The sequence below is a fragment of the Bradyrhizobium sp. KZN70725 genome, from assembly GCF_055264925.1.
In genome coordinates this window covers 1-56,795 of record NZ_JBUYWT010000042.1, presented here as the reverse complement: position 1 = coordinate 56,795, position 56,795 = coordinate 1, and the positions used below count along the sequence as shown (strand labels likewise).

At 64.9% G+C, this 56,795-nt stretch carries 52 protein-coding genes and 1 pseudogene (1 of these 53 running past the window's edge); 31 read left to right on the top strand and 22 right to left on the bottom strand.

Translation table 11 applies throughout. From position 1 onward, the window contains the following. The 3 genes in view from ACZBJS_RS30595 to plsY are tightly spaced (at most 58 nt apart) and all read left to right on the top strand, a layout consistent with a single transcriptional unit that may run on beyond the window. On the top strand, positions 1-163 hold the 3' end of the coding sequence (locus tag ACZBJS_RS30595; RefSeq protein ID WP_316399129.1) for a patatin-like phospholipase family protein. Its footprint begins 1,733 nt before the window's first position; the window shows 163 of its 1,896 coding nt (coding positions 1,734-1,896); its start codon lies off the left edge, out of view; it ends in the stop codon at positions 161-163. Between the two features lie 58 nt (positions 164-221). Next, on the top strand, positions 222-1,361 hold the full coding sequence (locus ACZBJS_RS30590; RefSeq protein ID WP_316399130.1) for an amidohydrolase/deacetylase family metallohydrolase: 1,140 nt from the start codon (positions 222-224) through the stop codon (positions 1,359-1,361). Between the two features lie 35 nt (positions 1,362-1,396). Beyond that, a complete protein-coding gene (gene plsY / locus ACZBJS_RS30585) occupies positions 1,397-2,050 on the top strand; it encodes a glycerol-3-phosphate 1-O-acyltransferase PlsY (RefSeq protein WP_316399131.1) in 654 nt (217 codons plus the stop codon). A gap of 297 nt (positions 2,051-2,347) precedes the next feature. Here the strand turns inward: plsY and ACZBJS_RS30580 are convergent, their stop codons facing one another. The 4 genes and pseudogenes from ACZBJS_RS30580 to ACZBJS_RS30565 all read right to left on the bottom strand — a co-directional run bounded on the left by ACZBJS_RS30580 (position 2,348) and on the right by ACZBJS_RS30565 (position 6,500). Beyond that, on the bottom strand, positions 2,348-3,541 hold the full coding sequence (locus ACZBJS_RS30580; RefSeq protein ID WP_316399132.1) for an aspartate kinase: 1,194 nt from the start codon (positions 3,539-3,541) through the stop codon (positions 2,348-2,350). Between the two features lie 39 nt (positions 3,542-3,580). Continuing rightward, positions 3,581-4,879 (bottom strand): peptidase M15, encoded by a 1,299-nt coding sequence (locus tag ACZBJS_RS30575; RefSeq protein WP_463439657.1) that lies wholly within the window; start codon positions 4,877-4,879, stop codon positions 3,581-3,583. Between the two features lie 356 nt (positions 4,880-5,235). Continuing rightward, positions 5,236-5,805 (bottom strand): annotated as a pseudogene (locus tag ACZBJS_RS30570) (transposase); the annotation flags it as partial. Beyond that, positions 5,757-6,500: an alpha/beta fold hydrolase gene (locus tag ACZBJS_RS30565; protein ID WP_316399134.1), complete on the bottom strand. Its 744-nt coding sequence runs from the start codon at positions 6,498-6,500 to the stop codon at positions 5,757-5,759. The pseudogene ACZBJS_RS30570 and the gene ACZBJS_RS30565, both read right to left, overlap by 49 nt. Positions 6,501-6,591: 91 nt before the next feature. Between ACZBJS_RS30565 and ACZBJS_RS30560 the strand changes: the two genes are divergently transcribed. Next, positions 6,592-8,154: a winged helix-turn-helix domain-containing protein gene (locus ACZBJS_RS30560; RefSeq protein WP_316399135.1), complete on the top strand. Its 1,563-nt coding sequence runs from the start codon at positions 6,592-6,594 to the stop codon at positions 8,152-8,154. A 664-nt stretch (positions 8,155-8,818) separates the two neighbouring features. Here ACZBJS_RS30560 and ACZBJS_RS30555 read toward each other — a convergent pair. Further along, entirely contained in the window at positions 8,819-10,429 is a 1,611-nt protein-coding gene (locus ACZBJS_RS30555) for an ABC transporter substrate-binding protein (RefSeq protein WP_410469793.1), read from the bottom strand. 315 nt (positions 10,430-10,744) lie between these two features. Here ACZBJS_RS30555 and ACZBJS_RS30550 point away from each other — a divergent pair, with 315 nt between their 5' ends. From ACZBJS_RS30550 to coaA, 5 genes are all read left to right on the top strand, one after another. Continuing rightward, entirely contained in the window at positions 10,745-11,203 is a 459-nt protein-coding gene (locus ACZBJS_RS30550) for a hypothetical protein (RefSeq protein ID WP_168856752.1), read from the top strand. Positions 11,204-11,453: 250 nt separating this feature from the next. Beyond that, on the top strand, positions 11,454-12,314 hold the full coding sequence (locus ACZBJS_RS30545; protein WP_316398068.1) for an FAD binding domain-containing protein: 861 nt from the start codon (positions 11,454-11,456) through the stop codon (positions 12,312-12,314). Positions 12,315-12,318: 4 nt separating this feature from the next. Further along, the gene (locus ACZBJS_RS30540; RefSeq protein WP_057017586.1) at positions 12,319-12,801 is read left to right on the top strand and encodes a (2Fe-2S)-binding protein; all 483 of its coding nucleotides are present in this window, start codon (positions 12,319-12,321) and stop codon (positions 12,799-12,801) included. Next, positions 12,798-15,056, top strand: a complete 2,259-nt coding sequence (locus tag ACZBJS_RS30535; RefSeq protein ID WP_316398065.1) for a xanthine dehydrogenase family protein molybdopterin-binding subunit — start codon at positions 12,798-12,800, stop codon at positions 15,054-15,056. Before ACZBJS_RS30540 ends, ACZBJS_RS30535 begins: the two co-directional genes overlap by 4 nt. Before the next feature lie 226 nt (positions 15,057-15,282). Then, the gene (gene coaA, locus ACZBJS_RS30530) at positions 15,283-16,215 is read left to right on the top strand and encodes a type I pantothenate kinase (protein WP_141341553.1); all 933 of its coding nucleotides are present in this window, start codon (positions 15,283-15,285) and stop codon (positions 16,213-16,215) included. A 120-nt stretch (positions 16,216-16,335) separates the two neighbouring features. Here coaA and ACZBJS_RS30525 read toward each other — a convergent pair whose 3' ends face one another. Further along, entirely contained in the window at positions 16,336-17,280 is a 945-nt protein-coding gene (locus ACZBJS_RS30525; protein WP_316398064.1) for an ornithine cyclodeaminase family protein, read from the bottom strand. Between the two features lie 158 nt (positions 17,281-17,438). Here ACZBJS_RS30525 and ACZBJS_RS30520 point away from each other — a divergent pair, with 158 nt between their 5' ends. Then, positions 17,439-18,179, top strand: a complete 741-nt coding sequence (locus ACZBJS_RS30520; protein WP_310881611.1) for a bestrophin-like domain — start codon at positions 17,439-17,441, stop codon at positions 18,177-18,179. 259 nt (positions 18,180-18,438) lie between these two features. Next, entirely contained in the window at positions 18,439-18,825 is a 387-nt protein-coding gene (locus ACZBJS_RS30515) for a COG4315 family predicted lipoprotein (RefSeq protein WP_210262721.1), read from the top strand. A gap of 167 nt (positions 18,826-18,992) precedes the next feature. On the opposite strand, the gene ACZBJS_RS30510 is transcribed toward ACZBJS_RS30515, so the two are convergent. Then, a complete protein-coding gene (locus tag ACZBJS_RS30510) occupies positions 18,993-19,574 on the bottom strand; it encodes an HdeD family acid-resistance protein (protein ID WP_057017581.1) in 582 nt (193 codons plus the stop codon). A 245-nt stretch (positions 19,575-19,819) separates the two neighbouring features. On the opposite strand from ACZBJS_RS30510, the gene ACZBJS_RS30505 reads away from it, so the two are divergent. After that, positions 19,820-20,041: a dodecin gene (locus ACZBJS_RS30505; protein WP_026192947.1), complete on the top strand. Its 222-nt coding sequence runs from the start codon at positions 19,820-19,822 to the stop codon at positions 20,039-20,041. A gap of 343 nt (positions 20,042-20,384) precedes the next feature. Here ACZBJS_RS30505 and ACZBJS_RS30500 read toward each other — a convergent pair whose 3' ends face one another. The 4 genes from ACZBJS_RS30500 to ACZBJS_RS30485 form a co-directional block, all read right to left on the bottom strand. After that, on the bottom strand, positions 20,385-20,945 hold the full coding sequence (locus ACZBJS_RS30500) for a GNAT family N-acetyltransferase (RefSeq protein ID WP_253639518.1): 561 nt from the start codon (positions 20,943-20,945) through the stop codon (positions 20,385-20,387). Positions 20,946-20,963: 18 nt separating this feature from the next. Then, positions 20,964-23,321 carry an Orn/Lys/Arg family decarboxylase gene (locus ACZBJS_RS30495; protein ID WP_316398063.1) on the bottom strand — a complete coding sequence of 786 codons (2,358 nt, stop codon included), beginning with the start codon at positions 23,319-23,321 and terminating at the stop codon, positions 20,964-20,966. 106 nt (positions 23,322-23,427) lie between these two features. Beyond that, positions 23,428-24,579, bottom strand: coding sequence for a DJ-1/PfpI family protein (locus ACZBJS_RS30490; protein WP_316398062.1), 1,152 nt, complete (start codon positions 24,577-24,579; stop codon positions 23,428-23,430). A gap of 201 nt (positions 24,580-24,780) precedes the next feature. Then, positions 24,781-25,380: a tetratricopeptide repeat protein gene (locus ACZBJS_RS30485; protein WP_316398061.1), complete on the bottom strand. Its 600-nt coding sequence runs from the start codon at positions 25,378-25,380 to the stop codon at positions 24,781-24,783. Positions 25,381-25,638: 258 nt separating this feature from the next. Between ACZBJS_RS30485 and ACZBJS_RS30480 the strand changes: the two genes are divergently transcribed. Next, positions 25,639-26,025 (top strand): ester cyclase, encoded by a 387-nt coding sequence (locus tag ACZBJS_RS30480; RefSeq protein ID WP_316398060.1) that lies wholly within the window; start codon positions 25,639-25,641, stop codon positions 26,023-26,025. 28 nt (positions 26,026-26,053) lie between these two features. Here the strand turns inward: ACZBJS_RS30480 and ACZBJS_RS30475 are convergent, their stop codons facing one another. Continuing rightward, complete coding sequence (locus ACZBJS_RS30475; RefSeq protein WP_316398059.1) at positions 26,054-27,787, bottom strand: adenylate/guanylate cyclase domain-containing protein; 1,734 nt, start codon at positions 27,785-27,787, stop codon at positions 26,054-26,056. Between the two features lie 129 nt (positions 27,788-27,916). Continuing rightward, entirely contained in the window at positions 27,917-28,471 is a 555-nt protein-coding gene (locus ACZBJS_RS30470; protein WP_057019672.1) for a PAS domain-containing protein, read from the bottom strand. 484 nt (positions 28,472-28,955) lie between these two features. On the opposite strand from ACZBJS_RS30470, the gene ACZBJS_RS30465 reads away from it, so the two are divergent. Together ACZBJS_RS30465 and ACZBJS_RS30460 are read left to right on the top strand one after the other, a co-directional pair. Further along, positions 28,956-29,753, top strand: a complete 798-nt coding sequence (locus ACZBJS_RS30465; RefSeq protein ID WP_316398058.1) for a rhomboid family intramembrane serine protease — start codon at positions 28,956-28,958, stop codon at positions 29,751-29,753. A 192-nt stretch (positions 29,754-29,945) separates the two neighbouring features. Beyond that, positions 29,946-30,374 carry a CBS domain-containing protein gene (locus ACZBJS_RS30460; protein WP_057019670.1) on the top strand — a complete coding sequence of 143 codons (429 nt, stop codon included), beginning with the start codon at positions 29,946-29,948 and terminating at the stop codon, positions 30,372-30,374. A 3-nt stretch (positions 30,375-30,377) separates the two neighbouring features. Here the strand turns inward: ACZBJS_RS30460 and ACZBJS_RS30455 are convergent, their stop codons facing one another. Beyond that, positions 30,378-31,424 carry a patatin-like phospholipase family protein gene (locus ACZBJS_RS30455; protein WP_057019669.1) on the bottom strand — a complete coding sequence of 349 codons (1,047 nt, stop codon included), beginning with the start codon at positions 31,422-31,424 and terminating at the stop codon, positions 30,378-30,380. Positions 31,425-31,701: 277 nt separating this feature from the next. Between ACZBJS_RS30455 and ACZBJS_RS30450 the strand changes: the two genes are divergently transcribed. Together ACZBJS_RS30450 and ACZBJS_RS30445 are read left to right on the top strand one after the other, a co-directional pair. Beyond that, positions 31,702-32,778 (top strand): hypothetical protein, encoded by a 1,077-nt coding sequence (locus ACZBJS_RS30450; protein WP_028342693.1) that lies wholly within the window; start codon positions 31,702-31,704, stop codon positions 32,776-32,778. A gap of 178 nt (positions 32,779-32,956) precedes the next feature. Further along, on the top strand, positions 32,957-35,440 hold the full coding sequence (locus ACZBJS_RS30445) for a putative bifunctional diguanylate cyclase/phosphodiesterase (protein WP_316398057.1): 2,484 nt from the start codon (positions 32,957-32,959) through the stop codon (positions 35,438-35,440). Between the two features lie 109 nt (positions 35,441-35,549). Here ACZBJS_RS30445 and ACZBJS_RS30440 read toward each other — a convergent pair whose 3' ends face one another. Then, the gene (locus ACZBJS_RS30440; RefSeq protein ID WP_057019692.1) at positions 35,550-36,113 is read right to left on the bottom strand and encodes a nitroreductase family protein; all 564 of its coding nucleotides are present in this window, start codon (positions 36,111-36,113) and stop codon (positions 35,550-35,552) included. 84 nt (positions 36,114-36,197) lie between these two features. Further along, positions 36,198-38,246 (bottom strand): threonine--tRNA ligase, encoded by a 2,049-nt coding sequence (thrS, locus tag ACZBJS_RS30435; protein WP_316398056.1) that lies wholly within the window; start codon positions 38,244-38,246, stop codon positions 36,198-36,200. Between the two features lie 227 nt (positions 38,247-38,473). Here thrS and ACZBJS_RS30430 point away from each other — a divergent pair, with 227 nt between their 5' ends. Both ACZBJS_RS30430 and ACZBJS_RS30425 read left to right on the top strand, forming a co-directional pair. Next, a complete protein-coding gene (locus ACZBJS_RS30430) occupies positions 38,474-39,772 on the top strand; it encodes a COG3904 family protein (RefSeq protein ID WP_316398055.1) in 1,299 nt (432 codons plus the stop codon). A 107-nt stretch (positions 39,773-39,879) separates the two neighbouring features. After that, positions 39,880-41,016, top strand: coding sequence for an MFS transporter (locus ACZBJS_RS30425; protein ID WP_316398067.1), 1,137 nt, complete (start codon positions 39,880-39,882; stop codon positions 41,014-41,016). 81 nt (positions 41,017-41,097) lie between these two features. Here ACZBJS_RS30425 and ACZBJS_RS30420 read toward each other — a convergent pair whose 3' ends face one another. Then, a complete protein-coding gene (locus ACZBJS_RS30420) occupies positions 41,098-41,265 on the bottom strand; it encodes a hypothetical protein (protein ID WP_016843922.1) in 168 nt (55 codons plus the stop codon). A 149-nt stretch (positions 41,266-41,414) separates the two neighbouring features. Continuing rightward, positions 41,415-41,726, bottom strand: coding sequence for a membrane protein insertion efficiency factor YidD (gene yidD, locus ACZBJS_RS30415; protein ID WP_057019665.1), 312 nt, complete (start codon positions 41,724-41,726; stop codon positions 41,415-41,417). A 369-nt stretch (positions 41,727-42,095) separates the two neighbouring features. Here yidD and ACZBJS_RS30410 point away from each other — a divergent pair, with 369 nt between their 5' ends. Next, positions 42,096-42,932, top strand: coding sequence for a COG3904 family protein (locus ACZBJS_RS30410; RefSeq protein ID WP_156436479.1), 837 nt, complete (start codon positions 42,096-42,098; stop codon positions 42,930-42,932). A 126-nt stretch (positions 42,933-43,058) separates the two neighbouring features. Here ACZBJS_RS30410 and ACZBJS_RS30405 read toward each other — a convergent pair whose 3' ends face one another. Continuing rightward, on the bottom strand, positions 43,059-43,505 hold the full coding sequence (locus ACZBJS_RS30405) for an iron-sulfur cluster assembly scaffold protein (RefSeq protein ID WP_028342685.1): 447 nt from the start codon (positions 43,503-43,505) through the stop codon (positions 43,059-43,061). Between the two features lie 240 nt (positions 43,506-43,745). Here ACZBJS_RS30405 and folE point away from each other — a divergent pair, with 240 nt between their 5' ends. From folE to ACZBJS_RS30355, 10 genes are all read left to right on the top strand, one after another. Further along, entirely contained in the window at positions 43,746-44,426 is a 681-nt protein-coding gene (gene folE, locus ACZBJS_RS30400) for a GTP cyclohydrolase I FolE (RefSeq protein WP_016843918.1), read from the top strand. 28 nt (positions 44,427-44,454) lie between these two features. After that, the gene (gene hisI, locus ACZBJS_RS30395; protein WP_316398054.1) at positions 44,455-44,883 is read left to right on the top strand and encodes a phosphoribosyl-AMP cyclohydrolase; all 429 of its coding nucleotides are present in this window, start codon (positions 44,455-44,457) and stop codon (positions 44,881-44,883) included. Between the two features lie 148 nt (positions 44,884-45,031). Next, complete coding sequence (locus ACZBJS_RS30390; protein WP_410469794.1) at positions 45,032-45,697, top strand: c-type cytochrome; 666 nt, start codon at positions 45,032-45,034, stop codon at positions 45,695-45,697. A 13-nt stretch (positions 45,698-45,710) separates the two neighbouring features. Then, positions 45,711-46,961, top strand: a complete 1,251-nt coding sequence (locus tag ACZBJS_RS30385) for a c-type cytochrome (protein WP_410469792.1) — start codon at positions 45,711-45,713, stop codon at positions 46,959-46,961. 115 nt (positions 46,962-47,076) lie between these two features. Further along, positions 47,077-47,256, top strand: a complete 180-nt coding sequence (locus ACZBJS_RS30380) for a hypothetical protein (protein WP_016843914.1) — start codon at positions 47,077-47,079, stop codon at positions 47,254-47,256. Further along, entirely contained in the window at positions 47,256-47,819 is a 564-nt protein-coding gene (locus tag ACZBJS_RS30375) for a cupredoxin domain-containing protein (RefSeq protein WP_092082230.1), read from the top strand. The genes ACZBJS_RS30380 and ACZBJS_RS30375 overlap by 1 nt, the downstream gene beginning before the upstream one ends. Continuing rightward, positions 47,809-49,434, top strand: a complete 1,626-nt coding sequence (locus ACZBJS_RS30370; RefSeq protein ID WP_316398053.1) for a cbb3-type cytochrome c oxidase subunit I — start codon at positions 47,809-47,811, stop codon at positions 49,432-49,434. Before ACZBJS_RS30375 ends, ACZBJS_RS30370 begins: the two co-directional genes overlap by 11 nt. Continuing rightward, positions 49,431-50,222 carry a c-type cytochrome gene (locus ACZBJS_RS30365; RefSeq protein ID WP_316398052.1) on the top strand — a complete coding sequence of 264 codons (792 nt, stop codon included), beginning with the start codon at positions 49,431-49,433 and terminating at the stop codon, positions 50,220-50,222. Before ACZBJS_RS30370 ends, ACZBJS_RS30365 begins: the two co-directional genes overlap by 4 nt. A 92-nt stretch (positions 50,223-50,314) precedes the next feature. Continuing rightward, positions 50,315-51,319: a transglycosylase SLT domain-containing protein gene (locus tag ACZBJS_RS30360; protein WP_316398051.1), complete on the top strand. Its 1,005-nt coding sequence runs from the start codon at positions 50,315-50,317 to the stop codon at positions 51,317-51,319. 163 nt (positions 51,320-51,482) lie between these two features. Further along, positions 51,483-52,664, top strand: coding sequence for a DUF2336 domain-containing protein (locus tag ACZBJS_RS30355; protein ID WP_316398050.1), 1,182 nt, complete (start codon positions 51,483-51,485; stop codon positions 52,662-52,664). 68 nt (positions 52,665-52,732) lie between these two features. On the opposite strand, the gene ACZBJS_RS30350 is transcribed toward ACZBJS_RS30355, so the two are convergent. The 3 genes from ACZBJS_RS30350 to ACZBJS_RS30340 all read right to left on the bottom strand — a co-directional run bounded on the left by ACZBJS_RS30350 (position 52,733) and on the right by ACZBJS_RS30340 (position 54,751). Then, a complete protein-coding gene (locus tag ACZBJS_RS30350) occupies positions 52,733-53,311 on the bottom strand; it encodes an Hpt domain-containing protein (RefSeq protein WP_016843908.1) in 579 nt (192 codons plus the stop codon). A gap of 9 nt (positions 53,312-53,320) precedes the next feature. Then, positions 53,321-53,866, bottom strand: coding sequence for a response regulator (locus ACZBJS_RS30345; RefSeq protein ID WP_028336173.1), 546 nt, complete (start codon positions 53,864-53,866; stop codon positions 53,321-53,323). A 105-nt stretch (positions 53,867-53,971) separates the two neighbouring features. Continuing rightward, positions 53,972-54,751, bottom strand: coding sequence for an NAD kinase (locus ACZBJS_RS30340; RefSeq protein ID WP_316398049.1), 780 nt, complete (start codon positions 54,749-54,751; stop codon positions 53,972-53,974). Positions 54,752-54,914: 163 nt separating this feature from the next. Here ACZBJS_RS30340 and ACZBJS_RS30335 point away from each other — a divergent pair, with 163 nt between their 5' ends. Further along, on the top strand, positions 54,915-56,531 hold the full coding sequence (locus tag ACZBJS_RS30335) for a S10 family peptidase (RefSeq protein ID WP_316398048.1): 1,617 nt from the start codon (positions 54,915-54,917) through the stop codon (positions 56,529-56,531). Positions 56,532-56,795: the final 264 nt, after the last annotated feature.

Here is a 56,795-nt window from a genome sequence, read left to right as displayed (position 1 = left end):
CCGCGAGACCATTGCTGCCTCGGAGGCGGCGCATAATCCCGCCATTGCGGCCATCGTCGCGTCGGCCAACGAAGCGGACAAGGGATCGGACATGGTCGCCGACGAGGGCGCGGATCGCGCGACAGCGACCGCGCCGGTTTCTGAGCAGGCCCGGGTCGGTTGAGCGGCTTGCGGGCGCCGGCGAAGTCGACCATCGTGCCGGACCGAATCCGGAGAACACGATGCCTTTCGATTTGATCCTGCGCGGCGGACGGGTGATCGACCCGTCGCAGAAACTCGATGCCGTGACCGATGTCGGCTTTGCCGCGGGCAAGGTCGCTGCGCTCGGCCGTGAGTTGCAAGCCGATCCCGCCACCGAGGTCCGCGACGTCTCGGGGCTGATCGTCTCACCGGGCATCATCGACCTGCACACTCATGTCTATTGGGGCGGCACCTCGCTCGGCATCGATGCGGAGGAGTTTTGCCGCAACTCCGGCGTCACCACCTCGGTCGATACCGGCAGCGCCGGCCCCGGCAACTTTGCCGGCTTCCGCAAGCATGTGATCGAGCCGAGCCAGGTCCGTATCCTCGCCTATCTGCACATCTCGCACGCCGGCATCTTCGGCTTCTCGGATCGCGTGATGGTCGGCGAGAGCGAGGAGCTGCGGCTGATGAATCCAATCGACGCGGCGCGCGTCGCCGACAAGAACCGCGACCTGATCGTCGGCATCAAGGTGCGGGTCGGCCTGTTCGCCTCGGGCACCTCGGGGCTGGTGCCGCTCGAGATCGCGCTCGAGGTTGCCGAGCAGGTCGGCATGCCCCTGATGGCGCATATCGACCATCCGCCGCCGAGCTATGAGGAGGTGCTCGCGCGCCTGCGTCCGGGCGACGTGCTGACCCATGCGTTCCGTCCGTTCCCCAACACGCCCGCGACCGCGCAGGGCACGGTGAAGAAGGTCGTCCTGGAGGCGCGCGAGCGCGGCGTGCTGTTCGACATCGGCCATGGCAAGGGCTCGTTCGCCTTCAGGACGGCGCGCGCGATGCTCGCCAACGGCTTCTATCCCGACACCATCTCCTCCGACATCCATCAGCTCTGCATCGACGGCCCGGCATTCGACCAGGTGACGACGATGTCGAAATTCCTCTGCATGGGGATGCCGCTGCCGGACGTGATCGCGGCGTCCACCGTCAATGCCGCGATGGCGTTGCGGCGGCCCGAGCTCGGCAGCCTCAAGCCGGGCAGCGTCGGCGACGCCACGCTGCTCTTGGTCCGGCAGGGGACGTTCGACTATGTCGATGTGGTCGGCGAGCACCTGACCGGCGATCGCAAGATCGCATCCGAAGGCGTCGTGATCGGCGGACGCTGGTGGCATCCGCGTTAGGATTGATCGCCGCCGCGGGCATCGAGGTGACTGGCATGATCTTCTGGATCGCGGCTGTGGCTGGACTGGCGATCGCCTATCTGCTCGGTTCGACGCCGACGGGGTATCTGGCGGGGAAGCTGCTGAGGGGCATCGATATCCGCCAGCATGGCTCCAAATCCACCGGGGCAACGAACGTATTGCGAACCCTCGGGAGGTGGCCCGCATTGGCGGTGCTCCTTGTCGACGTGCTGAAAGGCGTAGCAGCAATCCTGTTCGCCCGCTGGTTTTATCCCTGGTTGTACACCTTGCCATCCGTCAGGCCGCCGGCAGCGCTTGATCCGCAAACGTGCGTGTCCTGGGCTGTCTGCCTGGCCGGGCTTGCCGTGTTGCTGGGGCACGGCCGTTCGATCTGGCTGAATTTCACCGGCGGCAAATCCGCTGCGACCGGGCTCGGCGTGTTGCTGGCGATGTCCTGGCCGGTCGGCCTCGGCGCTGCGGCGGCCTTTGGCGCTGTGGTGGCTGTCTTTCGGATTGTCTCCCTCGGCTCGATGCTGGCGGCATTGACGGCGATCGTCCTCGTCTGCGGCCTGGAGCAACCGTTGCCCTATCGCTTGCTGGTGATCGCAGGCGGCATCTACGTGATCGTGCGCCATCGTGCCAACATTCAGCGGCTGCTGGCCGGCACGGAGGCGCGGCTCGGGCATTGATAAGTGGTTCGGATTTCCTCAGAGAAGGCCGATCGATCAATCCGATGATCCGGCCTCGAGCGCTCCGGAGCGAAGCCGGTACCGGTTCGCGTTAAGAAAACGCGTTTGAACCATGGATATGGAATCCCGTTCCGATTCAATCGGAACGGGGAAGGCTCTAGTCGGCGACGACCGGCCCGAAAGGCTGCCATCGCTCGCCGGTGAAGCGCATCATCCGGAACTCCTTCACCACGCGATAGTCGGCGCGGCTGGTATTGATGGCGAGGCCGGGCAACGTCGTCCCTTGCCAAATTTCAACTAGATCAGCGAATGCAAGGCCATGACCGCGGCCTCACGGCTCTCCACCGGAACAAAGAAGCTTACTGAATGCGATGACAAAACATACTTGTCGGCGATGATTCCGTGACGTTGCAGAATCTGAACCGCCTTGTATGGCAGGTCCGAGGAAATGCCGCCGAAGCAAGTGAGGCTGACCGAACTCAGCGTCTCGCGCGGTTTGCGCAGGTCTTTGCTCCGTTCCAGTGTGCGCAGCAACGCGTCGAGTGTCTCAGAATCGCAAGTCATCATGATGCGGGTCTTTTCGGCGGTGAAAGCCGAGGCGAGGAGCTGCGGCCAAGGCAAGCCATTTTGCTGGAGATGCTGCGCGAACTTCTCAAAGCCTTGATTGAGGTCCGCCGAGTCGATCTCCACATGCTCGATGCGAGCCATCGAGTTGACGGCCAGGACTTTTCCGTTCTCCATGCCTGCGACCTCCTTCATCACTTGCGTGCTGTGTCGAGTGCCGCCCCATTTTCTCAGGACCAAAGGCACGTTTTGGCTGTGGGCCAGCTCCACACTGCGAAAGTGCAGGACCTTGGCGCCCCAGAAGCACATTTCGGACAGGGATGCGAAATCCAGCTGACGCAAGGGTTTTGCGTCCGCGACGATGCGCGGGTCAGCCGAGCAAACTCCGTCGACCTCCTTGATGATCTCGCAGCACTCCGCCTTGAGCGCCGCAGCCATGGCGACCGCGGTGGTATCGCTGCCACCTCGGCCAAGCGTCGTGATTTCCTTGGTCAGCGGGTTCACGCCCTGAAAGCCCGCCAAAACCACGATGCGTCCACGATCGAGTTCTTCGCGCACGCGAATGGGCCGCACGTCCAGAATGCGTGCGGAGGAATGGGACCCGTCGGTCATGACACCGGCCTGACTGCCGGTAAAGCTGATCGCCGGCACGCCGAGATCAGACAGCGCCATGCTCATCAAAGACATGCTGATGCGCTCGCCGGTGGTCAAGAGCATATCGAGTTCGCGGCGATTGGGGTGCGGGCTGACCTGATAGGCCATCCTGACGAGTTCATCGGTGGTCTTGCCCATCGCTGAAACGATCGCCACGACACGATGACCACGGCCATGCAAATCGGCGACACTGCTCGCGGCCGCGCGGATTCTTGCCGGTGTTTCGAGACAGACGCCTCCGTATTTTTGCACGATGATGGGATTGCTAGGCATTGTTGCCCGCGTCGTGTTGGAAGGCGCAGCTGAACCCGATCAGATCGTTCTCCCCTTCGACGCCTTTGCGGTCTTTGATCGTTTCGCCATGACCCGCCCAGCGCCCCGATCGCGCTTCTTGCGATCCGCTTCCGCGTGCTGAGCTTTCGTCCCGCCGCGGTGAGCGGCGTATTCCTTGCCGTCGATCGGCGCGACATGCGGTGGATCTCGATCGAGATACGGTCGCCCGATTCCAAAATCCGGTCCACGCGCATCGATCCATTTCCAAAGGGCCTCGGTGGAGACCCAACGCTCCGCCCGCGTCGCGCCTCTGACGCTCACGACATCGACGGCAAGCCCGTGGCCATAGCCGCCGCGGAAGCTCCCGCCATGGTATGACTTGTCGGACGCCGCCTTCAGGCCGCTCGCGATCGATTGACGGTAGTCATCGCGGAACGCGCTGGTGATGCCGGGCGCCAACCCGGCCTGCTCCGCCGCGTAGAGCGCGTGAAACAGCTTGAGTTTGAAGCTCCGATCCACCCCTCCAATCACGTAGTCGATCATCGGCATGCCCATTCGCTCCGCCGCCTTCGGATCCTTCCACGTGAAATCGTTATCGACGCGCCTGGTGAACGTCCTGGTGACAGTCACCGTCTTGCGCTTCTTCTTGACGGTCACTTTCCGCTGCTCTTGTACGCTGATGGTGTCTTGCTTCGGCGTCCGCTGGTAGAGCGCCCACAGGTACCGGTCGATGCAGACATCGACGACGAGGCACTCCTCGAAAATATCCAGGGGTCTCGCGGCCTCCTCGGTGTCACCAGACACTGGAGGCGGGCTCGCCGTCGCCGCTTTCACCGGCGATGTTTCGACCGGCAGCGTCTGCGACGAATCCGGCAAGGCAGCCACGACGATTGACTTCGGCTCGCTCGAGGTTGCTGTCGCATCAGGGGGCGTCGCCGGCACCGATTCAACCGCCATCGCCGCATCGGCGTTGGCGACAGCGTTACCCATGACACCTGCCTGCGGCGGGGCCATCGTGTCGGACGCCGGCCCCGTTAGGGATTCTGCAGCCATCGCTGCTTCAGCATTCACTTTGCTGACGTTGTCGACTGCCGTGGCCTGTCGCGTATCAGCCAGTTCGGCGTTGGCGGCGAGAGATGGTGCGAGGTCCTCGATGGACACTGCGCCGCTGTTCCCGATGCCGGCAGAGCCGGCAAGCCAGGCAAAGAGCCAACCTGCGAGAACGACCGTCCCGCACAACTCCGGAGTCGCAATTCGCCGCGGGTTCATCACCCCGTAGCCTCCAAAGGCTCGATCCGAGCCCTGTTGCACCGCCCAGCACGCGACGGCATCGATCATTCGGATCAAAATGGAAATGCGCAATGGGCGGAAGCCGTAGGCGCTACGCTTTTCCAGAAAGTGTTGCCCGACCGCAACGCGCGGCCGCGAGCAACCCGGCACGGCGCGTGCTGCTGCGTTCGGTGATTCACCTGCGCTCGAGCTTTGATTCCCATTTTGGGTCAAAAGCCGCCCATAGCGACCGAGCCGGGTGACTTCCGGTTCACCTCGAAGAGCCGACGTTCGCGATCGTCATGCAGACCGTCAGCTATGCGCCGATTTTGTTGCAAAAGTCGGCTGCTCGCGATGGATTGTTCGGCCATCTCGCCAAGGACGACCGGCTTTGGTTTGCCGGCCCTGACGCTCTCTACGCAACTCTACGCGGTGTACACCGTGTGTGCCGGTGGCGGCCGCGCGACCAGGCTCGCGAGCCGCCGTAGGTTCTGAGCGATGGCGGCCAGAACAAACTCATCCTGGGCGCCTCGTGGGCCACGCAGTCGCAGTCGGCCGAGCCTCAGGATGCGCTTCAGGTGTGCGAACCGCATCTCAATCTTCTTTCGCTCACGTCGCGACTGTTCAAAGGCCTCGGTGCCAGCGAAGGAGCGTGCAACGTCTCGGGCGCGCTCATGGACGTCGCGCGGGATCTTGCGTGAGGGCTCCTTTGGGCAGCACTGCGGTTTGAGCGGGCAAACATCGCAGTCGAGCTTGCTTGCGCGGTACAAGAGCGTCTTGCCCTCGTGTGCTGTGCCGCTTGTCCCGAGCCGCTTTCCGCCTGGGCAGTGGTAGACGTCGCCGGCCGGATCATATCGAAAGTCGTTGCGCGAGAAGGTGCCATCCTCGCGCTTTGACTTGTCGATGACCGGAATGTGTGGCGCGATGTCCTTCTCTACCAGCCAGTTCAGCATCGGCGCCGATCCATAAGCGGTATCGGCCGCGAGCCGCTCCGGCTTGGGTAGCGGTTTGCGAAAGCCACACTGACTGCGCAGCCTTGTGAATAGCCGAAGAGTGGAAAACGTTCCAACCCGGACGCATCAACAACAGCTTTTAGATCAATCACCCAAGCATCAAGCGACATTTCACTTACGTCCCAATCGGACAAGCCGCTTCCTCGTGCGTCGTAACGAACAAGAGTGTTTCGCCTCGCAAGCTCTACCAGCATGTGGCGGTAAATTGGCAATTCCCAATCGAGCTCCAGATGGCTAAGCCAGTTTGCGGTTTTTACCAAAGGCGGCCCGGTCCCAACTCGCGAGTAAGCCAGTCGCACACCGTCAATTGATCTACAATATTGTACCTGCTGGGCCGAGGGGACGCTCCGACTAGCGTCGACCGCCTCGATGTCCACCGGTCGCTCAATATTTTTCAGTTTTTGCAGACCCCGCGACGCAAAAGAGACATCGATCTTGCGATCCACCTGATCATAGACGACAGCTGATACGCAAATTCCACCAGGGTCACAAATACCTTCCAATCGCGCGGCGATGTTTACACCGTCCCCGAAAATGTCGTTGTCATCGAATATGATGTCACCAACGTGGATGCCTATACGAAATTCGATACGCCGATCCTGTGGCCCATTAGGATTATGCTCAGCCATGCTACGTTGGATTTCAACTGCACTGCGAATCGCATCGACTGCGGGCACATCCCCTGGCGCGCTTAACAGTTGGCTTACATTTCCCTTACGGGCAGCTTATTCTTTGGGTTTCAGAGGTGGCCGCGAGAGGGAATGCAGCTTGCGTTTTCTTTTTGAGGATTACGCATTGGATACCGACAGGCGCGAACTGCAGCGCGCAACGGAAGAGGTCGTTGTCGCACCCCAAGTATTCGACCTGATTGAATACCTGATCCGGAACAGGGAGCGCGTCGTCAGCAAAGACGACCTCGTCGGCGCCGTTTGGAACGGTCGCGTCGTCTCGGATGCCGCGCTAACGACTCGCCTGAACGCCGCCCGGAGCGCAATCGGCGACACGGGCGAGAAACAGCACTTGATCAAAACATTGCCGCGCAAAGGTTTCCGCTTCGTTGGCGCAGTGAAGGAAGACCGGAGGCCCGCAAATGAGACGATTGGCCCAATTGAGCGAACCGGCGAAGCGCCGCCGCGCCTATCCATCGTCGTGCTACCCTTCGCGAACCTGAGCGGTGATCGTGAGCAGGACTATTTCGCGGACGGTATAACCGAGAGTCTGACCACGGACCTGTCGCGCATCGGTGGTTCATTCGTAATGGCACAGAACAGCGCCGTCTCATACAAGGGCAGAGCTGTCGATGTCCGCCAAGTCGGCCGCGAATTGAATGTTCGCTACGTGCTCGAAGGCTCAGTGCAACGCAGCGGCAAGCGACTTCGGATGAATGTTCAGCTGATCGATGCCAGGAGCGGCCAGCATCTTTGGGCCGATCGCTTCGAGAAGCCTGTCGTCGACCTGTTCGATATGCAGGACGAAATCGTGTCGAGGCTCGCCGGTGCATTAGGTGCCCAGCTCATCGAGGCTGAGGCGCGACGAGCCGAGCGTACGCTGCATCCCGATGCGATGGACTTGTACTTCCAGGGCCGGGCCTGGTTCATGAAGGGGATTAGCCTTGAATGCGTGACGCAAGCGCGGGGCTTCTTCGAACGCTCGCTGGAGTTCGATCCCGGCAACGTCGAAGCAATGATTGGTCTGGCAAATGTTGATACGGTAGTTGGAGGTAGCTTTACGACGGATGATGGGCCCGCGCGGCTTGCGGCGGCCGAGGCGATGATGAACAAGGTATTGTCGATTAGGCCGAACAGTGCCTCAGCCCACATGGCTCGGGGTTGGGTCCAGACCTTTACGAACCGGGCCGCCCAAGGCATCCGTGAGTTCGAACATGCGTTGGCGCTGGCTCCGAATTTGGTCCACGCTCATGCTGCCCTTGGTTTCGCCAAATCCTACATAGGTCGCGCTACCGAGACCGAAGGCCATATACTCGAAGCTTTACGGCTCTCTCCTCGCGACGTTTTCGCTTACCAGTGGGCGTGTTTTGCGGGCGTGGCCAAGCTGCTGCTTGGTTCAGACGTCGAAGCCGTCAGTTGGCTGCGACGAAGCACCGAGGCGAACCGTAACTTTCATCTCGCTCATATATCGCTCGCCGCTGCCTTGGCCTTGACCGGCGCGCTCGATGAGGCGCGAACTGCTGCGAGAACGGGACTTGCGCTCAACTCAGGTTTCACCATTCGTCGCTTGCTCGCAGCTCAACAAAGCGACAATCCAATTTACCTTGCCGGGCTGCAGCGCTTGTGTGAAGGCTGGCGCCTCGCTGGCGTGCCGGAAGGGTGATGAGCGCTTCGGGCCGACTTCGGTGCTTTACTGCCCTACGTCGGCTTTGGGTCAAAGTGCGACATCTGGGCCTTCGGGGCCGGTATCAGTTGTACTCTCGTATCCGGACATCTCCGCGATGGCCCGGAGGTCAGGAACGATGACAGAAGCCGACATCTGAGCTGGCCTTCGGCACGTCTGCGTTGGTTGGCTGGACAATCGAACTACCCACCAAGCGAACGGAAACTCAATTCCTAGTTGCTTTCGAGCTCCTGTAGTCGACAACGGAGTTCGTTGTCGACAGTTGCTGCATAACGGCTGTCACTTTGATACCAGTCGGGAGCAAAGTCGGTGCATCGTAGTCTCATCTCGATCGCCTTGTGGCTATTCTTCTGCATGTCTACTGCAAGGCTGCTTCGAGAAAACGGACTGGAATAGGACGAGCTATCCTTTCGCGTGTGGGAGCGCGCGTTGAACGAGGATAAGACGACGACGCACATGCAAGAGGCGTTTGCGCGATTTCGGAATATTGGAAATGTATCCCTGAGTTGCCCGACGTGTCAAGTTGCCTTGCGAACGCCGGCAGCCGCCAGCTCCTTTGCATGGGGTTGTTTTCGATATTTTGGCCGCGCGCAGCTGCGGCGGTCGCTTGGGGGCGAAGGGGGGCTGCGGACAAGCCGATTGCTTATTCGGTCTTGTCGACGTTCCAGAACACCGGCGGCGCCGGGCCTTCCAGCACGCCGGTGAGCGATTTGCGCCAGGCGCTCGGCAAGCGGAACTGGCCGAGCGGGATATAGATCACCTGCTCGTAGGCTTGCTTTTGAATCTCGACCGCGACCCTCTTCTGCTCTTCAGGGGAGGTGGCGCGCGCATAGGCGTCGCGCATCTGCTCGAGCTTGGCGTCTTCGGGCCAGCCGAACCACGCCCGCTTGCCGTTGGCGGCGATCTGGTTGTTGACGATCGGGTTCATCACCTCGGTCGCGCCAGTGAAGGTGAAGAACAGGTTCCAGCCGCCTTCCTTGGGCGGCTTCTGGCTGGCGCGGCGGCTCACTACGGTCTGCCAGTCCGTCACCTGCGCGTCGACGTTGAAGCCGGCCGCGCGCAACAGCTGCGCCGCGACCGTCGGCGGCCCTTTCAGCGTCTGCACGTCGCCGGGGATCATGATCACCACGGGCGTGCCGTCATAGCCCGAGGCGGCGAGCGCCTTCTTCGCCTCGGCCATGCCGTCGCCCTTGATCAGCGTCTCGGCGCCGGCGTCGCTGGCGAGCGGCGTGTCGCAGGCGAAATAGGAGCCGCAGATCTCGTAATATTTCGCGTTGCCGACGGTGGCGTCGAGCACGTCCTTCTGGTTCATCGCCAGGAATGCGGCGCGGCGGACCTTGGCGTTGTCGAATGGCGGGTGCAGGAAATTCATCCGGCCCTCGATCTGGAAGCCGAACTTGTTCAGCACGGCCACGGTGAGGTCGGAGTTCGCCTCCAGCACCGGCAGCAGGTCGACCGACGGCTGTTCCAGGAAGTCGATCTCGCCGGATTGCAGCGCGTTGATCGCGGTCTGCGCGTCGGGCATCGTGACCCATTCGACGCGATCGACCTTCGCGACCTTGCCGCCCGACAGCCAATCCGGCTTGTCCTTGCGCGGCACGTAGTCGGCGTTGCGCTCATAGACGGCCTTCACGCCCGGCTGGAATTCGGCGCTCACGAACTTGAACGGCCCGCAACCGATCTGCTCGGCGATCTGCTTGCCCGGCGGCGTCTCCGCGAGCCGCTTCGGCATCATGAAGGCGACGTAGGAGGAGGGCTTTGCCAGCGACTCCAGCACGAGGCCGTACGGTTCCTTGAGCTTGAGCGCGATCGTCTTCGGCCCGCTCGCCTCGAGGGAAGCGGTGAATTCGGCCAGCTTCTGCGCCATGCCGTCGACGGCGGTCCAGCGCTTCAGCGAGGCGATGCAGTCCTCCGCGGTGACGGGCGCGCCGTCATGCCATTTCAGGCCGGCGCGCAGCGTGAAGGTGTAGGTGAGCTTGTCGTCCGAGATCGTCCACTCCGCCATTTGCGGGCGGACCTTGAAGCTTGAATCGATGCCGAGCAGCGTGTCGTAGACCATGTAGCCATGGTCGCGGGTGATGTAGGCGGTGGTGAAACCGGGATCGATGATGCGCAGGTCCGAATGCATCACTGCGGTGATGGTCTTGCCCTTGCCCGCGGCAAAGGCGCGTGATGACAGGATGGCAGGCGCTGCGATGGCCGGCGGCACGCCTGCCGCAAGCTTGAGGAGCGTTCTGCGCGAAACTTCGACCATTCGCCGTCTCCCGATCTGTCATTGCGCCGGCATGCTTCACCAATCCGATGTTGAAAGCAAGCAAGAGCCGCGCCATCGCGTTTGGTCCGGTTGCGAGGTTGCGCAGCCGTGTGCGCTCACTGCTTGAGCACGTCGCCGAGCAGGCGTTGGTTCCGGGCTTCGCCGCTCGGCACGTCCCGACGAGGTTGAGGAGGACTTAACCGGCTGCTGACACTTGTATCGCCTGGGTTAGCCGGGGTTGGACACCTTTCCGGTAGCTTGTTTGATGAGTGTTCGGCGGTCGAACCGCCGCGCCCCTTTGAGAGGCAAGACGCCATGCGCCGCGGTCTGCTCGTTCTTCTCGTGTTCGTCGGCATGGCGGTGTCCGGTCAGGACGTACGCGCCGCGGAGTTCGGCACGCGATACAGCTACCAGCAGCTGCAGGACCTGACCGAGAAGGGTCCCAAGGGCGAAGCCCTCGCTTTAGGCTACGTGAGTCTCACGCACTCCTTCATCCTGCCCTACAAGATGACGGGCTACTATGCCCTGATGGTCAAGGGCTCCGGCAGAGACCTCAACGGCCGCCCGCTCAACGTTTACCACGAGCTCTCGCAGGAGAAGATCGAGCAGATGCAGCGTGCCGGCGCGCTGCCCAATCCGCTTCCCCCTTACCGGCGCACGATCTTCGAATACATGTTCGGCTATGTGTTGTGGTGGTGCATTCCGGCGGCGCTGCTCATCATCGGGATGTTCTCGATGCTTGGTATCGGCTCCGGCAAACGCGGTCAGGCCTGACCGATCTGGTTGGCGGCCTCGTCGCGGCGGGTCGCGAGCGCGCCCCAAAGCAAAGGCCGCGCGCCGCCGCCGGCACCGCACAAGTCCGCATCCTGCATAGGAGCCTGCGCTTCCTGCCGCACCTCGCAGGCTGTTCGGACCCCGATCCGCCGTGTAGGGTCGCGGTCTGCCAGCCAGCAATAAGGCCACATCCCGCAAATCCTAAGGGAACAAGCAGTCGAGGGAGATCGAAAGAACCGTCATGACCGATATCCGATACGTAGCACCGCGCACGCTTGACGAAGCGATTGGCGCATTTGCTGCCGCCGGGAGTGCCGCCCGCATTATGGCAGGGGGCACCGACTTATTGGTGCAAATGCGCTCCGGCCTGGTGCGGCCGGGACTGATCGTCGACATCAAGAAGATCGGCGAGATGACCGAAATCAGCGAAACCGCCGATGGCGGTTTCCGCGTGGGTGCCGCCGTCTCCGGCATGGAACTCGCCGAGCATGCGCGCTTTGGCAAGGTATGGCCCGGCGTGCTCGAGGCCGTGAACCTGATCGGCTCCAAGCAGGTGCAAGGCCGCGCTTCCGCCGGCGGCAATCTCTGCAACGGCTCACCGGCCGGCGACAGCGTGCCGGCGATGATTGCGGCGGGTGCCGTCGTCACCGTGCAGGGTCCGAACGGCCGGCGGGACATGATGGTTGAGGATGTGCCGGCCGGACCTGGCCGCACCAACCTCAAGCCGGGCGAGATCCTGGTGAGCTTCACCTTGCCGCCGCGGCCGAAAGGCTCGGGTGACGCGTACCTGCGGATGATCCCGCGCACCGAGATGGACATCGCGGTGGTCGGCATCGGCGTCAGCCTGACCTTGAAGGATCGCGTCTGTACCGCGGCCCGCGTCGGCCTCGGTGCAGTGGCACCGACCGCGCTGCTGGTTGAGCCTGCCGCCCAGGCGCTGATCGGCTCGAAGCTCGACGATGCCGCGCTCGAAGCCGCCGCTGCCGCATGCCGCGCCGCCTGTCGTCCGATCGACGACAAGCGCGGCACCATCGCCTACAGGACCAAAACCGCCGGCGTGCTGCTCAAGCGCACCGCCGCGATCGCCGCACAGCGCGCGGGAGGACACTAGCACCATGGCGAAACTGCACGTCACCACCTCAGTCAACGGCGAGCCGGTCGAATTCCTGTGCGAGCCGTACGAGACCATGCTCGACGCGCTGCGCGGGCAATTGGGGCTCACCGGCTCGAAGGAGGGCTGCGCGTCCGGCGATTGCGGCGCCTGCTCGATCACGCTCGACGGCCGCCTGGTCTGCTCCTGCCTGATGCTCGCGGCTGAGGCCGAGGGCCACGAGATCGGGACCATCGAGGGCATGGCCAGAGGCGAGAAGCTGCATCCGTTGCAGCAGAAGTTCCTCGAGCACGCCGCGCTTCAGTGCGGCATCTGCACCTCGGGCATGCTGGTCGCCTCCGAGGCGCTGCTCGCCAGGAATTCAAACCCGACCGAAGAGGAAGTCCGCTTCTGGCTCGCCGGCAATCTCTGCCGGTGCACCGGTTACGACAAGATCGTCCGCGCGGTGATGGAGACCGCGGCTGAAATGCGGGAGGCTCGCCCATGAACGTCGTCAACAACAAATGGATCGGCCAGCGCACCATCCGGCCCGATGGCGTCGACAAGGTGACCGGCCGCGCGGCGTTTGCCGCCGACACCACCATGCCCGGCATGATCTGGGGCAAGGTCCTGCGCAGCCCGCATCCGCACGCCCGCATCAGGTCGATCAACACCGCCAAGGCCGAGGCGCTGCCCGGCGTCAAGGCGGTGGTCACCGCGCGCGACATCGTCGACTTCACGATCGAGAAGGGCGCCGTCATGCTCGGCATCCAGGACATGCGCTGGATGTGCCGCAACGTGATGGCGCGCGACAAGGCGCTGTTCCCCGGCCATCCCGTCGCCGCCGTCGCCGCGACCACGGAGGCGATCGCGACCGAGGCCTGCAAGCTGATCGAGGTCGACTACGAGGTGCTGCCCTGGGCGATCGAGATCGACGACGCGCTGAAGGCTGATGCGCCGATCCTGCACGAGTTCAACAAATTCGACGGCAAGCCCTCGAACATCATGGGCCGCCTCGAATCCAAGAAGGGCGACATCGCGCAGGGCTTCAAGGATGCTGAAGTCATCATCGAGCGTTCCTTCACCACACGCCCGGTGCATCAGGGCTATATCGAGCCGCATGCCTGCCTGATCTCGGTTGCGGCCGACGGCAAGACCACGATCTGGTCGTCGAGCCAGGGCCAATTCATGGTGCGCGCGATGACCTCGATGCTGACCGGCATCCCGCAGAGCGACATCCGCGCCATCCCCGCCGAGATCGGCGGCGGTTTTGGCGGCAAGACCATCGTCTATCTCGAGCCGCTCGCCACCCTGCTCGCCAAAAAATCCGGCCGCCCGGTGAAGATGGTGATGACCCGCGAGGAGGTGATGCGTGCCACCGGGCCGACCTCGGGCTCGAAGAGCACGGTGAAGATCGGCGCGAAGAAGGACGGCACCATCGTCGCCGCCCATGGCAGCTTCTATCTGCAGGCCGGCGCCTTCCCGGGTTCGCCGATCCGCGGTGCGGTCGGGTGCAGCTTCGCGCCCTACGACATCCCGCATGTGCTGTCGGAGGGGTTCGACGTCTGCTCCAACCGCTCCAAGGTCGCGGCCTATCGCGCGCCCGGCGCGCCGATCGGCGCCTATGCGGTGGAATGCGTGCTCGACGAGCTTGCCGAGGCGCTCAAGATGGACCCCTTGGCGCTGCGGCTGAAGAACGCGGCGAAGGAAGGCACCAAGGCGGCGCACGGCCCGGTGTTCCCACGCATTGGCTATATCGAGACGCTGGAAGCCGCCAGGAACCATCCGCATTATGCCGCGCCGCTCGGCAAGCTGCAGGGCAGGGGCGTCGCTTCCGGCTTCTGGTTCAATGCCGGCGGTGAATCCTCCGCGCAGGTCAACATCACCGAGGACGGCAACGTCGTCGTCACGACAGGGCACCCCGATATCGGCGGCTCGCGCGCCGGCATCGCCAATATCTGCGCCGAGTTGCTCGGCATCGACTACAAGCGCGTCTCCGTCATCATCGGCGACACCCAGACGGTCGGATTCTCCAACCTCACCGGCGGCAGCCGCGTGCTGTTCGCCTCCTCGATGGTGGTGACGCAGGCCGCCGACAAGGTGATCGCGACCTTGCGCGAGCGCGCGGCGAAGGTCTGGGAGATCGACCCTGAAGCCGTGAAGTGGGAGAACGGCGCCGCGCATCCGGTGAGCCCGAATGCCGGCCAGTTCGAGCCGCTGACGCTCGCCGACCTCGCCGAGAAGGCGCCGTCGCAGGGCGGTCCGATCGGCGCCAGCGTGCAGCTCAACACCCAGGGCGCCGAGGGCGGCTTCGGCACCCATATCTGCGACGTCGAGGTCGATGTCGATCTCGGTATCGTCCGCGTCATTCGCTACACCGCCATGCAGGATGTCGGCCGCGCCGTGCATCCGAGCTATGTCGAGGGCCAGCTGCAGGGCGGCGTCGCGCAGGGCATCGGCTGGGCGCTGAACGAGGAATACGTCTACAACAAGGACGGCAAGGTCGATAATCCCGGCTTCCTCGATTATCGCATGCCGGTCTGCTCCGACCTGCCGATGCTCGACTGCGCGCTGGTCGAGGTGCCGAACCCGAAGCATCCGCAGGGCGTCAAGGGCGTCGGCGAGGTGCCGCTGGTGCCTGTGATGGCCGCGGTCGCCAACGCCGTCCACAACGCGCTCGGCAAACGCTTCTACAGTCTGCCGATGTCTCCGCCGAAAGTGTCGGAGGCGCTGGACGCACCGACGCAGCAGGCCGCGGAGTAGGGAGCGTAGGGCGGGTTACGCCAACGCAAACCCGCCCTACGGTTCTACTACGGTCGCCGCGTAGCCCGGATGAGCGAAGCGATATCCGGGTGGGAGACCGGCCCCGCATGTCGCTGCGCTCATGCGGGCTACTCGTTGCCATCGCCGCCGCAAAGGGCGATTGACGTAACCGGCATTGCCTCGGCAAGATCGATCGGACGCATCAGGCTCACCGTGAACGGCTGAGATGACCCACCCCGACGAGCTGTCCGCCTACATGATCTTCGGCCGCAGCGATTGGGCGGCCTTGCGCGCCAGCACGTCGCTGACGCTCTCGGACGCCGATCTCGCGGCGTTGCGCGGCTTGAACGAGCCGATCAATTCCGCCGAAGTCAGCGACGTGTATCTGCCGCTGACGCGCTTGTTGAACCTGCATTTCGCGGCGGCGCGCAACCTCGCGCACGTCAAGGCGGAGTTTCTCGGCCGCCCGGCACGCCGTTCGCCCTACATCGTTGCATTGGCCGGCAGCGTCGGCGTCGGCAAGAGCACCTTTGCCCGCGTGCTGTGCGCGCTGCTGGCCCGCTGGGCCGATCATCCGTGGGTCGAGCTGGTGACGACCGACGGCTTCCTGCATGCCAACGGCGTTCTCGAAGAGCGCGGGCTGATGCGGCGCAAGGGCTTTCCCGAGAGCTACGACCTGCCGCGCATGCTGCGATTTCTCGCGGCGGCGAAGGCGGGCGAACGCGAGCTCGAGCTGCCGGTCTATTCGCATCTGATCGGCGATATCGTGCCGTCGGAACGCCAGGTCATCCAGCAGCCGGACATCCTGGTCTTCGAGGGCCTCAACGTGCTGCTGGCGCGCGGCACGGCGCCGGTGGTGGTGTCGGATTTCTTCGACTTCTCGATCTATCTCGATGCCGATGAGGCCGACATCCAGTCCTGGTATGTCGAACGCTTCCTCAGGTTGCAGCCGACAGCGTTCCGGAATCCCGCCTCCTATTTCCACCACTACAGGGACCTGCCGCCGGGTGACGCGCGCGAGGTCGCGGAGCGGCTGTGGCGCGAGCATCATCGCGCCAATCTCAGGGAGAACATCTTGCCGACGCGGACGCGGGCCGACGTCGTGCTGCGCAAGCGCGCCGATCACTCGATCGGCGAGGTCTGGCTGCGCGAGACGTAGATGTAGCCCGGATGAGCGAAGCGATATCCGGGGGAGGCTGATCCCGCATGTTGCGGAGCCCGTCATCGGGCGCGCATTCGTGCGACCCGTTGGCTCATGCGGGCTACAGAACAGTTCCGCTTACCGCAGCTCCTTCCCCAGCTGCGCAAGCACCGTCTCGCAGGTCATCAGATCCAGATGCCCGCCGCCGGCGTTCTTGAAGAAGGTGATGTCGCTATCCGACAGCCGCCCGGCGACCTTGCCGCCGGCGAGGTCGTAGTGGTCGCCGAGCACGTCGCTCTCGGTGATCGCGCCGCTCGCGATCGGTTGCAGGATGTCGCCGACGCCGTCGAAGGCGGATTCGCGGCGGTCGACGAAGATGCGCGAACGCCGCGCCGCCTCGTCGTCGGACTCGCGGGTCTCCGGGGTGAAGCCGCCGACCAGATCGAGATGGGTGCCGGGCCGCAAATTGGCGCCCTTGACCAGCGGCTCGCGCGAGCGGGTGCAGGTGGTGATGATGTCGGCCTCGCGTGTCGCGGCGTCGAGATCGGTGACGGCCTCGGCCGCGATGCCGTCGCCTTCCAGCAGCGCGGCGAGCTCCTGGGCGCGTTCAACTGTCCGGTTCCAGACCCGCACCCGCTTCAGCTGCGGCCGCACGGTGCGGTGGCCGCGCACCAGCCAGCGCGCCATCTCGCCGGCGCCGACCACCAGCAGCGTCTCGGCATCCGGCCGCGCGAGGTGTTTTGCGCCGAGCGCGGAGTCCGCGGCGGTCTTCCAATGGGTGATCTCGGCGGCGTCCATCACCGCGAGCGGACGCCCGTCATTGCCGTCGAACAGCACGCAGACCGCCTGAACCGCCGGCAGCTTGCCGTGGGCGAGGTTGCCGGGAAAGCTGGTGTAGAGCTTGGTCATCATGAAGCGGCCGGCATCGACCGCGCTGCGCGTCACCAGCTGCTGGCCCTTGTCGTCGCCGAGATAACCGTCGTGCACCGCGATCTTCGGCCGCCGGTGCGCGGCCTCGATCGCCTCGATCAGGACCGGGAAGCTCAGGACGCGGTTGACCTCGTTGTCGTCGACGATATGCACGTGGTATCTCCTCTGGAGCGCGCCTCGCGCTCTCGCCGGACGTCCCCCAACCCGTGCGGACTGGATAGCGCGTGGGGACGGCTAGTCAACCGGACATGCACCGCCGGGCGTCCCTTGCTATCCTGCGGACCTGATTCTCTCGCAGGTTCTCGCAAGCCGTGGTTGCATTCATCGTCGCCGTCCTGATCTTCATCCTGCTCGGCGGCGCCGCGCTTGCGACCATGGCGATCCATGTCCGGCTTGCCGATCATCACCGCAGCGACGAGACCAATACCTCGGTACGCCTGGTCGCGACGCTGTTCGTCACCATGCCGTCGCTGCTGCTCGGCCTGATGATGAACAGTGCCGCCAACACCTATGTGGCGGTCGATCGCAATTTGCACGTCTTCGCCACCGACCTCATCCTGCTCGATCGCAGCCTGCGGCCGCTCGGGCCGAGCGCCGAGGAGCCGCGCAAGCGGCTGCTCGCTTATGTCGAGCAGGTGCTCAAGGATGTTCCGATCTCCAGGGCAAGCGCGGTGTCCGAGCGCCTGCTCGACGAGGTCGGCACCAGCCTGCGCGAGTTGCGGTTCGACGACGAGCAGAAGGTCGCGCTGTGGAACGACGCGCGCTCGGTCTATCGGCAGGCGGTGCAGCAGCGCTGGACCTTTGTCGAGCAGTCCGACGGCTCGTTTCCGTCGCCGCTGATCTGCATCCTGGTCGGGTGGCTGACGCTGATGTTCGCCACCCTCGGCTTTCGCGCGCCGCGCAACGCAGTGGTGATCTCGACCACCGTCGCCGCCGCGGCGCTGATCTCGGCCGCGATTTACCTGATCCTCGAAATGAGCACGCCGTTCTCCGGCCCGATCCAGCTCTCCGACCGCCCGCTGGTGCGCGCGGTCGAGGAAATCAGGCGGTAGCATATTCGGTGTTGTAGCCCGGATGAGCCAACGGGTCGCGCGAACGCGCGCCCGATGACAGGCTCCGCGATATCCGGGGCGGCTCCCGCATGTCGCTCCGCTCATGCGGGCTACGGGACGGTATCGGCACGCGCCTGCGGCTTTATTCCCCTCGCATTGATCGCCGTCCCGAAAATTCTTCGCGCGCCGTCAGCGGAATAGTGCGCGCCCTTCGGCGTCCTTACGCATGCAAGCCATTTGCATTCGAACAGGAGACATCATGAAGACATCGATCTCGCTCGCGCTCGCCACCGCCGTGTCGCTTGCGTTCGCCTCGGCGGCCTTTGCCGCGCCGCCGACCAAGACCGGAACCACCGCGAAGGGCTCCGTCCTCACCGACGCCAAGGGCATGACGCTCTACACCTTCGACAAGGATTCCGAAGGCAAGTCGGCCTGCAACGGCCCGTGCGCGACGAACTGGCCGGTCTTGAAGGCGGACGCCAGCGACAAGGCCGAAGGCGGCTACACCATCATCTCGCGTGACGACGGCTCCAAGCAGTGGGCCTACAAGGGCAAGCCGCTCTATACCTTCGCCAAGGACCAGAAGGCCGGCGACATCACCGGCGACGGTTTCCTGAACGGCGCCTGGCATCTCGCGCAGCCCTGAGGCTTGCAGGTGGATTGAGGGTATGGCGGGTTAGCGTAAGCGTAACCCGCCATCTCTCCGCGCATGAAACGTGCGGCGCGTCACGCGGAGCTTGCCATCGGGCCGCCCTGCGAGCGGACCCGTTGGCTAACCCACCCGTCGATCGTGCCTGAGGCGACGATCGCGCCTCACGCCCTGCGCTTCAGCGCCATGCCCATGCTGATCCAGCTCACGCCGGCGCAGATCAGGTCGACGCTGAGGAAGATGCCGAGCACGTAGAGGCTCGAGACCGGCCAGCGCGCCAGGATCATGGCGCCGAGCACCAGCGTGATCAGGCCGGAGATCGCGACCATTCCCCACGGCGCTTCCGAGTTCATGCCGAACGCGAGGAAGATGCGGACGATGCCCGACACCACCAGCGCGATGCCGAGGAACAGCGTCAGCGTCGCCGCGGCGAGCAGCGGGTTCTCGAAGGTGATGAAGCCCGCCACGACATAGAGCGCGCCGAGCAGCAGCCAGAACAGGAATTTGCCCCAGGTCTTGAACTGGAACGCGTTGATGATCTCGGCGACGCCGGCGACGATCATCATGGCGCCGACGAACAGCACGCTGACGACGGTGGCGAAGAAGACGCTGCCGAAGGCGAGCACGCCGGCGATCAGGTAGATCACCCCGAGGGCGACGATCCAGCCCCACTTGGCGCGGAGGTTGGAAAGCCCGGATCCGAGGCTGTGAGGAGGTGTGGCGGGTGAGCTGGACGCAGTGGACATCGTATCGCTCCCGAATACTTGATGAAACCATGCTACCATAGGTCAAGGCCCGGACAAGGGCGGGTGCGCAGCTGGCACGAAATGCATGCTGGCACCAAAGGCGCCGCGACACGTTTATTCAGTTCGTCCGGCGTGTTGCCGCGCAGCATTCGTCGGTTTTGACGATGGCCGGCCCGCATCGGACGATGGACTGTCCGAACCGCAGCGCAAGCGGTCCGGATCGCGCATCCACAGAGGAGGTCGACATGCCCGCCACGCACGACAAGGATCACGTCTACAAAATCCTGGAACTGGTCGGATCATCGGACAAGAGCATCGAGGCGGCGATCGAGAACGCCGTGAGCCGCGCGTCAAAGACGATCCGGGAAATGAAGTGGTTCGAGGTGGTGCAGACGCGGGGCCATATCGAGGACGGCAAGATCCGGCACTATCAGGTGGCGCTGCGGGTCGGCTTTACGCTGGAGTAGGGCGTTCAGGTCGCTTGCGCCTTGCAGCCTGCAGGATTACTCGGGACCCATGGGTGCGATCGGCATCCGGCTTTCCCTGCGCCCTCTGTCATCAGAGCGGCGAAACGAAATGCAAAACTCGCGCTGCAGAGGCCGCGAGAATGCCGGTGTATGACTCACCGGCCGCGCAACACATTCGCTGTAGTCCCGGCCTAGTGCGCAATAGCGCACGGGGGGCCGGGACCCATAACCACCGAAGGTGATTATTGCGCGACGCTGGGGCCACAGCCTTCCTTGCCAATCCAATCCTGTGGTTATGGGTCCCGGCCTTCGCCGGGACGACGAATGGAAAGTGTCGTGCCCATCACCGTCGCGACAGCGGCGCGGGGGGCGGCGGGGCGGTGGCGCCGGCGGCGAGCGAGCGCTGCACCATCATGGTGTCGGACCAGCGGCCATAGCGATAGGCGACACCGGGCAAATGCCCGACGCGGGCGAAGCCGAAGCGGTCGTGCAGCGCGAGCGAGGCGGCGTTGTCGCTGTCGATGTAGCCGATCATCTGGCGGAAGCCGGCGGCGGCGCAGGTGTCGATTAACTCCTGCAGCAGCCGGCCGCCAACGCGCTGGCCGGTGAAGCGGTGATGCACATAGATCGAATGCTTCACCGTGTAGCGGTAGGCCGGACGCTTGCGAAACAGCACGACATAGGCATAGCCGACCACCTCGCTGTCGCAGATCGCGACGAGGTGGGGCAGGCGGGTGTTGCGCAGATTCTTGCGGCGGTCGCGCAGATCGTCGGGCTCCGGCGTGCCGCTGTCGTCGACGCTTTCCTCGACGCCGCGGCGGATGTGGTGGCGGTAGATCGACAGCATGGCGTCGACGTCGCTGTCGCGGGACGGGCGGACGGTGATCTTGTAATCATTCTCCATTGTGTTGCGTCCGTTCGCCTATTCGGACACGACATAGGTGTAGAAGCGGACGCGGCCGGAGTCGTCGATCTCCTTGTAGATGCCCTGGACCTCGACCTCGAAGCCCGGGAACGCATTGAAGCTCGCCTCGAACATCTTCAGGTAATCGATCATCGGCTTGCTGCGTTCCGACAGCCGCTCGCCGGGCACGATGGTGGCGATGCCGGGCGGGTAGACCACGAACGGCGTCGCGGCGACGCGGCCGAAGATCTGGTCGATCGGCAGATAGTCGACATCGTTGCGGATGAGATATTGTGCGGCCTGGCGCGGCGACATCGCGATCTCGGGCAGGTGCTCGGGCAGGAATTGCCTGGCCTGCAGCGTGCTGACGCCGCCGTCGCGGAAGAAGCGGTGCATGTCGCCGCAGAGGTCGCGCAGCCGCACCCCGGCATAGCGGCCCGGACGGCGGCGGTAGAATTCCGGGATGACGTCCTCGAGCAGCGCGTTGTCGTCGTGCAGCTTCTTGAAGGCGACGAGCCCGGAGACCAGCGTGCCGGCCTTGCTGGCCTCGACGCCGGGCGTCAGCAGGAACAGCAGGGAATTGAGGTCGTTCTTTTCGGCGACGATGCGGTTCTCCCGCAAATATTGCGCCACCACCGGTGCGGGGATGCCGTGATCGGCATAGGCGCCGGTGGCGTGATCGAAGCCCGGCGTCAGCAATGTGAGCTTGTTCGGGTCGGTCATGGCGAAGCCCGCGGTCAGTTCGGGAAAGCCGTGCCAGGTCTCGCCGGGACTGAGCTGCCAGTAGGACGGATTGGTCGCGAGCTGATCGGTCGAGATCGTCTCCCAGGCGACATTGTGCACGCCGTTCTCGCGCGCGACGTCGGGGATCTTCACGCGGTCCGGCACGAACGGCTCGAAGAACCAGCGCCGCTCGGGGCGCGTCTCCTTCTCCTCGAACTCGCGCTTCACGGCGCGGATCTTCTTGCGCAGCTCGATGCCGAGCCGGATCGTGTCGTCCCACAGGACTTCGCCGGAGCGGCCCTTCATCATCTGCGCGCCGACATCGAGCGAGGCGAACAGCGGGTAGAACGGCGAGGTCGAGGCGTGCTGCATGAAGCTTTCGTTGAAGCGGCGATGCTCGACCCGGCGCTTCTGGCCCTTGATGTGGCGGTCGCGGATGTGGATCTGCGAGGCCTGCGAGAAGCTCGCGAGCTGCTTGTGGGTCGATTGGGTCGCAATGATGCCGGGCGCCTCGGGGCCGAGATCGGACAGTCCCATGGCGAAGCGGCCGGCATAGATCGGGTGGAATTTCATGAAGCCGGCCCAGGCCTCGTCGAACAGGATGTAGTCGCAGAGATGGCCGATCCGCTTGAGGATCATCTCGGCCGAGTGGATGGTGCCGTCATAGGTGCACTGCTCGACCACGGCGACCCGGAACGGACGCTCCTTCTTCCAGGCGTTCTCGTCCTTGACCAGCGGGTGCTTGCGGATGTGGTCGCGCAGCGTGCCCTCGTCGAGCAGGTCCCAGCGCATCGGCCCGATCAGGCCGCAGGCGTTGCGCACCGTCGGCACGTAGACCGGGATGCCGCCGCCGATCAGCAGCGCGCCGTGATGCGCGGCCTTGTGGTTGTTGCGGTCGAACAGCACGAGGTCGCCGTCGGTGACCAGCGAGCCGAGCGCGACCTTGTTGGAGGTCGAGGTGCCGTTGAGCACGAAATAGGTTTTCTCGGCGCCGAAGATCCGGGCCGCCTCCTTCTGCGCCCGCAGCGCCGGCCCCTCATGGGTGAGGAGGTCGCCGAGGTCGAGCACGGAATTGTCGAGGTCGTCGCGGAACACGGCTTCGCCAAGGTGTTCGACGAACACCCGTCCGATTGGGCTGCGGCTGTAGAACACGCCGCCATTGTGGCCCGGGCAGGTCCAGAGCTGGTTGCCTTCCTCGGCATAGTCGACCAGCGCGCCGAAGAACGGCGTCTTCAAATTCTCGGCATATTGCTTCAGCCTGGAGATCAGGTTCTTGGCGATGAAGGGCGGGGTTTCCTCGGACAGGAACACGTAGCCGTCGATGAAATCGAGCACCTCGACCGGCAGGTCCTCGAACCGCTTGCGCCGGATCAACAGGATGATCGGGAAGTCGAGGCCGCGCCGGCGCATCAGGTTGATCAGCGCCGCGGTCTTGCCCTCAAGGCCCTTCTTGCCCCAATCGACCACCATGCAGCCGATCGCGGCGTCGGTCTGCACCGCGATCTCGGCATCTTCCAGCTTGCGGGCGCGAACCACCTCGAAGCCGGAGCGCTCGATCTCGGCGATGATCTGGTTGAAGCGGATGCCCTCGAGGTCGTCGGCCTCGAACACCGGCGCAGCGAACAGGAAGTTGAAGCGTTTGAAATAGTCCATGCGTGTCCCCGAACTGGTCCGGCGCTGACGTGTCGGCACAATTCATGACAGGCAGATGACAATGGGGCGGATGGAGGATCGAATACGTTGTTGGGGACGCAATCCCTCACTGCACGGCGTCAGCCCGTGGGTATTCGAGCTGCATGGCGACGAAGTCCGCCGTATCACGGCCATAGCGTGTTTCGATCCCGGCAAGCGCCCGGTCGAGCGCCTGCGCGGGCGGCGCGGTGCCGACCGCGGGCAGCAGACGATCTGCGGACCAATCCGGCGCCACGACTTGCGGATAAATACGCAGGCCGTTGCGGGTCGTCACCGCGTCGCCGGTCGCGGCGAACGTCACGGCATGCGATCGATAGGTGCGCGACCAGCTGTCGGCGACCAGCGCCAGCGAGACCTCGTCGACGCCGGGAGCCAGCGCGAGGCCGAGCTGTTCCCGGTTCCAGAACGCCAGCGTGTTCCGGATGGCGGTCAGCGCGAAGGGACGCGTGAACTTGAAGGCGTTGCTGTCATGCCGCGCGTCCCAGCCTGGCAGGCCGATCTCGCGCGCGACGGCCTCGGCCCTGGTACGGCCGGCGATCGCCTCGATCAGGGTCAGCGACATCGGCATCGACGCCGAAATCCCGGTCGTCGTCGCGACGCCGCGATCGACCACGATGCGGCGGTCGGCGACGTATTGGATGGCGGGATGTTTGCTGCGCCAGTTCTTCAGGTAAAACCAGTGCGTGGTGGCGCGCCTGCCGTCGAGCAGGCCGGTCGAGGCGAGCACCTTGGCGCCGGCGCAGACGGCGACGATCACGGCGCCTTTCTCCGCCTGCTGCCGGATCCATTGCATGACCGCCGGATCGTCGTCGGGGCTCATCGCCGGCACGATGACGTAGTCGGCGCCGTCGCCATGTGCGGCGTCGAATGCGGCGATGGTCGCATCAGGCTCGACCTTCAGCACCGGGAATAGCGCGACCGGACCGGGTCCCGTCGCCAGCGTGACGACATCGGCAACATCGGCGCGCTTGAGGATGCCGTAGGGCATCAGATAGTCGGTGGTCTCGGTCATGTCGTTGATGCCGAGCATCGCGATCAGGGGGCGCGACCGCTTCGGCGGCTTCAGCGCCGCGAGCGTTGCATCCTGCTCGGCCTTGGCGATCGGAGGCGGAACCCGGAACGCCGATGCGGCGGGCAGGGTGAAGAGCCAGATGCCGCCGATGATTGGAACCAGCGCGGCAACGGCGATGCCGCTCCACGCGAGAAGCCGCCAGGTCATGATGATCGATCTCAACGTATCCGCGTGCGTCGCCCGGCACGCAAGCTACTCGCCGGCCACGTCGACCAAAACGGCGAAATTCCCGCAAAAACGGACACGCGAACAAAGCGGCTCACAGGCATAGCCCGGACGAGCGACAGCGACATCCGGGGCCGGTCCTTCCCCGCATGTCGCTCCGCTCATGCGGGCTACGCGACGCGCTCAGTAGACGAGGTTCGTACCCGGCGGCTTTTCCAGTGCCGCCGCCAGCGTCCGATACTCTTCGCATTCGGTGCCACAGATCTCGGCGATCCGCTGCAGATGATACTGCGCCTGGTCGCGGTTTCCCTGTTCGATCTGCCACAGGCCGTAGTAGTTCCACGTCAGGACGTGGTTCGGATCGGCCTTGAGCGCACGTTCGTACCAGACTTGCGATTGCTTGTAGTCGCCGAGCTTGCGATAGGAATAGCCGATCAGGTTCGCGACGTTCGGCTGATCATCGCGGCCGAGTGCGTGCAACTGATCGATCGCGGCGGCGTAGTCGTTGCGTTCGTAGATTGTCGCATAGGCCGCGCGATAGCCGTCGCGGAATGCCGGGTCTTCGAAGCCGGACTGCTTGAAGGGCTTCTTGACCTTGTGCGTGGTCTTTCTGTCCTTCTGCTGGGGATAGGACGGCGCGGGAGTGCCGTAGCTCGACCCGTATGGGTCGCCACCACCACCGCCGCCGCCGCCACCTCCGCCAGCCGCGATGGCGGTCTGCGGTGGGAACAGAATGATCGGCGCTGTCAGGAATGCCGCAAGCATCATCGGTGACTTGATCATGTACGCCTCCCGATTTGACAAGGACAGTTATTGACCTGAAGCACTAACTCCCGATCGCGGGAGACATTCCGCGCGGTTTAAGAAATTGTTTGCCGAAGCGGCAATCGCACTGTCTCTTCGGGACGTCGCGCTTTCACGTGCACGCTGGCTGAGTGTTTCGTTCGCGCCATCGGACATCGGAGTCGAAACTGACATCGGTGTTAGAATCGCACGCAAATGCTCAATGGCCATCTGGACCCGCGGCAAGGAGGACGATCGATGATGAAAACGGACCTCGCCGAGATCTACCGGAACTACATTGCCTGTTTGAATCGCCGGGACTGGCCGCAACTCGGTCAGTTCGTTGACGAGGATGTGTGCCACAACGGCCGTCGGTTCGGGTTATCCGGCTATCGCGCGATGCTGGAAGGGGATTTTCGCGACATCCCGGACCTTCGCTTCAACATCGTTCTCCTGGTGTCGGATGCGTCCCATGTCGCGAGCCGGCTGGCATTCGACTGTTCGCCGAACGGCACGTTTCTCGGTCTCGGCGTCAACGGCAAGCGCGTGTCCTTCGCCGAGAACGTGTTCTACGAATTCCGCGACGGGAAGATCGTGCAGGTCTGGTCGGTGATCGACAAGGCTGCGATCGAGGCCCAGCTGTAGCGGCGGAGCCGGGATGAGCGTGACGCGGCTACTTCCGCTCCAGATGCCAGGCGCCATCCCAGTCGGCCGCTGGCGGATCTTGCCTGAACGCTGCGACGCGCGCCTTCATGGCGATCGACGGGCCGTCGCCCGGCGCCGCCGCCAGCGCCGCGGCGAAGGCTTGCTCGGCGTCATCCCAGCGGCGCTCGCGATAGGCGGCGAGACCGTCCGCGTAGCGCTGCCGCAACTCGGTCTGCGCCGGCGTCAGTTCGTCCTTCTTGCCGAGGATCTCGAACACGGCGACCGGCTGGGTCTGCCCCATCACCACGAGGCGGTCGATCTCGCGCAGCTCGATGGTTGCGGCGCAGGCCGCGGCGGTGGCCTCCGAGATCAGGCTGCGGCTGCCGTAGAACTTGTTGGCGCCTTCCAGCCGCGAGGCGAGGTTCACGGTGTCGCCGAGCACGGTGTAGCTCATCATGAACTCGGAGCCGATGCTGCCGACCAGGGCCTCGCCGGTGGCGATCCCGATCCGGATGTCGCAATCGGCCGGAATCACGCGGACGCCGAGCAGTTCCGGCAGATCCTTGCGCAGCTGGTTGACCTGGCCGATCATGTCGATGGCGGCAAGCGCGGCCAGATGGGTCTGCTCGGCCTCCTCGACGAAGGGCGCGCCCCAATAGGCCATGATGGCGTCGCCGATATATTTGTCGATGATGCCGCGATGCGCATGGACCGGCGCCGACATCGTCGACAGGTAGAGGTTCATGATCTTGACGAGGCCGCTCGGCGTCACGCCCTCGCTCAGGCTGGTGAAGCCCTTCATGTCGCAGAACATCACCGTCATGACGCGGCGCTGTCCTTCGGTCGCGGCGATCGCCGGCTGTTCGAGCAGGCCCTCGGCGATTCGCGGATTGATGTAGCGGCCAAACGTCTCGCGGATGCGCTGGTTGTGCCGCAGCGTCTCGATCATGCGGTTGAAGGCGGCCGACAGCTGGCCGATCTCGTCCTGGGTCGTGATGGTGATGGCGCCGTCGAGGCGGCCGGCCTCGACCTCGCGGGTGCTTTCGAGCAGGCGCATCACCGGACGCGTGATGCCGCTGCCGACCAGCATCGCGAACACGAAGCCGAGGATCGCGGCAATGGCGGTCACGACGCCGGAGATGATGATCGCCCGCTGCTGGGCACTCATCACCTTTGCGGCGGCCGAAGCGACCTGCGCCAGCATGTCGGCACGGATGCCCTCGATCCTGGTGTTGAAGTCGTCGCGCAGGGCGTCGGCGCGCAGCGTGGTCGCTTTCGCCGCCGCAAAGTCCTTGGCGTCGATTTGCTCGAGCAGCGTCTTGTTCTCTGCGTTCAGGCGCATCAACAGGTCGTTGACGGCATTGTCGATGCGGTCATCGAGGCGTCCGAGCGCGGCGTTGTCGGATGGCGTCGAGGGATCGGCGATGATCGCATCGATCAGCGTGCGCGCGGCGTCGGCCTCGCGCTTGATCAGGGGCTCGATCTCGTCGAAGGCCTTGCGCGCGCTTTCGTAGCCGGAGTCTTCGGCCGGCGCCTGCATCTTCGCCATCATCATCCGGCGCATGGCGAGCGACCGCTCCAGCGCGCGGATGTTGACGCGGGCGAGGTGGCCATAGGCGGGGATGTAGCGGTTGGTGAGCTCGTCGAGGAGATGGCCGACCTGGCCCGCCATCACCATCGACAGCAGCGAGGTGACCACCGCGAGGATGATGAGTCCCGCGGCAATGCCGACGATCTTCTGCCTGATCGAATTCCGAAACATGCCCAGCCCGGCCGCAGCTGCAATGAGCGGGTCCACCCCGCCGTGACGGCCAGACAGCTAATAGAGTTCCGCGGGGCGGGGTGCAAGCGACCGGCGCCTGCCATCCCGTCCCAAGGCGGGTGCCGGCGGCTAGCGCAGGCCTTCGTAGACCATCAGGCCGCGCGCGATGGCGAGCTTGCGCAGGGTCCGCGGCACGAACCGCTCCTGGGGATGCAGGTAACGCCACGAGGTCAGCACCAGGTCGTGCAGCCGGCCGACGTCGTCCTCGAACGGGGCGAGCAGGCCGGTGAGGCTCGCCGGCATATGGACACGGCTCGTGAAGGGCAGCAGCAGCAGCTCGAGATGCGCCTTGGCGCCGCTCTCGGTCGTGGCGGTGATGCCGGCGATGGCCGGCAGGGTCTCTTCGACGACGCAGGTGATGATGTCTTCGATCTCGCCGCGGCTCGCACCGGTGAACAGGGCGGAAAAGCTCCGGTTCTTGAGGTCGCAGCCGAGCAGGGCGGAGGTGCGGGTGCCGGCGACGCGGAACGGAAATCGGGTCTCGCCGTCATAGGACAGCACGAAGATGTCGGACAGTAGTTCGCGTACCGCGGACGGCTCGAACTCACTCCGGTCAGGTGCACGTGCGGTGCCGCGCTTCGCATTCCAATATGCGAAGAACTCGCGGCTCGAGCTGTGTTTCATCTAAACCTTGCCCGGCACCTGTCTCGGCGGGACACATCTGTCCCGGTTTTGCTCAGGCGCCTTCCCTTCTCTGTTGTGCAGGGAAGGCTGTGCAGCGTCCATGCCGTGGCCGCGCTTTGGGCGGCTTATCGGCAGCTTTGTGTTGTTAACGTAAATTTAACTATGTCCTTGGCCCCCGCGGAACCAGTGGGTAGGGTGCGCGTTCCTGTTCGCGCCGGCTGCCCCAAGCGCCGGCGCCTTTGGTACACAGGTGGCGTCAAACAGTTTGGTCACCGTGCGGGGAGGGGTGGGGATTTTCTCCCGATCCCTCCGGGGCACGAGAAGACCAGCCGACCAGGGAGGGCGTTCTCAGCGCCCTCCCTTTTCTTTTGTCCCGATTCCGCACTGCGCGACACCCGGTGTCCGATTTTGGGATTGTGCACTTGCACAGGGGTGCGAAAGCCGCCTATCTCTGATCCACCGCCGCATCGAGGTCGCCGACCCCTTGGACTCCCATCCCGAATCCCCGCTCGCGCCGCCGCCGGAGGCGCCGCGCGAGCCGATCCTGACCTTGCCGCCGGCGCTCACCGCCTACATCCTGCTGATCGCGGTGATTCATCTGCGGGTGCTGCTGCCGCCGGAGCTGGAGAACTGGACCATCGACGTCTTCGGCTTCATCCCGAAGCGCTACGATTCGACGCTGCTCGACATCACCTTTCCGGGCGGCGAAGGCGCCAAGGTCTGGACCTTCGTCACCTATTCGCTGCTGCACGCCAACCTCACCCATATCGGCTTCAACGTGCTGTGGCTGCTGCCGTTCGGCAGCGCGCTGGCGCGGCGCTTCGGCGCGCTGCGTTTCTTTGTCTTCATGGCGGTGACGGCGGCCGCCGGGGCGCTTGCGCATCTGTTGACCCATGAGCACGCGATCGCGCCGATGATCGGAGCGTCGGCTTCGGTGTCGGGGACGATGGCGGCGGCGATCCGCTTTGCCTTTGTGAAGGGCAGCTTCCTGTCGTTCAGCCGTGGCGATGCCGAGGCGGCGGCCAAGGTGCCTGCGCTGTCGCTGTGGCGGGCGCTGCGCAACGGACGGGTGCTCGCCTTCCTGGCGATATGGTTCGGCGTCAACATCCTGTTCGGCGCCACCTCGCTGTCGCTCGGCGGCGAGGGCGCGAGCGTCGCCTGGCAGGCGCATATCGGCGGCTTCGTTGCCGGACTGCTGCTGTTCTCGTTGTTCGATCCGGTGCCGCGCACGCGGGACGATGCTGCAGATGCGTCGTCGGTGGATCAGTCGGGGCGCGTCTGATCGCCAGCTTGCGGCCTGGATCGAATTCCTCCATCATCTTTGTGACGCAGAAACAAAGCGGGCCGACAAATCGAGCCCTGCTACTCGCCGCGCCGCGGAACCGAAATCGGCGCGGAACTGTTGATTGAAGACTCTGGCGAACAGGCTCGGCTCCGCTCAAGCGGGGCGCGAGCGGATTCAGGGAGGCCGACAATGACGGTACGTTCCATTCTCGATGCAAAAGGCCATCAGGTCATGAGCGTCGCGCCCGGCGCGAAGCTCTCGGCCGCGGTCAAGCTGCTCGGCGAGCGTAGGATCGGCGCGGTGCTGGTGATGGAGCAGAGCCGCATGGAGGGCATCCTGTCGGAGCGCGACATCGTGCGCGTGCTCTCTGAGCGCGGCGCCGGCGCGCTGGACGAACCGGTCAGCGCGGTCATGACCAAGAAGGTCGTGAGCTGCCGCGAGTCCGATACGGTCAGCGGCATCATGGAGATGATGACCACGGGAAAATTCCGCCATCTTCCTGTCGTCGAGGACGGCAAGGTGGTCGGGCTGATCTCGATCGGCGACATCGTCAAGCGGCGCGTCGAGGAATATGAGCGCGAGCAGGAGGCGCTGCGCGACTACATCAAGACCGCCTGAGCGCTACTTCCCGGTGCTGCCCGCGCCGCTCGACGGCGGCGCCAGGATGTCGATTGCCTCCTCGATTGCGCTGATGGAGCGTTCGGCGGCGCGTATCCCGTGCGCGATCAGGTCGTCGGCGCGGTGGAAGTCGAACCAGCCGATCTGACCGACCCGCGGCGAGATCAGCATATCAGGCGGATCGCCGGCAAGGCGTGCGCGGGTGATGCGGTCCTGCATGATGTTGAAGGCGTCGACCATGACGCTCGAGATGCCGGGCCGGCTGGCGCTGCCGAAAAACTCCCGCTTCACGGTACGTTCGGCGGAGAAGAAGCGGCCAAACCGGCGCTTCGGCGGCTCCGGCTCGAGTTCGGCCTCGGCGGTCACCGCAACCGTCACCTCCGGCGCGGCGGACGGGCCGTGATTGTAGATCGTGGTCGAGTGCGCGAACACGTCGCTGGAGAGGTTCGCCGCAATGACGATCTCGGCGCCGAGCGCGCGCGCGGCCGAGACCGGCACCGGATTGACCAGCGCGCCGTCGACCAACCAGCGGTCGCCGATCAGGACCGGCGCGAAGATGCCGGGCAGGGCGTAGGAGGCGCGCATGGCGTCGACCACGCGACCCTGGGTCAACCAGATCTCGTGCCCGGTGCGCACTTCGGTGGCGACGCTGGCGAACTTGACCGTGAGGTCCTCGATCATGACCTGGCCCAACGCAGCCTCGATCTCGGCGGCCAGCTTGGCGCCGCGGATCAGGCCGGAGCCGTTGAGGCGGATGTCGAGGTAGCCGAGCACGCTGCGCGGCTGCAGGCCGCGCGCCCATTGCTCCAGCGTCTCGATATGGCCGGCCGCATAGGCGCCACCGACCACGGAGCCGATCGAGGTGCCGACCACCACATTGGGGACGATGCCGTGGGCCAGCAGGGTCTTGATGATGCCGATATGGGCAAAGCCGCGCGCGGCGCCGCCGCCGAGCGCAAGCCCGATGACCGGCCGGCGAACCGTTCCCAAGCCTACCTTGTCGGGGCCGTCGGAGCTCTTGTGGCCTCGGCCCATCCAGCTATCCAACACGACAAATCTCCTGCCTGCGCGAGACTAGGCTGCGCAGCATGGCTGCGCCAGCGTCGTCCGTCTTCATGGTTAGTCCCACAGGCACGATTCATGCCCCGGGTAGTCCGCGGTAGGCAGGGAATGTGACTGGACCGCGACGATAGGGCTAACATCGGCTTGATCGCGCGGTTCCAAATGGCGGACACCGCCCACCCGGACTGTGACAAAGCCTTGGACGCCCCCTGGATCCCTTGGACGAAGGCTTGAATTTGCCGCGTTTTCGTTGAAAAGCATGATGATGACTTCGAGGGGCAACGGCATCGGCGGATGCGGACGGGGCATGCGGCTCCTTCCGCTGTTGACGCTTGCGGCATTTTTGCTCGCCCTGATCCCCGGTTCCGTATCTGCACAGTTCTTCAGCGACCGGCCGCCGCCGATTCCGCCCGCCTCGGTCCCGGAGGTGCCGTCCGGTCCGGCGCTCAACCTGGCGCCGCCATCGGGCGGCGGTTCAGGGCCCGTTCTGCCTGGTCCGCTGAACCAGCCGACCATCGTCCAGCCCTCGATTGCGACCGTGCCGCCGGTGGTAGCAGCGCCGCCGGCCGGGTCGCCGGCCGCGGGGCAGGCGGTGCTGTCGCTGACGGCGCGGTACGGCAAGGACCTGCCGGTCATCAATGCCGGGCTGGTGTGGCGGGTGTTCGCCGACAAGCCTGACGACAACGGTACCTACAAGCTGGTCCGCGAAGAGCGCGGGGCGACGCCCAACGTGGTGCTGCCGCCCGGCAACTATGTCGTCCATGTCGCGCTCGGCCTCGTCAGCGCAGTGCGCGCCGTCAGCCTGAAGTCGGAGACCGACCGCGAGTCCTTCGTGCTGCCGGCCGGGGGCCTGCGGATCGAGGGTCGGGTCGGCAGCAGCAAGATCCCCGCCAACCAGATCTCGTTTGCGATCTACAAGGGCAGCCAGTTCGACGGTTCGGACCGTGGACCGATGGTGCCGAACGTTGCCGCCGGCGACGTCGCGCTGCTGCCCGAGGGCACCTACTACATCGTCTCCAACTATGGCGACGCCAACTCGGTGGTGCGCTCCGACATTCGCGTCGGGGCGGGCAAGCTGACCGACGTCACCGTCACCCATCGCGCCGCCGTCATCACCCTCAAGCTGGTCAGCGAGCGGGGCGGCGAGGCGCTTGCCAACACCGCCTGGTCGGTGATCACGCCGGGCGGCGACGTGATCAAGGAATCGATCGGCGCGTTCCCGCGCGTCGTGCTCTCCGAGGGCGAGTATCGCGCGATCGCCAAGAACGAAGGCAAGGTGTTCGAGCGCCCCTTCAATGTCGTCAACGGTGTCGATGGCGAAGTCGAGGTCGTGGCGCGCTGACGTCCGGCCGGTCCTGCATTTCATGCAGCTGTCATAGTCTCTAATGTGAACTAACCATCGCGCGAATTTGAGCCGTCATAATCGCTCGCGGCGATACCGGGCCTGCCTATTTTTACATGACGTTAAGCCGCGGCATGACTTGGATGCCGTGGGGACTAGTGTTTGCGTGGGGCGCGCCATGGTCATGGCCAACAAGAAATCAGCTAAAGCATCGGCCAAATTCAATTCCGAGATGTTCGCCGACGTACCGGTTCTGCAACGCAAGTGGCAGGCCGCGGTCCGTCCCGGCGAAAAGCTGCCGCACTATGAAGACGTGATGCTCGGCAGTCTCGGCCGGCTCGCCGATCATATCGTGCTGCTGCGGAGCGTCGATAGCATGCTCAGCGTCTCGCACGCCGGCCGCTATGTCCAGACATGGCTGAACGACGAGCGCTGGGACATTCCGCTCAGCGCCCTGCCGCCGGATTGCGCCACCGCGTTGACCGAGGCGGCCGCAAACGCGCGCGAGAACTGCCGGCCCTATCTGGCGTCGGCGCATTGCGTCCGCGACGGGCTGGTGCGGACCTTCGACGTGCTGGCGCTACCGACGCGGTCGCGCTGGGGCGGTATCCTGGTCGGCGTCTATGTCAACGAGCGCAATGCGCAGTACAATCTGCTCGATACGATTTTCTCGGCCACCGACGAGGGCGTGCTGTCGCTCGCCGCGATCCGCGATGCGCGCGGCGAGCCGGCCGACTTCCAGATCGTGCATCTCAACCAGGGCGCCGCAAGGCTGCTGATGCAGCCTGCGACCGAATTGCTGTGGCGCCGGCTCAGCGCCGGCGGCAATCCGCTTGCGGCGTCAGCGGTGATGAGCCGTCTGCGTGGATTTGTCGGCGGCGGCCCGGGCGGGCAGTTCGAGATCGACAGCGGCGATCGCTGCCTGCGGCTCGGCGTCACGGCGTTCGGCGACATGCTGTCGCTGACCGTCTCCGACGTCACCGCGCTGAAGCAGCGCGAGCAGTCGTTCCGCCTGCTGTTCGAGAACAACCCGATGCCGATGTGGGTGTTCGACGCCGGCACGATGGAATTCCTCAGCGTCAACGACGCCGCCGTTCAGCACTATGGATACAGCCGGGAAAAGTTTCTCGGCATGACGCTGCGCCAGATCTGGCCGGTGGATGAGTGGAGCGTGCACAGCGCCGCCTTGCGCGAGATCGGCGACGTCTATCAATCGAGCCGCGACTGGCGGCACATCAGGGCCGATGGCAGCGAGATCCACGTGCTGACCTTCGGGCGCAAGGTGGCGTTCGAGGGCCGCGACGGCTATCTGGTCGCGGTGGTCGACATCACCGAGCGCCGCGCCGCCGAAGCGCGGATCGCGCATATGGCGCACCATGACGGTCTCACCAATTTGCCGAACCGCGATTTCTACCAGGAGCGCCTACGCGAGGCGCTGGAGCGCGGCCGCAGCGGCAACAAGCGCGTCGCGGTGATGTGCATCGACCTCGACCTGTTCAAGAACGTCAACGACTCCTTCGGGCATCCGATGGGCGACCGCCTGCTCAAGCTGGTGGCGGAGCGGCTGCGCGAGGTGGTCCGCGACGACAATGTGGCGGCCCGCCTCGGCGGCGACGAATTCGCGATCGTGCTTGCGGCCGACGTTTCGCCGAACGAGGCGAGCGCTTTCGCCGAACGGTTGATCGAAGCGCTGAGCGCGCCCTACAACATCGACGGGCTCGAGGTCGTGGTCGGCGCCAGCGTCGGCATCGCGCTGTCACCGGGTGACGGCACGACGTCGGAAGAATTGATGCGCAATGCCGACATGGCGCTGTACCGCGCCAAGTCCGAGGGCGGCGGCGTGCACCACTTCTTCGAACCGGAGATGGATCAGCAGGCGCAGAAGCGCCGCGACATGGAGCGCGATCTGCGCGCGGCCTTCAGCAACGGCGAGTTCGAGCTGCACTACCAGCCGCTGGTCGATATCGCGGCCGACCGCATCTCTGGCTTCGAGTCGCTGCTGCGCTGGCGGCACCCGCAGAAGGGCATGGTCTCACCTGCGGAGTTCATCCCGGTTGCCGAAGACATCGGCCTGATCGTCGCGCTCGGCGAATGGGTGCTGCGCGAAGCCTGCTCGGAGGCGATCAAGTGGCCCGCCGACGTCAAGGTCGCCGTCAATCTGTCGCCGGTGCAGTTCCGCAGCCGCAATCTGGTCCAGGCCGTGATCTCGGCGCTGGCGCATTCCGGCCTGTCGGCGCGGCGGCTCGAGCTCGAGATCACCGAGTCGGTGTTCCTGGCGGAAACCGAGGCCAACCTCGCGATCCTGCATCAGCTGCGCGAGCTGGGCGTCAGCATCTCGATGGACGATTTCGGCACCGGCTATTCCTCGCTGAGCTATCTGCGCAGCTTCCCGTTCGACAAGATCAAGATCGACCGCTCCTTCGTGAAGGATCTGGCGCGGCGCTCCGATTGCCTCGCGATCGTGCGCGCGATCTCGGGCCTTGGCCGCAGCCTCAGGATCACCACGACCGCGGAAGGGGTCGAGACGACAGACCAGCTCGACTGGTTGCGCGCCGAAGGTTGCAACGAGGTGCAGGGATTTCTGTTCAGCGCGGCGCGGCCGGCCGGCGAGATCGCGGCCTTGCTGAGCGGCTTTGCGGAGCGTGCGTCGAAGGCGGCGTAGTCGTCATGCCCGACAATGGCGAGGGCTTTTGTAGCCCGGGTGAGCGAAGCGACACCCGGGACGAGTGTCCCGCATATCGCTCCGCTCATGCGGGCTACAAGCCTATACCCTAGAACCGCGTCACGATATCCGACAGGGCCGGGCGCGGGCGGTCCTCGCTCGGCCTGGTCGGGGTGCCGATGTGAATGAGCCCGGCGAGCTTCTCGTCCGGCTTCAGGCCGAGGCCGTCGAGCACGTCGCGGTCGAAGGCAAACCAGCCGGTCAGCCAGCAGGCGCCGTAGCCGAGCGCGGTCGCCGCGGTAACGATGTTCATCGCGCTGGCGCCCGCCGACAATTCCTGCTCCCACGGCGGCACCTTCGGGTGCGGCTTGGTGAAGGAGACCACGCCGATCACCAGCGGCGCGTCGGTCAGGCGCTTCTTCTCGACCTCGATGTCGGAGGCCGGCGCCCCGGGATTCTTCCGGGCGAAGACCTTTGCGATCACGTCGCCGGCCCGCGCGCGGGCATCGCCCTCGAACACGATGAAGCGCCAGGGCGCGAGCTTGCCGTGGTCAGGCACGCGTGCGCCGATCGTCAAAATGGTCTCGAGCTCGGCCGCGGACGGGCCCGGGCCGGTCATCTCGCGCGGTTTCATCGAGCGGCGCGTCTTCAGGAGTTCAATGGCATCGGGCACGGAAATGTCCTTCAAGGGGAGTCGTGCCCCCAAGATGGGGACACGACCAAGCCAATGAAAGCCAGTTTAGACCGATTGTGAAGATCAGGCGACGGATCGCGCCCGCTTCACGTCGGGCGGCGTCGCCTCATCCGCCAGCGCGGCGATCGCCTCATCGGTCGGCATCACGGTCTGCCGCTCGCTGCCGAGGCGGCGGACCGAGACCGAGTGGGTCTCGGCTTCCTTCTTGCCGACGACGAGCAGGGCCGGGATCTTGGCCAGCGAGTGCTCGCGGACCTTGTAGTTGATCTTCTCGTTGCGCAGGTCGATCTCGACCCGGAGCCCGGCGCGGCGCGCGGCGGCCGCCACCACCTTGGCGTACTCGTCGCCTTCGGAGGTGATGGTCGTGACGACGAGCTGGGTCGGCGCCAGCCAGAGCGGGAAGTTGCCGGCATAGTGCTCGATCAGGATGCCGATGAAGCGCTCCATCGAACCGCAGATCGCGCGGTGCACCATGACGGGTGCCTTCTTCGAGCCATCATGATCGATGTAGAACGCGCCGAACCGTTCCGGCAGGTTGAAGTCGACCTGGGTCGTGCCGCACTGCCAGTCGCGGCCGATGGCGTCGCGCAGCACATACTCGAACTTCGGTCCGTAAAACGCGCCTTCGCCTGGATTGATCTCGGTCCGGATGCGGTTGCTGCCCTTGGCCTTGATCTCCGACAGCACCGTCGCCATCACGCGCTCGGCGTGGTCCCACATCTCGTCGGTGCCGACGCGCTTCTCCGGCCGCGTCGAGAGCTTGACCGTGAGCTCGCCGTCGAAACCGAAATCGGCGTAGGTCGACAGGATCAGGTCGTTGATCTTGAGGCACTCGTCGGCGAGCTGCTGCTCGGTGCAGAACACATGGGCGTCGTCCTGGGTGAAGCCGCGCACCCGCATCAGGCCGTGCATCGCGCCCGACGGCTCGTAGCGATGCACGACGCCGAACTCGGCGAGCCGCAACGGCAGGTCGCGGTAGCTCTTCAGCCCGTGCTTGAAGATCTGCACATGGCCCGGGCAGTTCATCGGCTTCAGCGCGAACCAGCGCTTGTCCTCGGCCTCGTCGCCGGCGGACTGCGCCGCGAACATGTTCTCGCGGTACCAGTCCCAATGGCCCGAGGTCTCCCACAGCGCCTTGTCGAGGATCTGCGGAGCGTTGACCTCGTTGTAGTCGCCGAGCAGCCGGCGCCGCATATAGGCGATCAGCTGCTGGAAGATGGTCCAGCCCTTGGGGTGCCAGAACACCACGCCCGGGCCTTCCTCCTGGAAGTGGAACAGGTCGAGCTCGCGGCCGAGCTTGCGGTGGTCGCGCTTCTCGGCTTCCTCGATCTGCTTGAGATAGGCGTCGAGGTCTTCCTGCCTGGCGAATGCCGTGCCGTAGATGCGGGTCAGCATCGGATTGTTGGAATCGCCGCGCCAATACGCGCCCGCCACCTTCATCAGCTTGAAGGCGTTGCCGATCTTGCCGGTCGAGGTCATGTGCGGGCCGCGGCAGAGGTCGAACCAGTCGCCCTGGAAGTAGATCTTGATCGGCTCGTTGCCGGGAATGGCGTCGACCAGCTCGACCTTGAAGGCCTCGCCCTTGTCGCGGAACACCTGCTTGGTCTTCTCGCGATCCCAGACTTCCTTGGTGAACGGCTTGTCGCGCGCGACGATCTCGCGCATCCGCTTCTCGATCGCGGCAAAATCTTCCGGGGTGAACGGCTCGTTGCGGAAGAAGTCGTAGTAGAAGCCGTTCTCGATCACCGGGCCGATCGTGACCTGGGTGCCCGGCCACAGCGACTGCACGGCCTCCGCCAGCACATGCGCGGCATCGTGCCGGATCAGTTCCAGCGCGCGCGGGTCTTCGCGGCCGATCAGCTCGATCTTGGCATCGGCCTCGATCGGATCATTGAGGTCGGCAAGCGTGCCGTCGAGCGCCATCGCGACGGTGCGCTTGGCGAGCGAGGGCGAAATGCCTTTGGCGATGTCGAGACCGGTGGTCCCTCTCGGGAAATCGCGCCTCGCTCCATCAGGGAAGGTGAGGGCGATCTTGTTCACGGGTTCTGCGGGTTTGAGGTTAGAGAGGCTGTACTGGAATCCGGATTCGGATTTGGGTGGCGTTTCTGCCATGGTGACTCCTGTAGCTCACTCCTGCGAACGAGCGCAGGTAAGCGGAAAGCAGCGGTATAGCAGGGGATTTGACGCCTGCAATCCGGCAATATCAAGAAAATGGGCCACCGGCCGCACGGATTTGAACAAGGCTCGGCTGCAGGCGACGCCACGGATCGTTGCGACGCTGCCGATCATCGTCTAACGTCCGGCGTCCGTTTTCCGCCATCGCGCGATCCGCAAGGTTCATGTTTTCCCGTCTCCTGTTTTTCGTGGCGTTGCTTCTGATCCCGGGCGTGTTGCGGGCGGAAGAAACACCGGTCCAGAAGGCCGGATTCGCGAAGAAGCTGACCATCTATCTCGCCCATGGGCCAGCGAACGCCTGCGGCGCCGGCTGCGATCGCTGGATCGCGATCGAAGGCGAGATCGATCGGGAAGCCGCGCAGCGGATTCGCACCTTCCTGTTTGCCGTCAAGGACAGGCAGCTTCCGATCTACCTTCATTCGCCGGGCGGAAACGTCGAGCAGTCCTATGGGATCGCGCGGTTCCTGCGCGCGCACAAGGCAATCGCCCGAGTCGGCCGTACCATCGTGCCGGCCTGTTCCACCGGCACGCAGATCGACACCGCATGCCTGAAGATCAAGGCTGCCAAGGGCGAGGTCGAGGCCGAGCTCGCCACGCGCAACGCGATGTGCGTGTCGGCCTGCGCCTATCTGTTCCTGGGCGCGACCAGCCGCGAAGTGGCGCCCGATTCGGTGCTCGCGGTGCATAACTCCAAGCTGATGTTCGTCGTCCACGGGCATCCGCCTGCGCAGGTCGTCGCGGACTTCAGGCGGCGCGAGATGGTAAGCGCCGATCGCGACCGCAATGTATTCCTCGCGGCGATGGGCATCAGCCATGAACTCAGCGACCTCATCAAGTCCGTGAAGTTCGAGGACCTGCACGTGCTGACGCGGCCGGAGCTCTATCGATTCGGCATCGATACGCGGCCGCTGCCGGAAACCCTGTGGGCGGTGGAGAAGGAGACACGGCCCTATGTTCGCAAGATCGTGCAGCAGAAAAGGGCCGACGGCAGCGCGTTCCGCATGATGGAGTGGCGGCTGTTCTGCGAGAGCAAGGATCGCGGGCGGCTGATGTTCGTGCGCGAGTTCGAGGAGGGGGCAGCCGGCAAGACCACGGTGCTGATGATGGCCGGCGCGACCAAGACCGTTGCATTCGGCCGGTCGGCGCGGTTCGGCAAATACGAGGTCTGGAGCGAGGCGGTGACCTCGGACATCGTCAAGGCGATGCTCGCGGCCCCGCATCTGCAGATCGGCGAAAGCCCGCCGGCAACCGACGCCAAGCCTGACGCCAAGTCCGACGTCAAGTCTGACACCAAGTCCGGCCTTGCGACATTCGATATCGGCACCATCGGGCTGGAGCAGGGCTGGACGCAGCTTCTGGCATCATGCCCGGCGGCGACCACCGGTCCGAAGCCTGCGAGCCCATTGCCGGCCGCCGCGTCGCCGAGCGTCAGCGCGGTGCCGGCGGCGTCACCGTCGCCATGAACGCAAGAGGCGCCGTTCGATCAGGTGCCATGCATTTAGATGCAGTTGCATCGATCTCGGAGTCTGCTTAACACCGCGGCGTGAAACGCTTCGCCCCCACCGCATTGATGCTCGGCAACATCGTCACCGGCTGCTCGGTGCTGGCGCCGGCCGGCATGCTGGCGGAGTTGTCCGACGGACTCGGCGTCACGATCCACACGGCGGGTCTCCTGATCACCTTCGGCGCGATCGTGCTGTGCGTGGGCTCGCCGGTGACGGCGTGGCTGACCAGCCGGATCGAGCGGCGGGCGCTGCTGACGGCGACGCTGCTGGTGCTGACGCTGACCAATGCGGCATCCGCCTTCGTGCCGAACTACGACAGCCTCCTGATCATTCGGCTGGTGATGCTCGCGGTCGGCGTGCTCTACACGCCGCAGGCGGCGGGCACCGCGGCACTGATCGTGCCGGTGGAGAAGCGCGGCAGCACGATTGCCTACATCTTTCTCGGCTGGTCGCTCGCCGCCGCGATCGGGCTGCCGCTGATCACCTTCATCGCAAGCCGCTACGGCTTTCGCGCGACCTATGGCGCGATCGCGCTGACCGGGCTCGTCAGTTCCCTACTGCTGTGGTGGCGGCTGCCAGGCGGATTGCACGGCGCGCCGGTTGATCTCCGAACCTGGGTCGATCTCGGCCGCAATCCGATGGTCATTCTGCTGCTGTCGATCACGACGCTGCAGATGTCCGGCCAGTTCGTGGTGTTCACCTTCATGGGGCCGCTGCTCGCCAAACTGACTGGCGCCAATGCGGACGCCGTCGGGATCGTGTTCGCGCTCTACGGCATCTTCGGGTTCGTCGGCATCGTGATCGCAACGCGCGTGGTGGACTCGTGGGGCGCCTGGAAAACCTCGGTCCTGTTCACCGTGCTGCTGCTCGCAGGCGTCGCCGGCTGGGCGCTGAGCGCCGGCGCCTACGCCCTGATGGCCGCCTCCGTCGCGGTGTGGGGCCTCGGCTTTGCATCGACCAATTCGATGCAGCAGGTACGCCTGGTCGGTGCGGCGCCGGCGCTCGCTTCGGCGTCGGTCTCGCTCAATACCTCGGTGCTGTATATCGGCCAGGCCATCGGCTCCGCGATCGGCGGCTTGCTGTTCGCCCGCGAATGGCTGCACAGCGCAGGCTACGTGGCTACGGCCTTCGTCGCGGCGGCGCTCGCGGTCGTGGTCGTCACGCGGCCGCGACGGACGGCCGCCACCGCCGCAGCCGAGTGAACGGTTGGCTTTCACGTTTGTGTTCGCGAGAGCATCCCAACAACGATCCGCGTGCGGAACATCAGGGAGCTCGACTGCGCGTCACCACCTCACGCTTTGGCTGGGCACGATGAACGCCGTCGTGCTCGGCTTGTTCGGATTGTGGGTGAAGTAGCCGTAGGCGGCGACGATCACGACGAGCAAGGCAAGCACGGCCAGCAAGTCGATCTGCCGGGGATCATGACCGTTGTGGCTGATTTTCCAGCGCATTGTTGTTTCCTCCCCAAAGGGGGCAATGAAACAATGCGCCAACTATCGCCACAGTTCCGCCGGGCAGCAATGCGCGCTGCGCTTGGACGTGCCGCAGCAACCGATCAATTGTCGTTGACGCCGCCGCGTCAACCGTTGTTGGCGCCGCGTCAGCCTTCGTTGACGCCGCGCCAGCGGCCATAGCGCCAGGGCAGGTACCAGCGTGCCCCGCGCGGCTTCGTGAGCGGGACATTATCGATCCCGGATGTTCCCCAGGGCTGGCAGCGCAGCAGCCGCGCCAGCGTCATCCAGCCGCCGCCCCACAGGCCGAAGCGTTCGATCGCCTCGTCGCCATAGACCGAGCAGGTCGGCAGATGCCGGCAGTTGTAGCCGACCAGCGGCGACAGCGTGTGCCGGTAGATCCAGATCAAAGCGCGGCCGAGGTTGCGCGGCAAGCGGCGCATGGTGCTGGCACAGTCCATGCATCGTGGATGGTGTGTCGTTGAATGGTTTGTCGGCGGCATACGCAAGTATGTACGTAGTCTTGCGGGGGTTCCAAGCCAAGGAACTGTTTTCTTGCAGATATTTACGCCACAGTTCGTTATTATTGCACAGCACCGATGGCGCTGCAGCAAGGGCTCTATGGACGGTCCGGGTCAGCAACGCTACCGTTCCCATAACGCGCCGCTGACAGAATCGTGGCGCATTGCCATGGGGCCATTGCCACCGCTCGCATCACCAAGGGCTTGGGGGAAGGAACCAAATTGAGGCTCGTCAGGTCGCTCTCGTTGCGCAGTTGGGCGCTTACCGCCGCCGTTGCTCTTTGCTTCGCGGTTTCCGGCACCGCCGCCATGGCGGGCGGTTCCGCGCAGGCCAATTCGACCCTCGAAGAGCGCAAGCTGCCGATGAAGTTCAGCTGGATCGCCTGCCAGCCGAATTGCCGCGGCTGGGTGTCCGCGGTCGGCATCATCACGGCCGATAGTCCCAGGGAATTCGACGAGTTCGCGCGCGGCCGCCAGCTCAACGGCGCCACCATCGTGCTCGATTCCAGCGGCGGCTCGGTCAACGACGCGATCGCGCTCGGCCGCCGCTTCCGCGGTCTCGGCGTGCTGACCACGGTCGGCACCAGCGTCGTCAATCAGGCCGCGCAGGGCGGCCGCGCGAGCGTTCTGCCCGATGCTTATTGCGAGTCGATGTGCGTGTTCCTGCTGTTGTCGGGCAAGACGCGCTACGTTCCGCCGGCCGCCCATGTTCGCGTACATCAGATCTGGATGGGCGATCGCGCCGACGACGCCAAGGCGGCGAGCTACACCGCGCAGGACCTGATGATCGTCGAGCGCGATATCGGCCGTCTTGCCAAATACACCTTCGATATGGGCGGCGCGGGTGATCTGCTGGCGCTCTCGCTCAGCGTGCCGCCGTGGGAGGACCTGCACGAATTGTCGGCGGCCGAATTGCGGCTGACCAATCTCATCACCACCGATGCGGTTGCCGACGTGCTGCCGCGGCAGGACAACAGCAAGGACAACGCTATTCCCGTCGCCGAGGCGAAGCCGAAGAACAACGATCGCTTCTTGAGCAGCGCGATGGAGGGCGAGGCGTCGCAGGCGAGAGCGACCAAGACCGCCGAGGTCGTGGTGCCGACCGGCGGCAGCGCAGCGCCGGCGCCGGTCCAGCCCGCGCAGTAAGAACGCACATTGTCGCGTCGTTCCGGGACGCGTAAGCGGACCACAGATGCGCAATTGCGCATCGGGGAACCTCGAGATTCCGGGTTCGATGCTGCGCATCGCCCCGGAATGACCTGACATGCAATTTTACGCCGGCTGCTTTGCCTTGGCCTCGATCTGGCCGATCGCATCGACCACTGCATCGAAGGTCAGCAGGGTCGAGGCATGGCGGGCCTTGTAGTCGCGCACCGGCTCGAGCAGCGCGATATCGGCCCATTTGCCGCCCTGCGGGGGCTGGCCATTTTCCTTCAGCATCTTGCGGACCGTCTCGCGCAATTCGCGCAGCTCATCAGCGGTCGAGCCCACCACCTGGCTCGCCATGATCGAGGAGGAGGCCTGGCCGAGCGCACAGGCCTTCACGTCATGGGCGAAGTCCGTCACCACGGGACCGTCCATCTTGAGGTCGACCTTGACGGTTGAACCGCACAATTTGGAGTGTGCGGTGGCGCTGGCGTCCGGGTCGGCCAGCCGTCCGAGGCGCGGAATATTGCCGGCCAACTCGATGATCCGCTTGTTGTAAATGTCGTTCAGCATGGGGACAGATGCCTGGTTCCGGCGGTGCCGGGCGCTCTTGGCGGCTGGGTTGCACCGTCCTATATATGGACGGCAACGCCGGAAACATAGCCCGGCCATGCAGCCACCGCGGCCCACCTCCGCCGCGGCGGTGCTACAATTGTGGGACTCAGGCGCCCGGCGGTCGAACCATCCGCCCCGTCTGCCCGGTGACACATCCGGACCAAGGTCAAATCCGAGGGCCGGTCGAACGGAGAAGACATGGACGCCTTGATCAAATCGATTCGCCCCAACAAGCCGGCCGACGCGAAGCCCGGCGAGCTCGACCCCTCAGAATTCATGACGGCGGCCGTCCGCGCCGACCAGCCACGCCCGTCGCGGGCGGAGGCGGAGGACGCCGTGAAGACGCTGCTCGCCTATATCGGCGAGAACACCGGCCGCGAGGGACTGCTCGACACGCCGCGCCGGGTCGTCGAGGCCTATGACGAGCTCTATCAGGGCTACCACCAGTGCCCGGCCGAGGTACTGAACCGCACCTTCGGCGAGACCGCCGGCTACGACGATTTCGTCCTCGTCCGCGACATCGAGTTCACCTCGCAGTGCGAGCATCACATGATGCCGTTCTACGGCAAGGCGCATATTGCCTATACGCCGGTGGAGCGCGTCGTCGGCCTCTCCAAGCTGGCGCGGCTGACCGATATCTTCGCCCGCCGTCTGCAGACCCAGGAGCATCTCACCGCGCAGGTCGCGGCTGCGATCGACGAGGTGCTGAAGCCCCGCGGCGTTGCCGTGCTGATCGAGGCGGAGCATACCTGCATGTCGGTGCGCGGCGTTGCCAAGCATGGTGCATCGACCTTCACCAGCCGCTTCACCGGCATGTTCCGCGACAATCCGGCGGAGCAGCAGCGTTTCCTGTCCCTGGTGCGAGGACCGAACCGGTAACCTCGCATTTTCCTGAGCGAGGTTTTGCGTGTCCGCAGCGACCCACGATCACGACCGCGAGGAGGGGCTGGCCTTCCAGCCCAAATTCGACGCGGCAGGCCTTGTGACCTGCGTCGCGACCGATGCCGCGACCGGCGATGTGCTGATGGTCGCGCACATGAATGACGAGGCCCTGCGCAAGACGATCGCGACCGGCGAAGGCTGGTACTTCAGCCGCTCGCGCAATGCGCTGTGGCGCAAGGGCGAGAGCTCGGGCCAGACCCAGCGCGTGGTCGAGATCCGGATGGATTGCGATCAGGACGCGGTGTGGATCAAGGTCGAGCAGATCGGCGCCGCCTGCCACACCGGACGGCGCTCCTGCTTCTATCGCGCGGTGAAGGACGAGGGCGGGCATGTCAGCCTGTCCTTTGTCGACGCCAAGAAGCTGTTCGATCCGGCGCAGGTCTATCGCAAATAGATCATTGATCTGAATCAAGTACAGCGCGGCGAAGTCGTGTACTTCGTGGCCCCTGTTACGCCATGCGCAAGCCGTTGCGCATGGTCGTCACTGGGGGTGAACTGTGGCGCATCGCCTGATACCGCTTGTTGGGTTTTTTGCCTGGGCTGTGTGGCCGATCGGCGAGGCGCAATCGCAAACCACCGAGCGTGCGCCCGATACGATGGCCGCGCGCGTCCTTGCCTGTGCGCCGTGTCACGGCGCCGAAGGCGAGGGCACCAGCGACGCCTATTTCCCGCGGCTGGCCGGCAAGCCGGCAGGCTATCTCTACAACCAGCTCATCGCATTCCGGGATGGACGGCGGAAATATCCGCCGATGAACTACCTGCTGGAGTTTCAGACCGACGATTACCTGAAGAAGATCGCCGAATATTTCGCCTCGCTCAGGCCGGCATTTCCGCCGCCGGTCCCGCCGGTCGACAGCAAGGAGATTCTGGCGCGCGGCGAGACGATCGTGAAGAACGGCGATCCGCAGCACGGCATTCCGCCCTGTTCGGCCTGTCATGGTCCTACATTGGGGGGCATGGAGCCCGGCATTCCCGGCCTGCTTGGCCTGCGCGCCGCCTATATCAGCGGCCAGCTCGGCGGCTGGCGCTACGGCACGCGGACCGCGTTCGCTCCCGATTGCATGCAGATCGTCGCGAGCCTGCTGACGGAGGACGACGTGAAGGCGGTGGCAGCCTACCTGTCGTCGCGTCCGGCGCCGGCGGATCCATCCTTCGCGCCGCGAGGCAGCCTTCCGATGCCGCTCGAATGCGGCAGCGAACCGCATTGAAGGGATCGTGCCGATGTCGCGAACCTTAACAGGACTGCTTGTCGGACTGATGCTGGCACTGTCGCCGATTGGGGCATCGGCGCAGCAGAAGGCGGCCGATCCGGCCGTGCTCGCCAAGGGCGAGTATCTCGCACGCGCCGGCGATTGCATCGCCTGCCACACCGCGCGCGAAGGCAAGACCTTCGCCGGCGGGCTGCCGATGAAGACGCCATTCGGCACGCTCTACACGTCGAACGTCACGCCCGACCCGCAGACCGGGATCGGCACATGGACGTCGGATCAGTTCTACCAGATGATGCACAATGGCCGCTTCCCCGATGGCGGCCTGGTCTATCCGGCGATGCCGTTCGCCTCCTATACCAAGGTGACGCGCGAGGACAGCGACGCGATCTACGCCTATTTGCGCACGGTGCCGCCGGTCAGGCAGCTCAACAAGCCGCATGACCTGACATTCCCGTTCAACAACCGCTCGCTGATCATTGGCTGGCGCACGCTGTTCTTCAGGGAAGGCGAGTTCAAGCCTGATCCGACGAAGTCGGCGGAGTGGAACAGAGGTAACTATCTGGTCGAGGGGCTAGGGCATTGCGGGATGTGTCATACCCCGATCAATGCGCTCGGCGGCAGCAAGCAGTCGCAGGCCTTCGAGGGCGGCCTGATCCCGATGCAGAACTGGTACGCGCCATCGCTGACCTCCAACAAGGAGACCGGGCTCGGCGACTGGACGATCGAGGAGATCGTCGACTATCTGCGCAAGGGCGTGTCCGCCAAGGGCGCCGTGTACGGGCCGATGGCCGAGGTCGTCTACAACAGCCTGCAATATCTCAATGATGATGATGCGCGCGCGATGGCGGTCTACCTGAAGGGCCTTGCGCAGGGCGGTCCTCCGGAGAAGGCGTCGACTTCGCTACCGTCGGCCGAGAGCAGTCTGCTGCTGTCCTTTGGCAAGTCGATCTATGACCGCGACTGCGCAAGCTGTCATGGCGCGACCGGGCAGGGCATGCCGCCGGATTATCCGCCGCTTGCCGGCAATCAGTCGATCCAGATGGTCTCCGCGGTGAACCCGATCCGGATGGTGCTCAATGGCGGGTATCCGCCGGGCACGTCGGGCAATCCGATGCCCCACGGCATGCCGCCGTTCGCGCAGAAGCTGTCGGATGACGAGGTCGCGGCTGTCGTGACCTACATCCGAACGGCTTGGGGCAATCGCGGCGAGCCGGTGTCGGCGCGGCAGGCCAACGAACTGCGGGCAGCAACGCTGAACTAAAGCATGATCCGGAAAAGTGCGAAGCGGTTTTCCGAAACGATCATGCTCAAACAAAGGAGCTAAAGCGCGATGACTAGTCAACCTCGTCTCGTCGCGCGTTAAGGGGAGCGCGATCATGATCAACTCGTCTTCGCCGCAACCGCCGGCATCGGGCTCGGAAGACGATGATGTCGAGACCATCGTACGCGCCGGTCCGGGCGGCGCGGTCGCGGTCGCGGGCATTGCGACGGCCGTCGTGGTCGGGTTGTGGTTTGCATTCTATCTACTGGTCTTCCTGCCGCGGAGCGTTCCCTGATGGCGAGCGAGACTGACCACAGCCTCGGCGAGGCCGTTGCCGCACGGATCGAGCGGCGCTGGGCGACGCTGTCGATCGTCATTGTCGGCGTCCTGGTCGGCATGGCGGCCTATATCGGCATCCATCAGGCGACGATGCCGCAGGGCCGGGTCGAAACCGCCGATCCCAAGACGCTGCATCTGTCGGGCGAATTCGTCGAAAGCAATCTCGGCAGCGAAATGCAAGCCGACGGATCGGTCACCGTGCGCGCGATTGGCCAGCAATATTCCTTCACACCGCAATGCATCGTGGTGCCCGCGGAGACGCCGATCACCTTCCGCGCCACCAGCGCCGATGTCGTCCACGGTTTCCTGATCGAGGGCACCAACATCAACACGATGCTGGTGCCGGGCTACGTCACCGACCTGCCGGTGCGCTTCAAGGCGCCGGGCGATCACGTGATGCCGTGCCAGGAATTCTGTGGCATCGGCCACCAGGGCATGTGGGGCAAGGTCAAGGTGGTCGACAAGGCTGCGTTCCGTGACATGGCGGCAGCGAAGCGGAGGCTGACCTGTGTTGATTAACAAGCGGCTGATCGCGGTGCATTTCTGGCTTGCCTTCATCGTGTTCGGCGTCGCGCTGGTGCTCGGCGCCTGGCAGATGTTCGTCCGCAGCCCGTTGAACGCCTGGCATTTCAATCCGGAATTCTACTATCGCTCGGTCACCGCCCATGGCTCGGCGATGGGATACGTATTCCCGACACTGATCGCGATGGGATTCGGTTACGCGATCACCGAAGCCTCGCTCGAGAAAGAGCTGGTTGGACGGCGCTGGGCCTGGGTGGGCTTCTTCCTGGTCGCCGTCGGCGCCGTTGTCGCGATGATCCCGGTGTCGCTCGGGCTCGCCTCGGTGCTCTACACCTTCTATCCGCCGATGGTCGGCAATCCCTTCTATTACATCGGCGTCGTCATGGTCGTGGTCGGCTCATGGATCTGGGTCGCGCTGATGGTGACCAATTTCGTGATCTGGAAGCGCGAGAACCCGGGCAAGCCGGTGCCGCTTGCGATGTATGCCAATGTTGCGGGCTCACTGCTCTGGGGCTGGACCGCGGTCGGCGCGGCGCTTGAGATCCTGTTCCAGATCCTGCCCGTGGCGCTTGGGCTGAAGTCGACGATCGATGCGGGGCTGGCCCGCGTCTTCTTCTCCTGGACGCTGCATGCCATCGTCTATTTCTGGCTGATCCCGACCTACATCGCCTATTACACGATCTTTCCGCGCGCGATCGGCGGCCGGCTCTTCAGCGACGCGATGGCGCGGATTTCGTTCATCCTGTTCGTCGTGGTGGCGATGCCGATCGGCGTGCATCACCTGTTTGCCGACCCGCAGGTCGGCGCCGGATTCAAGTTCATGCATTCGGTGTTCACCGGCCTCGTCGCGCTGCCGACGCTGCTCACGGTGTTCACGATCTGCGCGTCGGCGGAGATTGCCAGCCGCCTGCGTGGCGGCCGCGGCGCCTTCGGCTGGATCGGCGCGCTGCCGTGGTCCAATCCGATCATGCTGGCGACGGCGCTGTCGCTGGTCATGCTCGGCTTCGGAGGCGCCGGCGGTCTGATCAACATGAGCTATCAGCTCGACGCCACCGTGCACAACACGCAGTGGATCACCGGCCATTTCCACCTGATCTTCGGTGGCGCCATCGTGATCATGTATTTTGCCATCGCCTATGATCTGTGGCCGCATCTGACCGACCGTGCGCTGGACAGTTTTGGCCTGATGCGCACGCAGCTCTGGCTGTGGTTCATCGGTATGATCGTGACCACCTTCCCGTGGCACTATGTCGGTATTCTCGGCATGCCGCGCCGCATGGCGTATTACGACTATGCCAACCCGGCGATCTCGCCACAGGCCTTGTCGGTCACGATGTCGGCGATCGGCGGGCTCATTCTTCTGATATCGGGCCTGCTGTTCCTGCTGGTGCTGATCCGCGGGCAGTTCGGTGCGCGAGGCGAGGCGGGTGCGTACCGCTTCGCGGTGCCGTTGCACATGCCCGCGCGGATTCCGGTCGCGCTCAACTCATTCGGCCTGTGGCTCGCGTTGATGGTCGGTCTCACCGTGGTGAACTATGGTTTCCCGATTGCGCAGTTGATGGCGCTGAACGAGACCAGCGTGCCTGCGGTCTATGTCGGAGCCGGCCGATGAGCGACCAGCCGCTGTTCTCGCTGCGCAATCCGTGGTTCGGCGCCAGCGTCGGCATCACGGCCGCCATCGCCGTGCTGTCGGCCGTCGCCGGCCTGATCTGGTTGCCGCTGGCGCAGCCCAACCTGAAGCTTGCGGGGGTCTGGGATGCGATCTGCAGCGCGGCCGGCGTTCCGCGTGCCGCCGTGCAGGAGCCCGGCATCAAGCCGGATTTCAAGACGTCCAATGTCATCATGACGTCGGAGATGCTGACCAAGGCAGATCAGGTCTCGATCGGGCGGGGCGCAACGCTGGCGCAGCGCTGCGCGATCTGCCACGGACCGCAGGGCGTCAGCGACGCTCATTCACCGAACCTCGCCGGGCAATTTGCCGCGGTGACGTACAAGGAGCTGAATGACTTCAAGACCGGCGCGCGGGTCAGCGTGGTGATGAGCCCGTTCGCAGCGGCGATGAGCGATCAGGACATGAAGGATGTCGCGGCCTATTACGCCTATCTGCCGCGGGTGCCTTCGAACAATCTGGATACCGGGCGTCCCGCGCCGGCGATCGTGGTGACGGGCGCCCCGATGCGCAACATCGCGCCTTGCGGCTCCTGCCACGGCGATGTCGACAACAAGGCGGGAAGCCCCTGGCTGGGCGGCCAGTCGGCAGTCTACATCAAGGCGCAGCTCGAGGCCTTTGCATCCGGCGCCCGCCGCAACGACATCAGCCAGCAGATGCGCAACATCGCGCGCCAGATGACGGCCGAGGAGATCGACCAGGTCGCGCACTACTACGAGGCCCAGCCCTGAACCGGCGCTATTAACGCGCCATTAACCATAATTACGGCACCTTGATGGAACATGGGTGCCGATTGCCGGCGCCCGGCAAGGCACCCGGACAGATGGCGGTCGACCTCTTCAATGCGACGGCTTCGGCAGGTGTCGATTCCTCGCGCCTGAAGGTGGCGAGCTCGATCAAGCAGGCGGCCGCGACCACCGGCACGAGCTTCGAATATCTGCTCACCACCGCGAAGATGGAATCCAATTTCAATCCGCGGGCCGGCGCCACGACCTCGTCGGCGCATGGACTTTATCAATTCATCGACCAGACCTGGCTCGGCACCGTCAAGGAGGCCGGAAGCCAGCTCGGCTATGGCCAGTACGCCGACGCCATCACCAGGAATTCCGACGGCAGCTATTCGGTCAGCGATCCCTCGGCGCGCGCCGCGGTCATGAAGCTGCGCGACGATCCGGACGCGGCGTCCTCGATGGCGGCGGTGCTGACGCAGTCCAACAGCTTCAAGCTTACCGGCAAGCTCGGCCGCCGTCCGACCGATGCCGAACTCTACATGGCCCACTTCATGGGCGTCGGCGGCGCCGGCAAGTTGATCTCGAGTGCCGAGGACAGCCCGAGCGCCAATGCGGCCACGATGTTTCCGAAGGCGGCGGCCGCCAACCAGTCGATCTTCTACGACAAGTCGGGCAGCGCGCGCAGCGTCAGCCAGGTCTATTCGGTGCTGACCACGCGCTACGCCGCGGCCGCGAACTCCAAGGATACACGCACCGCCTTCGCCGCGGCGGGCGGCGACACCATGTCGCCTTACGCGATCGCAGGCGCGGCGCCCACACAAGCGCTGACCATGGACACCGCGTCCTATCTCTCGACCTTCCCCGACTCCCGGTCGGCGACGCCCGTCGCTGCGACCTCGGCCGTCGCATCGGCGCAGCCGGCGCCGACCTTCCGCTCGCTCTACCAGGCCGGCGACCGCTCGGAGCCGATCTCGCCGGCGGTGCAGGAGCTGTGGGGCAATTCCTCCTCGCTGACGTCATCGGCGACGCCGAAGGTCCGCGCGCCCGGGCGGCTTGACCTGTTCAGCGATCCGAGCGGCACCTACAGCAACGGCTAGCGCTGCCCTGCTGCGCGCGCGAAGCTGCACGCAGTTGCCGTCTTAACGAAACGTCAATAATCCCAAACGTTTATGGTGAACCCTTTATTAAGCGTCATGGTTTATTTTTCCTTGTAGTGGCGTCGTATGCCGATGCCGTTTCGTTGCGTAAGCCGGAAGGACCATGATCGTTCGGCAGTTTATTAGTTGGATTAGGACCGCTCCAGCAGGTGAGCGAGCAGAGGCGACACGGGCGTTGGCCCGGGCCTGGCTCATCTCGGATCTCACCGAGGACGACCGCATCGCAGCCGAAGGCGCGCTGCTGATGCTGCTCGACGACCCGTCGCCGCTGGTGCGGCAGGCGATGGCCGAGGTGTTCGCGCGCAGCGTGGACGCGCCTGCCGCAATCGTACAGGCGCTGTCGGCCGACCAGCCGGCGATCGCGCTGCTGGTGCTGGAGCATTCACCGCTCCTGATCGATGCCGACCTCGTCGACATCGTCGCCACTGGCTCCGACGAGATGCAGTGCGCGATCGCGCGCCGCACCAATCTGCCGGCCTCCGTCGCCGCCGCGATTGCCGAGGTCGGCTCGGCGGCCGCCGCGCTCGAGCTGATCGAGAATCCTTACGCCGGCCTCGCGCCGTTCTCCTGGGATCGCATCGTCGAGCGCCACGGCCATCTCGCCGCCATCAGGGAATCGATGCTGCAGCTGGAAGACTTGCCGTCGGCAACGCGGCTGGCGCTGGTCGCAAAGCTCTCCGACACGCTGGCGCAGTTCGTCGTCGCGCGAAACTGGCTCGGTGCCGATCGCGCCGACCGGATTGCCGGCGAGGCCAGGGAACGCTCCACGGTGAACATCGCCGCGCGCGCCTTCGGCGACGACATGCAGAACCTGATCACGCATCTGCGCGCCACCGGGCAATTGACCGCCGGGTTGATCCTGCGCGCGCTGCTGTCGGGCAATCTCGATCTGTTCGGGGCGGCGCTCGCTGAACTCTCTGGACTGCCCTATGGCCGCGTCTCCGCGTTGTTGAACGACCGCGGCGGCAACGGCCTGCAGGCGCTGCTGCGCCGCGCCGGCTTGCCGGAATCCACCTACGCCGCGTTCCGCGTCGCGCTCGAGGCCAGCCACGAGGTCGGCTATGTCGACAGCGGTGACGGCGCGGCGCGGCTGCATCGCCGCATGGTGGAGCGGGTGCTGACGCATTGCGAGACCGATCATTCGGCGGCCGAGCCGCTCCTGATCCTGCTGCGCCGCTTTGCGACCGAATCGGCCCGCGAGGACGCACGGATGTTCTGCGAGGAGCTCGCCGCGGAAGACGCCATCGCGGTGCTGCCCTACGACGACGATCTCATCGCGGCCTGAGGGCCGCGCTTCCTTCCCATCGATGGATGCTTGAGTGGGTTGCGCAACGCGAGCAGCCGGCCGCGCGGCTATTCGCCGGGCACGATGCTCGGCGCGAGGATCGCCTCGAGGTGTTCGGGACGGTCGCGGTTGGCGTGGGTCAGGAATTCATCGGCGATGCCGCGGAGCTGCTTGCTCAGCACGCCGGCGACGACCGCGGTGTCGAGCTTGGTGCGGTTGCGCACGATCGCCTGCACGGCGTTGATGTGGTGCGCAATCAGCTGCGGCGGCACGGCGCCGAGATCCGGCGCGTGCTCGATGATGCGGCACAGGCTCTCCGCGGCTGCGGCGGCCGACGGATAGCCGAATGTCGCGGCATCGCCCTTGATGTCATGCGCGGCGCGGAACAGCTCCTCGCGCGTCTTGTCGCTGAAGCCCTCGCGCAGCACGGTGGCGTGCGCGGCGGAGAGGCGGTCGGCCTCGATCGTCATCCACTCCTTGAACTCGCCCGACAGCCCGGCGAGCGCCTTTTCGGCGCGGCCGACCGGATCGTCGAGATCGCTCTCGGGGACGCGCAGCAGCATCTTGCGCAGCGGATTGGGCTGCGTGATCACGTGGTGCGTGCCGAAACTCTTGACCTCGATCGTCCCGGGTTTGTCTTTCGCCATGGCGATGTCCTAGATGGCCGAGCGCGCCTTTTCGAGCAGCGACGGTTGTTGCAGCACCTCGACCTCGCCGCTGCCGCGGCGTTCGGGGCCGATATAGGTGTTGGTGGTGTTCCGGCGGCGGTCGGGGCCGAAATAGGTCTTGGTCTTGATGAAGGGCCGCGGGTTGGCGACCACGTTCATGATGCGCTGGTAGAGGCCCTTGGCCGAGATCGGCTTGGCCAAGAATTCGGTGACGCCGGCATCGCGCGCCACCGTGACGCGGCGCTTCTCGGAATGGCCGGTCAGCATGATGATCGGCGCGTAGGGATTGCCCTTGGATTCCGGCTGCCGGATCATCTGCGCGAGCTCGAGCCCGTCGAAGATCGGCATCGACCAGTCGGTGATGACGATGTCGGGCACGTAGTGCGTATACATCTCGAGCGCGGTGGCGCCGTCCTCGGCCTCATACACCTCGCGCGCGCCGAACGAATGCAAAAGCGTCCGCAGGATGCGGCGCATGTGCGGATTGTCGTCGCAAATCAAAAATCGCAGCTTGTTGAAATCGATGCGATACATGGTCCGGCCCTGATAGGGCATACCGGGCCAATGCGGTATTACCCGACGTTAACCATATCCCGCCCGGGGTTAATGATTGGTTGCCGGGCAAGGAGGCAGACGCCGTCAGTAGCCGAACTGCTCGCGCAGGATGCGTTCTTCCAGCGAGTGGCCGGGGTCGAACAGCATCCGCATCGCGATCGTCTTGTCGGACAGCACCTCGACCCGGCGGACGTCGCGGACCTCGTCATGGTCGGCGACCGCGGCGACCGGGCGCTTCTCGCCCTCGATCACCTCGATCACCACGAAGGCGGAATTCGGCAGCAGCGCGCCGCGCCAGCGCCGCGGCCGGAACGCGCTGATCGGGGTCAGCGCCAACAGCGCCGCGTTGATCGGCAGGATCGGCCCTTGGGCGGAGAGGTTGTAGGCGGTCGATCCGGCCGGCGTTGCCACCAGGATGCCGTCGGCCATCAGCTCGGGCATCCGCTCGTGCTCGTCGATCAGGATGCGCAGCTTGGCGACCTGGTAGGTCTGCCGGAACAGCGCGACCTCGTTGATGGCGTGATGCAGATGCACGGCACCGCGGATGTCGGTCGCGCGCATCAACAGCGGATTGATCAGCGACTCCCGCGCGGCGTCAAGCCGGGCGCGCAGATCATGCGTCGAATATTCGTTCATCAGGAACCCGACGGTGCCGCGGTGCATGCCGTAGATCGGCTTGCCGCTGCGCATGTTGGCGTGCAGCGTCTGCAGCATCAAACCGTCGCCGCCGAGCGCGACCACGACGTCGGCATCCGCGGGTAGATGGTTGCCGTACATTTCCGTCAGCTGCTCGAGCGCCGACTGCGCTTCCACGCTCGCGCTGGCGACGAAGGCGATCTTGTCATACCGCTTGGAGCTGGCCATTCGCTCACGAACTCGTTTGGCACGGAACACGCCGCGCTCGTCTATACATCCCGGGCGGCCTTGTCGAGATGGTCCGGGAACGGACCGCATGCCACGCCGCCGCCGCCAAACTAGCGCAGTTTGTTGCTGGATTGCGTAAATCGGGGCGCAGGGAGTGAACGATATGGCTAACAGTCTTGCGACACGGCTCGCCGCGGCGTTGCTGGTGGCCTGTCTTGCGACCGTGGCGCGAGCCGACGATGACGTCCCGCAGCCATCGCCGTCGCCGAGCGCGCAGGCCCCAAGCGGCCAGAACCCAAGCGGCCAGAGCCCAGGTGGCCAGAACCCGAGCGGCCAGAAGGGGCGGGCAGGACGCGGCGGCGAGGCCGGCTCTGGCGCCAACGCTACGGCCAGCGGCTCGACCGCCGAGCAGCACCGCCTGCCGCCGGACTCCACGACCAAGCAATCGGTCGCGCTGTCTTCCCGCACGCTGAACTTCAGCGCGACCGCGGGCTCGATCCGCGTGTTCGACGACAAGGGCGAGCCGCTCGCCGACATCGCCTATACATCCTACCAACTCGACGGTGCCGAGAAGGCAAATCGGCCGGTAACCTTCCTGTTCAACGGCGGTCCGGGCTCCGCGTCGGCCTGGCTGCAATTGGGCAATGTCGGGCCGTGGCGGCTGCCGTTCGACGGCGCGGTGTCCTCGGCCGCGCCCGAGCTGCAGGCCAATGCCGATACCTGGCTCGATTTCACCGATCTCGTCTTCATCGACCCTGTCGGCACCGGCTACAGCCGCTTTGTCACCACCTCGGAGGAGGCGCGCAAGCGCTTCTTCACCGTCGACGGCGACGCCAATTCGGTCGCGCTGGTGATCCGCCGCTGGCTGGAGAAATACGACCGGCTGACCTCGCCGAAATATCTCGTCGGCGAAAGCTATGGCGGCATTCGCGGGCCCAAGGTGGTGCGCAATCTGCAAATGCAGCAGGGCGTCGGCGTCCGCGGCCTGGTGCTGATCTCGCCGGTGCTCGATTTCCGCGAATATACCGGCTCCAGCCTCCTGCAATATGTCGCAAGCCTGCCGACCATGGCGGCGGTCGCGCGACAGGCAAAGGGCCCGGTGACGCGTGAGGATCTCGCCGACGTCGAGAGCTACGCGCGCGGCGATTTCCTGCTCGACCTCGTCAAGGGGCAGGCCGACACCGAGGCCACCACGCGGCTCGCCGACAAGGTCGCTAGCCTGACCGGCATCGATCAGGTGGTGAGCCGCAGGCTCGCCGGCCGTTTCGACATCGGCGAATTCCGCCGCGAGTTCGATCGCAAGAACGGCAAGGTGACCGGCCGCTACGACGCCTCCATCGAGGGCTTCGATCCTTATCCGGATTCCAGCTATTTCCGTTTCAACGATCCGTCCGGCGATCCGCTGATGGCGCCCTTGACCAGCGCCGCCGTCGACCTCACCACGCGCAAGCTGAACTGGCGGCCGGACGGCTCCTATCATCTGCTCAGCGAAAGCGTGAACAAGGCCTGGGAGTTCGGTCACGGCATCAGTCCGGCGGAGTCGGTGACGCAGCTTCGCCAGGCGCTGGCGCTCGACCCCAACCTGAAACTCCTGGTCGGCCACGGCCTGTTCGATCTCGCCACGCCGTACTTCGCCTCGAAGATCATCCTCGATCAGTTGCCGGCCTTCGCGGGCCCGGGCCGCACCAGGCTCGCGGTCTATCCCGGCGGCCACATGTTCTACTCCCGCGACGGCTCGCGCCAGGCGTTCCGCAAGGAGGTCGAGGCGCTGATGAGGTAAGGGGATGTGGCGGTGTGGATTGCGCCGTCGCTGCAAATACGGTCGTCGTCCCGGCGAAAGCCGGACCTATAACCACCAAATTCGATTGTGAACGGGATCGCGGCCCCGGCGTCGCGCAACAAATTCCGTTTGGGGTAATGGGTCCTGGCTTTCGCCCATAGGCGCTAAAATAGTTTGATCATAGTCTGATAGTGGCGCTTATGTCTGGGTGGCTCGCGTAGATGTCGCCGGAGAGCGTGACTGGCTCTGCAGAGTAGAGCGATT

Bases quoted from the DNA above. Each gene is read 5' to 3' on its own strand.
- ACZBJS_RS30555 (WP_410469793.1), bottom strand. From the start codon at position 10,429: ATGGTCGAAGTTTCGCGCAGAACGCTCCTCAAGCTTGCGGCAGGCGTG.
- ACZBJS_RS30510 (WP_057017581.1), bottom strand. From the start codon at position 19,574: ATGTCCACTGCGTCCAGCTCACCCGCCACACCTCCTCACAGCCTCGGA.
- ACZBJS_RS30430 (WP_316398055.1), top strand. From the start codon at position 38,474: ATGTTTTCCCGTCTCCTGTTTTTCGTGGCGTTGCTTCTGATCCCGGGC.
- ACZBJS_RS30380 (WP_016843914.1), top strand. From the start codon at position 47,077: ATGATCAACTCGTCTTCGCCGCAACCGCCGGCATCGGGCTCGGAAGAC.
- ACZBJS_RS30515 (WP_210262721.1), top strand. From the start codon at position 18,439: ATGAAGACATCGATCTCGCTCGCGCTCGCCACCGCCGTGTCGCTTGCG.
- ACZBJS_RS30460 (WP_057019670.1), top strand. From the start codon at position 29,946: ATGACGGTACGTTCCATTCTCGATGCAAAAGGCCATCAGGTCATGAGC.
- ACZBJS_RS30495 (WP_316398063.1), bottom strand. From the start codon at position 23,321: ATGGACTATTTCAAACGCTTCAACTTCCTGTTCGCTGCGCCGGTGTTC.
- ACZBJS_RS30355 (WP_316398050.1), top strand. From the start codon at position 51,483: ATGATCGTTCGGCAGTTTATTAGTTGGATTAGGACCGCTCCAGCAGGT.
- ACZBJS_RS30505 (WP_026192947.1), top strand. From the start codon at position 19,820: ATGCCCGCCACGCACGACAAGGATCACGTCTACAAAATCCTGGAACTG.
- ACZBJS_RS30450 (WP_028342693.1), top strand. From the start codon at position 31,702: ATGACTTCGAGGGGCAACGGCATCGGCGGATGCGGACGGGGCATGCGG.
- ACZBJS_RS30365 (WP_316398052.1), top strand. From the start codon at position 49,431: ATGAGCGACCAGCCGCTGTTCTCGCTGCGCAATCCGTGGTTCGGCGCC.
- yidD (WP_057019665.1), bottom strand. From the start codon at position 41,726: ATGGACTGTGCCAGCACCATGCGCCGCTTGCCGCGCAACCTCGGCCGC.
- thrS (WP_316398056.1), bottom strand. From the start codon at position 38,246: ATGGCAGAAACGCCACCCAAATCCGAATCCGGATTCCAGTACAGCCTC.
- ACZBJS_RS30470 (WP_057019672.1), bottom strand. From the start codon at position 28,471: ATGAAACACAGCTCGAGCCGCGAGTTCTTCGCATATTGGAATGCGAAG.
- ACZBJS_RS30350 (WP_016843908.1), bottom strand. From the start codon at position 53,311: ATGGCGAAAGACAAACCCGGGACGATCGAGGTCAAGAGTTTCGGCACG.
- ACZBJS_RS30475 (WP_316398059.1), bottom strand. From the start codon at position 27,787: ATGTTTCGGAATTCGATCAGGCAGAAGATCGTCGGCATTGCCGCGGGA.
- ACZBJS_RS30480 (WP_316398060.1), top strand. From the start codon at position 25,639: ATGATGAAAACGGACCTCGCCGAGATCTACCGGAACTACATTGCCTGT.
- ACZBJS_RS30425 (WP_316398067.1), top strand. From the start codon at position 39,880: ATGCTCGGCAACATCGTCACCGGCTGCTCGGTGCTGGCGCCGGCCGGC.
- ACZBJS_RS30485 (WP_316398061.1), bottom strand. From the start codon at position 25,380: ATGATCAAGTCACCGATGATGCTTGCGGCATTCCTGACAGCGCCGATC.
- ACZBJS_RS30445 (WP_316398057.1), top strand. From the start codon at position 32,957: ATGGTCATGGCCAACAAGAAATCAGCTAAAGCATCGGCCAAATTCAAT.
- plsY (WP_316399131.1), top strand. From the start codon at position 1,397: ATGATCTTCTGGATCGCGGCTGTGGCTGGACTGGCGATCGCCTATCTG.
- ACZBJS_RS30575 (WP_463439657.1), bottom strand. From the start codon at position 4,879: ATGATCGATGCCGTCGCGTGCTGGGCGGTGCAACAGGGCTCGGATCGA.
- ACZBJS_RS30580 (WP_316399132.1), bottom strand. From the start codon at position 3,541: ATGCCTAGCAATCCCATCATCGTGCAAAAATACGGAGGCGTCTGTCTC.
- ACZBJS_RS30420 (WP_016843922.1), bottom strand. From the start codon at position 41,265: ATGCGCTGGAAAATCAGCCACAACGGTCATGATCCCCGGCAGATCGAC.
- folE (WP_016843918.1), top strand. From the start codon at position 43,746: ATGGACGCCTTGATCAAATCGATTCGCCCCAACAAGCCGGCCGACGCG.
- ACZBJS_RS30550 (WP_168856752.1), top strand. From the start codon at position 10,745: ATGCGCCGCGGTCTGCTCGTTCTTCTCGTGTTCGTCGGCATGGCGGTG.
- ACZBJS_RS30590 (WP_316399130.1), top strand. From the start codon at position 222: ATGCCTTTCGATTTGATCCTGCGCGGCGGACGGGTGATCGACCCGTCG.
- ACZBJS_RS30335 (WP_316398048.1), top strand. From the start codon at position 54,915: ATGGCTAACAGTCTTGCGACACGGCTCGCCGCGGCGTTGCTGGTGGCC.
- ACZBJS_RS30410 (WP_156436479.1), top strand. From the start codon at position 42,096: ATGGCGGGCGGTTCCGCGCAGGCCAATTCGACCCTCGAAGAGCGCAAG.
- coaA (WP_141341553.1), top strand. From the start codon at position 15,283: ATGACCCACCCCGACGAGCTGTCCGCCTACATGATCTTCGGCCGCAGC.
- ACZBJS_RS30340 (WP_316398049.1), bottom strand. From the start codon at position 54,751: ATGGCCAGCTCCAAGCGGTATGACAAGATCGCCTTCGTCGCCAGCGCG.
- ACZBJS_RS30345 (WP_028336173.1), bottom strand. From the start codon at position 53,866: ATGTATCGCATCGATTTCAACAAGCTGCGATTTTTGATTTGCGACGAC.
- ACZBJS_RS30405 (WP_028342685.1), bottom strand. From the start codon at position 43,505: ATGCTGAACGACATTTACAACAAGCGGATCATCGAGTTGGCCGGCAAT.
- ACZBJS_RS30535 (WP_316398065.1), top strand. From the start codon at position 12,798: ATGAACGTCGTCAACAACAAATGGATCGGCCAGCGCACCATCCGGCCC.
- ACZBJS_RS30360 (WP_316398051.1), top strand. From the start codon at position 50,315: ATGGCGGTCGACCTCTTCAATGCGACGGCTTCGGCAGGTGTCGATTCC.
- ACZBJS_RS30375 (WP_092082230.1), top strand. From the start codon at position 47,256: ATGGCGAGCGAGACTGACCACAGCCTCGGCGAGGCCGTTGCCGCACGG.
- ACZBJS_RS30385 (WP_410469792.1), top strand. From the start codon at position 45,711: ATGTCGCGAACCTTAACAGGACTGCTTGTCGGACTGATGCTGGCACTG.
- ACZBJS_RS30500 (WP_253639518.1), bottom strand. From the start codon at position 20,945: ATGGAGAATGATTACAAGATCACCGTCCGCCCGTCCCGCGACAGCGAC.
- ACZBJS_RS30540 (WP_057017586.1), top strand. From the start codon at position 12,319: ATGGCGAAACTGCACGTCACCACCTCAGTCAACGGCGAGCCGGTCGAA.
- ACZBJS_RS30490 (WP_316398062.1), bottom strand. From the start codon at position 24,579: ATGACCTGGCGGCTTCTCGCGTGGAGCGGCATCGCCGTTGCCGCGCTG.